Origin of the sequence: Methylocaldum sp. 14B (genome assembly GCF_002005105.1) — a bacterium.
Classification (GTDB): Bacteria; Pseudomonadota; Gammaproteobacteria; order Methylococcales; family Methylococcaceae; genus Methylocaldum.
On record NZ_MSCV01000012.1, the window covers coordinates 1 to 57,671 of the forward strand.

48 protein-coding genes are annotated in these 57,671 nt (G+C 62.9%); 33 read left to right on the forward strand and 15 right to left on the reverse strand.

Annotation, left to right across the window (positions count from 1 at the left end; genetic code table 11):
• Nucleotides 1-119: 119 nt before the first annotated feature.
• Both B2A78_RS10545 and B2A78_RS10550 read right to left on the reverse strand, forming a co-directional pair.
• Entirely contained in the window at nucleotides 120-1,211 is a 1,092-nt protein-coding gene (locus B2A78_RS10545; RefSeq protein WP_077729958.1) for a DUF2382 domain-containing protein, read from the reverse strand.
• Between the two features lie 53 nt (nucleotides 1,212-1,264).
• Nucleotides 1,265-1,906 carry a YsnF/AvaK domain-containing protein gene (locus tag B2A78_RS10550; RefSeq protein WP_205780740.1) on the reverse strand — a complete coding sequence of 214 codons (642 nt, stop codon included), beginning with the start codon at nucleotides 1,904-1,906 and terminating at the stop codon, nucleotides 1,265-1,267.
• A 374-nt stretch (nucleotides 1,907-2,280) separates the two neighbouring features.
• Here B2A78_RS10550 and B2A78_RS10555 point away from each other — a divergent pair, with 374 nt between their 5' ends.
• Entirely contained in the window at nucleotides 2,281-5,697 is a 3,417-nt protein-coding gene (locus B2A78_RS10555) for an HAD-IC family P-type ATPase (protein WP_205780741.1), read from the forward strand.
• Between the two features lie 337 nt (nucleotides 5,698-6,034).
• On the opposite strand, the gene B2A78_RS10560 is transcribed toward B2A78_RS10555, so the two are convergent.
• Nucleotides 6,035-7,483, reverse strand: a complete 1,449-nt coding sequence (locus B2A78_RS10560) for a diguanylate cyclase (protein ID WP_077729959.1) — start codon at nucleotides 7,481-7,483, stop codon at nucleotides 6,035-6,037.
• Between the two features lie 315 nt (nucleotides 7,484-7,798).
• On the opposite strand from B2A78_RS10560, the gene B2A78_RS10565 reads away from it, so the two are divergent.
• The gene (locus B2A78_RS10565) at nucleotides 7,799-9,163 is read left to right on the forward strand and encodes an APC family permease (RefSeq protein WP_077729960.1); all 1,365 of its coding nucleotides are present in this window, start codon (nucleotides 7,799-7,801) and stop codon (nucleotides 9,161-9,163) included.
• Between the two features lie 67 nt (nucleotides 9,164-9,230).
• Nucleotides 9,231-10,877, forward strand: a complete 1,647-nt coding sequence (locus tag B2A78_RS10570) for a thiamine pyrophosphate-binding protein (protein ID WP_077729961.1) — start codon at nucleotides 9,231-9,233, stop codon at nucleotides 10,875-10,877.
• Between the two features lie 434 nt (nucleotides 10,878-11,311).
• Here B2A78_RS10570 and B2A78_RS10575 read toward each other — a convergent pair whose 3' ends face one another.
• Nucleotides 11,312-12,463: a Glu/Leu/Phe/Val dehydrogenase gene (locus B2A78_RS10575; protein WP_077729962.1), complete on the reverse strand. Its 1,152-nt coding sequence runs from the start codon at nucleotides 12,461-12,463 to the stop codon at nucleotides 11,312-11,314.
• A gap of 521 nt (nucleotides 12,464-12,984) precedes the next feature.
• Between B2A78_RS10575 and B2A78_RS10580 the strand changes: the two genes are divergently transcribed.
• Both B2A78_RS10580 and B2A78_RS10585 read left to right on the forward strand, forming a co-directional pair.
• Nucleotides 12,985-13,296: a Rieske 2Fe-2S domain-containing protein gene (locus B2A78_RS10580; protein WP_077729963.1), complete on the forward strand. Its 312-nt coding sequence runs from the start codon at nucleotides 12,985-12,987 to the stop codon at nucleotides 13,294-13,296.
• A gap of 69 nt (nucleotides 13,297-13,365) precedes the next feature.
• Nucleotides 13,366-13,743: a thioredoxin family protein gene (locus tag B2A78_RS10585; protein WP_077729964.1), complete on the forward strand. Its 378-nt coding sequence runs from the start codon at nucleotides 13,366-13,368 to the stop codon at nucleotides 13,741-13,743.
• A gap of 204 nt (nucleotides 13,744-13,947) precedes the next feature.
• On the opposite strand, the gene B2A78_RS10590 is transcribed toward B2A78_RS10585, so the two are convergent.
• The 3 genes from B2A78_RS10590 to B2A78_RS10600 all read right to left on the reverse strand — a co-directional run bounded on the left by B2A78_RS10590 (nucleotide 13,948) and on the right by B2A78_RS10600 (nucleotide 15,458).
• Nucleotides 13,948-14,250 (reverse strand): hypothetical protein, encoded by a 303-nt coding sequence (locus B2A78_RS10590; RefSeq protein WP_143735143.1) that lies wholly within the window; start codon nucleotides 14,248-14,250, stop codon nucleotides 13,948-13,950.
• Nucleotides 14,251-14,299: 49 nt separating this feature from the next.
• Nucleotides 14,300-14,617, reverse strand: coding sequence for a hypothetical protein (locus B2A78_RS10595; protein WP_077729966.1), 318 nt, complete (start codon nucleotides 14,615-14,617; stop codon nucleotides 14,300-14,302).
• A gap of 82 nt (nucleotides 14,618-14,699) precedes the next feature.
• Nucleotides 14,700-15,458 carry an alpha/beta fold hydrolase gene (locus B2A78_RS10600; protein WP_077729967.1) on the reverse strand — a complete coding sequence of 253 codons (759 nt, stop codon included), beginning with the start codon at nucleotides 15,456-15,458 and terminating at the stop codon, nucleotides 14,700-14,702.
• 489 nt (nucleotides 15,459-15,947) lie between these two features.
• On the opposite strand from B2A78_RS10600, the gene B2A78_RS10605 reads away from it, so the two are divergent.
• On the forward strand, nucleotides 15,948-16,589 hold the full coding sequence (locus B2A78_RS10605; protein ID WP_077729968.1) for a hypothetical protein: 642 nt from the start codon (nucleotides 15,948-15,950) through the stop codon (nucleotides 16,587-16,589).
• 447 nt (nucleotides 16,590-17,036) lie between these two features.
• Here B2A78_RS10605 and B2A78_RS10610 read toward each other — a convergent pair whose 3' ends face one another.
• From B2A78_RS10610 to B2A78_RS10620, 3 genes are all read right to left on the reverse strand, one after another.
• Entirely contained in the window at nucleotides 17,037-17,660 is a 624-nt protein-coding gene (locus B2A78_RS10610; RefSeq protein ID WP_168175391.1) for a hypothetical protein, read from the reverse strand.
• On the reverse strand, nucleotides 17,612-17,947 hold the full coding sequence (locus B2A78_RS10615) for a hypothetical protein (RefSeq protein ID WP_077729970.1): 336 nt from the start codon (nucleotides 17,945-17,947) through the stop codon (nucleotides 17,612-17,614). Before B2A78_RS10615 ends, B2A78_RS10610 begins: the two co-directional genes overlap by 49 nt.
• Nucleotides 17,948-18,336: 389 nt before the next feature.
• Nucleotides 18,337-19,695, reverse strand: coding sequence for an SIR2 family protein (locus B2A78_RS10620; protein WP_168175392.1), 1,359 nt, complete (start codon nucleotides 19,693-19,695; stop codon nucleotides 18,337-18,339).
• A 546-nt stretch (nucleotides 19,696-20,241) separates the two neighbouring features.
• Between B2A78_RS10620 and B2A78_RS10625 the strand changes: the two genes are divergently transcribed.
• Nucleotides 20,242-23,067, forward strand: a complete 2,826-nt coding sequence (locus B2A78_RS10625) for a PAS domain S-box protein (RefSeq protein ID WP_077729972.1) — start codon at nucleotides 20,242-20,244, stop codon at nucleotides 23,065-23,067.
• Nucleotides 23,068-23,386: 319 nt separating this feature from the next.
• On the opposite strand, the gene B2A78_RS10630 is transcribed toward B2A78_RS10625, so the two are convergent.
• Nucleotides 23,387-23,881 (reverse strand): MerR family transcriptional regulator, encoded by a 495-nt coding sequence (locus B2A78_RS10630; protein ID WP_168175393.1) that lies wholly within the window; start codon nucleotides 23,879-23,881, stop codon nucleotides 23,387-23,389.
• A 196-nt stretch (nucleotides 23,882-24,077) separates the two neighbouring features.
• On the opposite strand from B2A78_RS10630, the gene nrtS reads away from it, so the two are divergent.
• The 16 genes from nrtS to B2A78_RS10705 all read left to right on the forward strand — a co-directional run bounded on the left by nrtS (nucleotide 24,078) and on the right by B2A78_RS10705 (nucleotide 39,329).
• On the forward strand, nucleotides 24,078-24,302 hold the full coding sequence (gene nrtS, locus B2A78_RS10635) for a nitrate/nitrite transporter NrtS (RefSeq protein WP_205780742.1): 225 nt from the start codon (nucleotides 24,078-24,080) through the stop codon (nucleotides 24,300-24,302).
• Between the two features lie 66 nt (nucleotides 24,303-24,368).
• The gene (locus B2A78_RS26595; RefSeq protein ID WP_240502478.1) at nucleotides 24,369-24,968 is read left to right on the forward strand and encodes a hypothetical protein; all 600 of its coding nucleotides are present in this window, start codon (nucleotides 24,369-24,371) and stop codon (nucleotides 24,966-24,968) included.
• Complete coding sequence (locus B2A78_RS26600; protein WP_240502479.1) at nucleotides 24,965-25,432, forward strand: hypothetical protein; 468 nt, start codon at nucleotides 24,965-24,967, stop codon at nucleotides 25,430-25,432. Before B2A78_RS26595 ends, B2A78_RS26600 begins: the two co-directional genes overlap by 4 nt.
• A gap of 245 nt (nucleotides 25,433-25,677) precedes the next feature.
• A complete protein-coding gene (locus B2A78_RS10645) occupies nucleotides 25,678-26,070 on the forward strand; it encodes a hypothetical protein (protein ID WP_077729975.1) in 393 nt (130 codons plus the stop codon).
• A gap of 61 nt (nucleotides 26,071-26,131) precedes the next feature.
• Nucleotides 26,132-27,730 (forward strand): phage tail sheath C-terminal domain-containing protein, encoded by a 1,599-nt coding sequence (locus B2A78_RS10650; protein WP_077729976.1) that lies wholly within the window; start codon nucleotides 26,132-26,134, stop codon nucleotides 27,728-27,730.
• Nucleotides 27,731-27,746: 16 nt separating this feature from the next.
• The gene (locus B2A78_RS10655; protein WP_077729977.1) at nucleotides 27,747-28,271 is read left to right on the forward strand and encodes a phage tail protein; all 525 of its coding nucleotides are present in this window, start codon (nucleotides 27,747-27,749) and stop codon (nucleotides 28,269-28,271) included.
• Nucleotides 28,272-28,276: 5 nt separating this feature from the next.
• Nucleotides 28,277-28,990, forward strand: a complete 714-nt coding sequence (locus tag B2A78_RS10660) for a hypothetical protein (protein ID WP_077729978.1) — start codon at nucleotides 28,277-28,279, stop codon at nucleotides 28,988-28,990.
• Nucleotides 28,987-29,709: a hypothetical protein gene (locus B2A78_RS10665; protein ID WP_077729979.1), complete on the forward strand. Its 723-nt coding sequence runs from the start codon at nucleotides 28,987-28,989 to the stop codon at nucleotides 29,707-29,709. The genes B2A78_RS10660 and B2A78_RS10665 overlap by 4 nt, the downstream gene beginning before the upstream one ends.
• Complete coding sequence (locus B2A78_RS10670) at nucleotides 29,706-31,007, forward strand: DUF4255 domain-containing protein (protein WP_077729980.1); 1,302 nt, start codon at nucleotides 29,706-29,708, stop codon at nucleotides 31,005-31,007. The genes B2A78_RS10665 and B2A78_RS10670 overlap by 4 nt, the downstream gene beginning before the upstream one ends.
• Nucleotides 31,004-32,929 carry an ATP-binding protein gene (locus B2A78_RS10675; protein WP_077729981.1) on the forward strand — a complete coding sequence of 642 codons (1,926 nt, stop codon included), beginning with the start codon at nucleotides 31,004-31,006 and terminating at the stop codon, nucleotides 32,927-32,929. Before B2A78_RS10670 ends, B2A78_RS10675 begins: the two co-directional genes overlap by 4 nt.
• A complete protein-coding gene (locus tag B2A78_RS10680; RefSeq protein WP_077729982.1) occupies nucleotides 32,926-33,180 on the forward strand; it encodes a hypothetical protein in 255 nt (84 codons plus the stop codon). The genes B2A78_RS10675 and B2A78_RS10680 overlap by 4 nt, the downstream gene beginning before the upstream one ends.
• The gene (locus tag B2A78_RS10685; RefSeq protein WP_077729983.1) at nucleotides 33,177-35,528 is read left to right on the forward strand and encodes a DUF4157 domain-containing protein; all 2,352 of its coding nucleotides are present in this window, start codon (nucleotides 33,177-33,179) and stop codon (nucleotides 35,526-35,528) included. The genes B2A78_RS10680 and B2A78_RS10685 overlap by 4 nt, the downstream gene beginning before the upstream one ends.
• A 271-nt stretch (nucleotides 35,529-35,799) precedes the next feature.
• Nucleotides 35,800-37,725, forward strand: a complete 1,926-nt coding sequence (locus tag B2A78_RS10690) for a DUF4157 domain-containing protein (RefSeq protein WP_077729984.1) — start codon at nucleotides 35,800-35,802, stop codon at nucleotides 37,723-37,725.
• 75 nt (nucleotides 37,726-37,800) lie between these two features.
• Nucleotides 37,801-38,460, forward strand: coding sequence for a hypothetical protein (locus tag B2A78_RS10695; protein WP_077729985.1), 660 nt, complete (start codon nucleotides 37,801-37,803; stop codon nucleotides 38,458-38,460).
• A gap of 113 nt (nucleotides 38,461-38,573) precedes the next feature.
• Nucleotides 38,574-38,918, forward strand: coding sequence for a four helix bundle protein (locus tag B2A78_RS10700; protein WP_205780743.1), 345 nt, complete (start codon nucleotides 38,574-38,576; stop codon nucleotides 38,916-38,918).
• 45 nt (nucleotides 38,919-38,963) lie between these two features.
• A complete protein-coding gene (locus B2A78_RS10705) occupies nucleotides 38,964-39,329 on the forward strand; it encodes a hypothetical protein (protein ID WP_077729987.1) in 366 nt (121 codons plus the stop codon).
• A 6-nt stretch (nucleotides 39,330-39,335) separates the two neighbouring features.
• Here B2A78_RS10705 and B2A78_RS26310 read toward each other — a convergent pair whose 3' ends face one another.
• Complete coding sequence (locus B2A78_RS26310) at nucleotides 39,336-39,599, reverse strand: hypothetical protein (RefSeq protein WP_205780744.1); 264 nt, start codon at nucleotides 39,597-39,599, stop codon at nucleotides 39,336-39,338.
• Here B2A78_RS26310 and B2A78_RS10710 point away from each other — a divergent pair.
• The 10 genes from B2A78_RS10710 to B2A78_RS10755 all read left to right on the forward strand — a co-directional run bounded on the left by B2A78_RS10710 (nucleotide 39,598) and on the right by B2A78_RS10755 (nucleotide 53,897).
• Entirely contained in the window at nucleotides 39,598-40,461 is an 864-nt protein-coding gene (locus B2A78_RS10710; RefSeq protein ID WP_205780745.1) for a hypothetical protein, read from the forward strand. The genes B2A78_RS26310 and B2A78_RS10710 overlap by 2 nt on opposite strands.
• Nucleotides 40,458-40,973 carry a phage baseplate assembly protein V gene (locus B2A78_RS10715; protein ID WP_077729989.1) on the forward strand — a complete coding sequence of 172 codons (516 nt, stop codon included), beginning with the start codon at nucleotides 40,458-40,460 and terminating at the stop codon, nucleotides 40,971-40,973. Before B2A78_RS10710 ends, B2A78_RS10715 begins: the two co-directional genes overlap by 4 nt.
• A 1-nt stretch (nucleotide 40,974) precedes the next feature.
• On the forward strand, nucleotides 40,975-41,295 hold the full coding sequence (locus B2A78_RS10720) for a hypothetical protein (protein WP_077729990.1): 321 nt from the start codon (nucleotides 40,975-40,977) through the stop codon (nucleotides 41,293-41,295).
• Nucleotides 41,296-41,506: 211 nt separating this feature from the next.
• On the forward strand, nucleotides 41,507-41,872 hold the full coding sequence (locus B2A78_RS10725; protein ID WP_077729991.1) for a GPW/gp25 family protein: 366 nt from the start codon (nucleotides 41,507-41,509) through the stop codon (nucleotides 41,870-41,872).
• Nucleotides 41,869-44,445: a putative baseplate assembly protein gene (locus tag B2A78_RS10730; protein ID WP_077729992.1), complete on the forward strand. Its 2,577-nt coding sequence runs from the start codon at nucleotides 41,869-41,871 to the stop codon at nucleotides 44,443-44,445. The genes B2A78_RS10725 and B2A78_RS10730 overlap by 4 nt, the downstream gene beginning before the upstream one ends.
• Entirely contained in the window at nucleotides 44,445-47,369 is a 2,925-nt protein-coding gene (locus B2A78_RS10735) for a putative baseplate assembly protein (RefSeq protein ID WP_077729993.1), read from the forward strand. Before B2A78_RS10730 ends, B2A78_RS10735 begins: the two co-directional genes overlap by 1 nt.
• Complete coding sequence (locus B2A78_RS10740; protein ID WP_077729994.1) at nucleotides 47,366-49,564, forward strand: hypothetical protein; 2,199 nt, start codon at nucleotides 47,366-47,368, stop codon at nucleotides 49,562-49,564. The genes B2A78_RS10735 and B2A78_RS10740 overlap by 4 nt, the downstream gene beginning before the upstream one ends.
• A gap of 12 nt (nucleotides 49,565-49,576) precedes the next feature.
• On the forward strand, nucleotides 49,577-52,792 hold the full coding sequence (locus B2A78_RS26035) for a DUF6519 domain-containing protein (RefSeq protein ID WP_168175394.1): 3,216 nt from the start codon (nucleotides 49,577-49,579) through the stop codon (nucleotides 52,790-52,792).
• A gap of 15 nt (nucleotides 52,793-52,807) precedes the next feature.
• Complete coding sequence (locus tag B2A78_RS10750) at nucleotides 52,808-53,305, forward strand: hypothetical protein (protein WP_077729995.1); 498 nt, start codon at nucleotides 52,808-52,810, stop codon at nucleotides 53,303-53,305.
• A gap of 85 nt (nucleotides 53,306-53,390) precedes the next feature.
• Nucleotides 53,391-53,897 carry a YetF domain-containing protein gene (locus B2A78_RS10755; protein ID WP_077729996.1) on the forward strand — a complete coding sequence of 169 codons (507 nt, stop codon included), beginning with the start codon at nucleotides 53,391-53,393 and terminating at the stop codon, nucleotides 53,895-53,897.
• A 658-nt stretch (nucleotides 53,898-54,555) separates the two neighbouring features.
• On the opposite strand, the gene B2A78_RS10760 is transcribed toward B2A78_RS10755, so the two are convergent.
• The 3 genes from B2A78_RS10760 to B2A78_RS10775 form a co-directional block, all read right to left on the reverse strand.
• Nucleotides 54,556-54,948, reverse strand: coding sequence for a lysozyme inhibitor LprI family protein (locus B2A78_RS10760; RefSeq protein WP_077729997.1), 393 nt, complete (start codon nucleotides 54,946-54,948; stop codon nucleotides 54,556-54,558).
• A 307-nt stretch (nucleotides 54,949-55,255) separates the two neighbouring features.
• Nucleotides 55,256-56,065: a hypothetical protein gene (locus B2A78_RS10765; RefSeq protein ID WP_077729998.1), complete on the reverse strand. Its 810-nt coding sequence runs from the start codon at nucleotides 56,063-56,065 to the stop codon at nucleotides 55,256-55,258.
• A gap of 749 nt (nucleotides 56,066-56,814) precedes the next feature.
• Nucleotides 56,815-57,597 (reverse strand): potassium channel family protein, encoded by a 783-nt coding sequence (locus B2A78_RS10775; RefSeq protein WP_077730000.1) that lies wholly within the window; start codon nucleotides 57,595-57,597, stop codon nucleotides 56,815-56,817.
• Nucleotides 57,598-57,671: the final 74 nt, after the last annotated feature.

Here is a 57,671-nt window from a genome sequence, read left to right on the forward strand (position 1 = left end):
ATTCCAGGCTGACCGGGCAGCTGTGCTCTCCCCAGTGGAAGAGGCGCTTTCGCGACGCCATCCAGAGGGGAGAGGGCTTTCTCAGGAAATTCCTAAAGGGTTAGGCGAGCCGGATGCATTCAGCGATGACCCCGCGCGCGTTCCCAGGCATAGTGGATCGCGTTTTTCATCTGGTCCCATTTGCTGCTCGGCTGTTTTTTCTCCCACACACGCCGGACATCCGGTTCCAGCGCTGCCCAGTCCTTGCCGGAGTAGGCGGGATCGCTACCCAGCGCGTGGCCGAAGCGGTAGGCGGGCAGGTACCGATCATAAGGCTGTCCCTGATTGCCGAAATGGGTCGAATAGTGCTGGCGAAAATCGGCATCGAAACGCTCGAAGCCGGACGGTGTTTCGGCTGCGCCTCTGCCGAATTCTTCCACGTCGACCTCGGTCCGACGCAGCGTATCGTGGATGGTCTCGATATGTTCCGTCACGCCTTTGCTGACGGTGACTTCTTCAACCACCCGTGCTTCCTTGGAGGCTACAGCTTCTTCCCCCGTTTCGGTGAGCTCGATGGTGCCTTCCTTGAAGGCTGCCATGTCTGCGTCCGACACGGGACGGTCGACCCGGTGGCGTTCGACGTTGACGTGCTCTTCGCGCAGAGTGATGTCTTCGTCAACCGGCCGCTCCTTGACATGGGTATAGACGCGGACTCCGCCACGCTTGACGGCGCGCTTGCCCACTTTCAGCTCTTCCTCGACGACCGGGATTTTCGCTTCCTCGGCGGTACGCATAGGTTCTGTAGTAGTGCCCGCTTTGCCCATGGTCGGCTGTTGTGTCATGCCGGTCTGCTGCCATTGACCCGCGCGCTCCTCGATATTCACCGCGCCGTGTTCCTCCAGAATCTCTGCAGCACGGTCGGCGTGGCTTTCGTCGGTTTCGACGGTGACCAGGAGGCCGCCGCGGCGTACGCCTTCAGAGTAATAACGGATGTCCTCCGCAGGAAGCCCGATTTCATGCCGGCGCTCTTCCAGCAGCCCGAGCTTGGAAAGGACGAAGCGGAGGCCGGATTCCTTCTGGGCTCCACCGGCTGCGCCTAGCTCGCGCTCGTATTCGACATCGCTGGTCATGACATGAATGTGATCTCGGCCGAAGCCTTCACGCTCGAGGTCGTGCACGACTTTTTCGGCTTCCGATCGGTTATCCAGTAATCCAACCACTGTGTTAATCATGGCTTTCTCCTCGTCCGAACGTTAAAAAATACGATCAAAAACATTGAGGCATCTCAGTTTGAGACTCCAGGCTGTTCAAGGTCCGTCGTCTGTCTCTCCGGAGGAACCCGCTCGACCGACACTTCCTCGCGCCGCAGGGTCACTTGTTGCGGCCGGTGCGATTCCGTTTTGCGTCGGGTCACGTGCAGCTCTTCCTTCAGAATCAGCTGCTTCCGCACTACCAGGGTTTCTTCGAATACGGGAATGATCAGCGTGTCGCCTTCATGCCGGGCGGGCACCGGCTCATCGATAGGACGGTTTACGGCGACCCGCTCGACATGAAGCGTTTCCTGGATTAGTGGATCATCGACCTCTTCGACCCGGGTAGAAATGCGTTTGGTGATGCGCACCCGCCCGGTTTCGATTTTGCGGATTTGCCGTACCAGTCGTTCCTCCGCTACGGGAATGGTCAGCGTTTCGCCGTTTTCCGACGGGTCCCGCCAAGTGGTCATGGCTTCGGCCAAGGTCATGGGCAGAACATAGGTTCCGTCTTCCTGCCGATCGAGGACGTTCACGGGGATCACCAGCCGTTCGCCGCGCTCGAATTGCACTTGCACTACGGCCTGTTCGTTGATGGGAAGGAATGCGGGATCGACAAAACCCAGTAAACCGTCTCTGCTGACGACTACCGCACCGGGTTGGAATGAGCTTTCCATGGCGTACGGCTTAGCTTGAGGTCTCCGATTCGGACTGGTAGGGCGGTGGATTCTGTACACCCGCGAATGCGGATTCGCGCGGCGAGACTAAAGTGATTCCTCTTTGCATCCTGATGTCTCGATTCCTTATCAAGTAACGCCGATGTTTCTATTTGGAAACGGACAGCATCGCGGAGTTCCCCGCGAACCGCCAAGTTCCGACGCTATTTGCACGCGGAGAACCATCCAGGTCTTGTGTCGCGACGGCAACGGTGACATTCGGCGGCATCGACGCCGATAATACGGGGCCAACTATCCAGAATGCCCGGTTCGGCCGGCCGCTTCCTTCCAAAGAGACCGTCACCGCCATGCGTCGCGATATTCCCGCTGTACGAATGAAGGATCTTCCGCATGACCCACGCGGACTGTCCTCTATCGATATCGCCGAACGCAGAAAACGATATGGCCGGAACGACATTCTCGAAATCGCCGGCAGTCCGTGGCTGGAACTGGCACGCGATACGCTCAAGGACCCCATGATCTGGTTCCTGGTCGGAACCGGTCTCATTTATGCCGTGCTCGGCAGTTATGCCGAGGCGATGACGCTAATGGCGGCCATTCTGCCGTTGCTGGGCATGGATGCCTTTCTGCATCGCCGGACACAGGTATCGACTGAAGGACTCGGCCGGCAGCTTGCTCAGACCGCCCGTGTCGTCCGTGACGGTGCGCTATTGGAAATCTCCGCTTCCGAGCTGGTTCCCGGCGACCGGGTGCGGATCGAGACCGGCGAGGCTTTTCCGGCCGACGGGTTGATCTCCGTCGGGGAGCAATTGCAGGCGGATGAATCGTCTCTGACCGGAGAAGCGTATCCGGTGCCGAAGCACGCTCTCAGAGCAATGCCGCTGCGATTCGACGAATCAGCCTGGATCGACGATGTGCATTGGGGATTCGCCGGTACCCGCCTGTTGACCGGCCAGGCGGAAATGACGGTAGTGTATACGGGCGGGCAAACGCTTTACGGCGAGATCGTCCGTGCCGCGGCCGCCGGCGAACGGGAGCGCACGCCGTTGCAGACCGCCATTTCCAACCTGGTGACGCTCTTGATCGCGGCTGCCGGAGTGCTTTGCCTGATTCTGGCCGGCGTGCGGCTGCATCAAGGCCACGGCTGGGTGGACGCCCTGGTCAGCGCGGCGACCCTCGCGGTGGCGGCTCTTCCCGAAGAGTTTCCGGTGGTATTCACCCTGTTTCTGGGCGTCGGCGTGTATCGGCTGGCGCGGCGGAAGGCGCTGGTCCGGCGCGGCGTATCGGTGGAGAACATCGGTCGCATCACCTGCATCTGTTCCGACAAGACCGGCACGATTACCGAGGGCCGTCTTCGGCTCGAACATCTGGCCCCCGGCGCGGACGTTTCCGAAGATGAACTGCTCCGATGGGCGGCGTTTGCGTCCCGTGCGGAATCCGGCGATCCCATGGATACGGCGATCCTCGAACGCGTTCAGAAACGTGCGATTTCGGCCGCTGCCGATGTCGTGCTCGAGACCTATCCCTACACCGAGCAGCGCCGCCGCGAAACCGTGGTGGTGCGGATCGGCGACAGGATACACGTGGCCAGCAAGGGGGCTCCTGAAGTCTTGCTGGCGCTGGTAAACCTTAGCGAGGTGGAACGGACCGATTGGGCGTCGCGGGTCGACCGCCTGGCCGCCGAAGGCCACAAGGTGCTCGCTTGCGCATGCTGGCATCTGGATGGCGCCTGGAGCGGCGGCGAACCGGACCGCGGCGGCCGGTTCCTGGGATTGCTGGCTTTCGAGGACCCGATCCGGGACGGCGTGATCGAATCGGTGCGGGAATGCCGCGCCGCCGGCATCCGCGTGGTGATGGTCACCGGCGATCACCCGGCGACCGCGGGCGGCGTGGCGCGGCAGATCGGGATGAAGGGCGGCATCGTTCTGGGCGACGAACTGGTCCGCCGTCTCGATGATGGTGCCTCTCTTCGTCCGGATGTCGACGTGGTGGCGCGCGCCCTGCCTACCCAGAAGCTGGCCCTGGTGCGGGCATTGAAGGCGGAAGGCGAGATCGTGGCCGTCACCGGCGACGGCGTGAACGACGTTCCGGCGCTTCAGGCTGCCGATATCGGCATCGCCATGGGTGAGCGCGGTACCCGTAGCGCACGGGAAATCGCTTCCATCGTCCTGCTCAACGACAATTTCGGCACCATCGTGCGGGCCATCGCCGAGGGGCGGCAGCTATTCCGCAATCTCCAGCTCAGCTTCCAATATCTGCTGCTGATCCACATCCCCTTGGTCATTACGGCCACCTTCATTCCGCTGATCGGGCATCCCATCCTGTACTTGCCCGTACATATCGTCTGGCTGGAGACGCTCATCCACCCGACGGCGCTTTTGGTGTTTCAGGAACTGCCGGCGCGCGGGCCGCTACGGCTGGTGCCGAAGCGCCGGGAGGCGCGATTTTTCTCGGGTGGGGAGTGGTTCCTGATCGCCACGATCGGAGCTCTGATCACTGCGCTGATCTTGTGGACCTACGACCGCAGCCTTCTGCCGGGCGGCAGTGTCGAACATGCGCGCGCCATGGCGATGGTGGCGCTGACCTGCGCCAGTGCGGCGGCCACTGCCGTTCTGAGCCGTTTGCGGACGAAGACCGCCTGGCTGATGGTCGTTGCGACCGTCGGATCGTCGCTGGTTCTGGTGCAGACGCCTTGGCTGGCCGCGCGTTTGAGTCTGCAACCCTTACACCGGGACGACTGGCTGATCGCCATGTTCGGCGGGCTGTTATCCGTCGCCGGCCCCATGGTTCTGTACTATGCGGCGAGGCGTCTCGTCCGGGCGGCGGGTAATTTTCTCGCCGGCTATTTTCGTCGCGCCGCTGAGGATGGTCGGAATGAAGTAACCGCTTCGCGATCGCCGGAGGCCCCGCTCACCCGCTATGCCTGGCTATCGATCTTCGCGGCCCTCGTGACGATCGCCTTGAAGACGGTCGCCTATCTCGTGACCGGTTCCGTGGCGCTTCTGTCCGATGCGGCCGAATCCCTGGTGAACCTGTTCGGAGCCGCGGCGGCCTTGGTCGTCCTCACGCTGGCCGCGCGACCGGCCGACGAGAACCATCCGTTCGGGCACGGTAAAGCCGAATATTTCTCCAGCGGTTTCGAGGGCGCGCTGATTGTCGTGGCGGCCGCCGGCATTGCCTGGGCGGCCTGGGATCGCCTGATGCATCCTCAGGCGCTGGCGGCGATCAATCTGGGCATGCTGGTTTCGGTGGCGGCAGCGCTGGTCAATCTGGCGGTGGCCAGGGTGCTGCTGCGGGCGGGACGCCGGTCCGGATCGATCACGCTCGAGGCCGACGGCAAGCATTTGATGACCGACGTCTGGACCACCGGCGCCGTACTGGCAGGGCTGGGCGGAATCGCATTGACCGGGTGGCAATGGCTGGACCCGGCCATCGCGCTTCTGGCGGCCCTCAATATCGTGGTCTCGGGCACCCAGCTCATACTGCGCTCGCTTTCCGGGCTGCTCGGCGCCGCCATACCTCCCGAGGAACGCCATCGCATCGAACGCATTCTCGACAACTACCGGCGGCAAGGCATCCAGTTCCACGACCTCCGCGCCCGCGTCGCCGGCACCCAGCGGCTGATCACCCTGCATGTGCTCGTACCCGGCGCGATGACGGTCCAGGAGGGACACGAACTCCTGGAGCGCATCGAGTCCGATATCCGCGAGGTCATTCCGAATCTCCTCATCGTGACCCATATCGAACCTTTGGAAGACGCGTCTTCCTTTCGCCATGAAATCATCCAATAAGCCGATGGGGAGGCCATGCGCCAACTGCCATGCCGTTTCTGCCGGATTATAGGGTGGTTGTCGGATTGGTTTACGGCCTGTGGGAGCAGGCTTTAGCCCGCGATTGAGCGACGAACGGAAACTGCTCTAGGATGGTAGGTCGGCAATCCTTTGCCGACCGTGTGTCGGAAAGGGATTTCCGACCTACTATGGTGGGTTACGGCGCACGTGAAGCGCAGTGTTCGGCATCGATCGGCGGTATAGTGCGCCTAACCCACCCTACGACCTCCGCGCCATAGGGGCGTAGGTCGGCAATCCTTTGCCGACAGTGTGTCTTACCGTCATCGATCGTTTACATTCAGCCCCAAGCCACCCTGCCGGAACGCTGTTTGGCTCGGTACATTTCCATATCGGCATCCTTGAGAATCTGGTCGGGGTCCTCGTTAGTGCCCAGGAACAGCTTGATGCCGATGCTTGCCGAACATTGGTGCCGGATATCGCCCAGGACGTATTCTTGACCCAGCACATTGCGGATATCGTCGGCAAGGGCGGCGGCGTAATTCCGCGCTTTTTCCGCCTCCGGGCCGAGTCCCTCCAGCATCACTATGAATTCATCGCCGCCGAGACGCGCGACCGTGTCGCTTTCCCGGACAGTGCTTTGCAGGCGTCGGGCGACATCCATCAAGAGTCGGTCGCCGATATCGTGGCCGTGATTGTCGTTGAGCTCCTTGAAATTGTTCAGGTCGAGAAACATCACGGCAACATGGGATCTTTGGCGCGCGCTCGCGAGCTGCGCCTGATGAAGGCGATCCAGCAACAAACGGCGATTGGGCAGCCGCGTCAAAGCATCATAAAACGCGAAGTGGCGCAGTTCTTCTTCGAGACGCTTGCGCTCGTCGACTTCCGCGATGAGCATGGCATGGCTTTGTTCGAGTTCGATCGTACGTTCTCGCAGCTGCTCCGAGAGTTGTTCGCGTCGGACGGCGAAGAGCAGGACTTGATGCAAGGCGCCCCCCAACAGGATTCCGACTAGCCAGAAGCCGCCGCGCAGCCAGCCGAAGTGGCCGCCTCGGCCCCAGCCACGGTCGGGCCGCGCTGCCAGTTCCCAGGTTCCGCCCGGTGTAATGACCTCGGCGATAATGGCATCGGTATCGAATAACGAGTCGTCGCCCAGGAAGGTTTCTCCTTCCGAACCGGTGCCGTCCCTGCCTCGCAAGGCAAGCTGTAATCCCCGTACATTGGGCGCTACGCCGACGTGCGCATACAGGCTTTCGATATCGATCACCATGCTGAGCAGCCCCCAATAGTCTCCCTGGGCGCCGAGGAATACCGGAATCCGGTAGATCAGGCCCACGCCGCCCTGCTTCAATTGGGTTGGGCCGGCGAGTCGCGGTTTGCGTTCGCGGATGGCTCGCTCGACGGCGGGCCACTGCTCCTTCACATCCGGGAAGTAGAGTCCAAGCGCCTTGTCGTTACCCTCGAGCGGATAGATGTAGGTCAGGCGATTGCCGGGCGCAAGTCCGATGTTGCGGACATGCCGTCCGTACTCGTAGAGCGTTTTGAGCATCGGTTCGATCACCTCGGGTTCGAGGGTCGAGCGTGTGGTGACATAGGCGATCATGCCCTGCGTCAGAAACAGCGTGGCGTTAAGCTCGCTTTCCAGCGCGGCTCTGAGTTGGCCGACTTCGCTGATGACCTGGCTGCGCTGCTCGCGTTCGGCGTTTTGTCGTTCCAGCCGTACCATAGATTCCCCGACTCCGCCGACGCTCAACATCACGACGAGCGTCAGCACGCGAGCCAGTATCATTCGTTTGTGCTGAAGTGCGGCAACGAGCTTCGATTGGACCGTCGAGGGGATCACGAGGACTGCGTTTTTAAGGTGGCGGATAAGTTTACTGCATTTCAACCTGCGCCTTTGTTAAATGGAATTTTAGCAATAACCTGATAACGAGCATGGTAAAACAAGTTTCCAGGTTTTCGGTTCTTAATGCACACTCTATCCGTGAGAAATGCGGATTACTGCCTCGGAGCACCCAGTGCCGCAAGGGAACGATCGGAGCATCGCCGAAACACATTCTCGGGTGCTGTTTTGTGCCGGGGTCCGCTATGGCGAGACGACGAGATGAGCGAGACCGGCGAGCCCACGGTTGAGAGCCGGCCGGCGCTGAAGCGGGCGATAGGTCCCAAGCTGCTGTTCTTCTTCGTGATCGGCGATGTGCTCGGCACCGGCATCTACGCCCTCGTCGGCAGCGTGGCCGGCCAGATCGGGGGAGCGCTGTGGCTGCCATTTCTCGTAGCGTTCGGAGTCGCGTTCCTCACCGCGTTCAGCTACCTGGAGCTGGTCGGCAAATATCCCCGCGCGGCCGGCGCGGCCTTGTACACCCAGCGGGCGTTTAAAATCCCGTTCCTGACCTTCCTGGTCGCCTTCGCCGTGATGAGTTCGGGCATTACGGCCGCCGGGGCGGCGGCTCGCGCATTCGCCGCTACCTACCTCCAGCCGTTCGCTCCCTGGCCGGTGCTGCCGGTGGCGGTCGGTTTTCTCCTCGTTCTCGGGCTGATCAACTTTCGAGGGGTGGCCGAGTCGGTGAAGATCAATATGGTACTGACCGGCGTCGAAATATCGGGCCTCTTGATCGTCATCGCCATAGGCGTGTACGCGGCGGGGAGCGGTCAAGGCGAGCCTAGCCGGCTCCTCGAATTCGACACCGAGGACCGAAACCTGCTGCTCTCGATTTCGGCGGCCACTTCCTTGGCCTTCTTCGCCATGGTCGGATTCGAGGATGCGGTAAACATGGCGGAGGAGTGCCGGGACCCCGCGCAGATTTTCCCGCGGTCGTTGCTGTCGGGGCTGATTGCCGCGGCCCTGATTTATGAGCTGGTGGCGCTTACCGCTTCGCTGCTGATTCCGGCCGAGACGCTTTCGGCCGCCAGATCCGATGCGCTTTTGAAGGTGGTCGCCGTGGGTGCGCCGGCGTTTCCGCTGAAGGTATTTGCCGGCATCGGCCTGATTGCGGTGATCAACTCGGCCCTGATCAACATGATGATGGCCAGCCGGCTGCTGTACGGCATGGCGAACGAACGGATTCTGCCGCCGGTGTTCGGCGCCGTGCATCCGACCCGGCGCACGCCATGGGTGTCGATCCTGTTCACCACCGCGATTGCGGTCGGGTTGGTCGTTACGGCTGGCGAGGATGGCGTGAGGAAGCTCGGCGGCACCACGGCCTTGCTCTTGTTGTGCGTTTTCACCGGGGTCAATATCGCGTGTCTGGTGCTGCGCCGGGAGAAAGTCGAGCATGCGCACTTCCGGGCGCCGCCTGGAACGCCCGTGCTGGGCGCGATTTTCTGCGGCTATCTGGCTCTACCGGTACTGTCCGGACGGCCGGCCAGCGACTACGCGATCTCGCTCGCGCTGCTGGGCGTCGGCATCGTGTTGTGGGGAGTCAACCGGTGGTGGATCGGCCGGCCGAGGCTGGCCCGGAAACGATGATGGACTTACGGATACGCAATCGGAAGCGGCCAAAACAGTCAAATTTGAAAGTACCGGAGAAATCGTCATGAGCACTGCAAAATCGGATTCTATCGGACAATACCTCCTCAAGCGTCTATACGATGCCGGTGTCAAACATATCTTCGGCGTTCCCGGCGATTATGTGCTCGGCTTCTACGATTTGATGGTCAAAAGCCCGATCCAGCACATCGGCACCACGCGGGAGGACACCGCCGCCTTTGCCGCGGACGGCTATGCTCGCTGCCAGGGCATAGGCGCGCTGGCGGTGACTTACGGCGTGGGAGCGCTGAATACGGTCAACGCGGTCGCCGGTGCCCATGCGGAGTCCTCGCCGGTGGTCGTCATCAGCGGTGCTCCGGGCGTGCGCGAACAGCGAGAAGATCCACTGATTCATCACCGCTTCGGCCCCTTCACGTTTCAGCGCGAGATTTTCGATCGCATCACCTGCGCCACGGTCGTGCTCGATGACCCGGTCATCGCCTTTCGCCAAATCGACCGCGCCATCGCGACCGCCCGCCGGTCGTGCAAACCGGTTTACATCGAGCTCCCGCGCGATCTGGTCATGGCTGAAGGCTATTCGGTGCCGGAAGAGCCGCTCGAAGAGCCTTCGAGCGATGAAGCCGCCTTATCGGAAGCGGTCGCCGAGACCGCGGAGCTCATGACGAAGTCGGTATCGCCGACGATTCTGGCGGGCCTCGAACTGCATCGACGCGGACTTCAGGACGCTCTGGTCGAACTGGTCGAACGGGCACGCTTGCCGGTGGCGGCCACGTTGACCGGCAAGTCGGTGATTGCCGAGCGGCACCCGGCCTATCTCGGCGTCTATGAAGGCGCGATGAGTTCGGAGAACGCGCGTTACATGGTGGAGCAATCCGATTTGCTGCTGATGCTGGGAGTCACCTTGAACGACATCGATACCGGCATCTACACCGCGCGTCTCGATCCCCATCGCATCGTGCGCGCGGCCCAGAACGAAGTCGTGATCCGCTATCACCGCTATCCCCGCGTCACCCTGTCGGATTTCGTCATGTCCTTGGCGCGCTCGGTGAAAGCTCGGAGCGAAACCTTCCCGGCGGCGCCCGCCGTGCCTGAAGCGAGCGGGTTTCCCGAACCGAACCGGCCGATGACGATCGCCCGTTTGATCGAACGGCTGAATCGGGCGCTTACCTCCGACATGATCGTGGTCTGCGACGTGGGCGATTGCCTGTTTGCCGCGATCGACCTACAGGTCTACGAGCGGAGCGAGTTCTTGTCCTCCGCTTTCTATACCACGATGGGCTTTGCGGTGCCCGCCGCGCTCGGCGCGCAAATCGCCCGTCCGGATCATCGTGCGCTCATCCTGGTCGGAGACGGCGCGTTTCAAATGACCGGCACCGAGCTTTCGACGCACGTACGCTTCGGCCTGGCTCCCATCGTGGTGGTTTTCAACAATTGCGGTTACAGCACCGAACGGTTCATCCTCGACGGGCCTTTCAACGACATCGGCTGTTGGCGTTTCGACCGGCTGGGCGAGCTTTTCGGTCCGCTGAACGGATACGATGCGCCCGATGAGGAAGCGTTTGAGGAGGCGCTCGTCAAATCGCTCGCAGACCGCGCCACGCCAAGCATCATCAATGTTCGCCTTGCGCCCGATGACAGTTCGTCGGCCATGAGGCGCCTTGCGGAGCATTTGAAATCCAGGGTCAAGGGCTGAAGCTGGGTCAGCGAAAAACGAACCAAACTTGGACTACCCGCTCCTGGCCATCGCTGCTGTTCTGAGCGGCGACCGGAAAGCGCCTTTGGGTGAAGTAATTCCATTCGGTATTCAAATGAATATTTATTGTAGGGCGGGTTAGCGCAGCGTAACCCGCCGATCCGAGGTCGCTCGAACGATGCGGTTCACTTCGTTCACCACATCCTACGGCTATTATCCTAGAAACGGCAGTTGGACGCACTCGAGTGTGCGGCGGGTGGGTCGACTGGCCAGGCGCGACGACGCGGCAGGGTCGGCCCCTGTTAGAAGGAGCAACGCCGCCAGGCGGCCCGCCCGTCGTGCAATCGGGTGCGTAGCGGTTTCACCCACCAGGTGAGACTGATACCAGACCGAGCGTTCAGGATTCATCGGGCGTTTCTGGTGCATCGAAGCGGTCAACTGCCGCTTCTAGGATTATCATCCGCCGAGGAAAATAAAGACCAGCGCCGGTAAGACATGGCTTTTTTGACCCGTTGCTCGGCGAGCTCCAAAGCGGCGTGCCGCGGAAGAATGGCTTTGGTACTGACGGCCTCCAAGACCTGCTCCGTATTGCTTCGCACTTTTTCCCCAATCGACGAAAATACCATCGCTTGAGTGACGCCGCGATATTCCAGGGCAGCGCATATCACGCCGCCCGCATTGGCGATGAAATCCGGAACGCAGAGCACGTCGTGCTCGTGCAGGAATTTTTCGGCTTCGGGGGTGACGGGGATGTTGGCCCCCTCGACAATCAGTTTGGTGTTGAGACGCGATGCGTTCGCCGCGTTGATCACATCCGGCCGTGCGGCGGGAATCCAGATATCGCATTCCATGTCGATCACGGCGTCCCGGTCCCGTTTCTCCCCGGCCGTAACGTCGGAAACGCTCTTTCCCGTCTTTTTCAGTTCCATCAGAGCCGAGACATCCAGGCCGCGAGGATTGTAAACGGCGCCCCGACTATCGGATGCGCCGACCAAGACTGCCCCGGCTTGCGCCAGAAAGCGCGCCGAGTGCCGGCCGACGGCGCCAAACCCCTGGATCACGACTCGGGCGCCGTCGATCTTCATATTGCAGTAGCGCGCCGCAATTTCCGTGGCCTGATAAATCCCCCAGCCGGTTGCGCCGACTTCATCCAGCGGAATGCCGCCCAGATCGCTGGGAAAACCCGCGGCACGGCCTATTTCGTCTTTCACCCAGGCCATGCAGTTTTCATCGGTACCCATGTCGGGCGCGAAAATATAATCCCTTTCGTTTCTCAAACTCGAGGCGAAAGCGCGGATGAGTCTTTCCTTATCCGGTCCCGGCATTTTGGGATCGCCGAAAATGACGGACTTGGCGCCGCCATGAGGCAAACCGGCGGCCGCGTTTTTGAACGTCATCGCCCGGGCGAGACGAAAGCATTCCGCCACGCTGACATCGGGCGCCATCCTCAATCCCCCGATGGCGGGACCCCTCGCAACATTGTCTACGACCAGAATGCCTTTCAACCCTGCGGAGGGTTCATAAACGTGAATGATCCTGGCGGGACCCAATGCGTCCGCAAACCCAAAAACATCGCTCGCGTTCATCTCGATTCACCGATGTGCCGGTTTGATGCCCAGTCAAGGAGGCCGCGCGGACAGGCCAAGTTCAGGAAATTCTCCGAGCGAAGCCCTGCCTACGCACTACGACCAACTTTATCACTGTTCTGCTTTCTGAATGAGAGGCCTATCGTTCGGCCAAACTCCCGACCGTCCTGCCGGCCTCTTTTTTCGTCACCCTGCATGCGTGCCAGGCGGGAGTAAGGCGCCGCATCATTCAAGAAGATAGTCGTAAGGCTCTGCCGATTTCGGAAAACAGCAATCAGGTTTGTCGGGTTTGTCCAGTTCCGGACATTGCATCGAGGGACGATCGCCCTGAAATCATTGAGAAATTGCCGTTGCAAACCGATGGCATGTTTATCGCTTCCAATACATACGCGCCACAAAAAATCTGGATACCGTGCAAAGAGGCCGCTCCTACGGTGTCGTTGCAGGCATGGTCCTGTCTGAACCGAAAATGGCGCATTTCGATCGACCCCGGCCTGGTTTGAATCATCCGGAGACCCTTTATGGCCTATGAAGACGTTTGCAAACAAAGCCTGATCGGCGAAGGGGAGTTGGTGCCCTGCAAGGTGGGCGACAAAGAGATCGTCATCATGTGGCCGGACGGCGGAGAGCCGAAAGCCTATGAAGCGCGTTGTCCGCATGAAGGCGTTTCCCTGGGCCAGGGCGATTTCAACGGCAGAATTCTTTATTGCATCGCGCATGGATGGGTGTTCGACGGTCGCTGCGGCAAGTCTCTGCAACCTGCCGGATGGCAGATGAAGGAATATCCCATGCGCCTGCAGAACGGCATGGTACAGGTGGACATCACCGGCTAGCTTTCGCCATCGGTGCAGCGAACCTGCGCCGACCTCTTTCTCCACCCCAACAACCCTGGTATTTGAGTCATGGCCATTATCGAAGTCACCGACGACACCTTTCAGCAGGTGATCGAAACCCATCCCATCGTCGTTCTGGATTTCTGGGCAACCTGGTGCGGCCCGTGCCGCGCCTTTGCGCCGGTTTTCGAAGCCGCCTCCGAAAAACACCCCGATTTGTTTTTCGGCAAGATCGATACGGATCAACAACGCCAACTGTCGCAAGGATTCGATATCCGCTCGGTGCCGACGCTGATGGTGTTGCGAGACAGGATCGTGGTGGTTCGCGAATCCGGCGCATTGCCCGCCAGTTCGCTGGAAAAAGTGATCGAGCATGTCCGGGCGCTGGACATGGATAAGATCCGCGCGGAACTCGACGCTCGGGACAAGGCCGCGGTTTCGGGCTGAGCGCCCGGCTGCATTCTGTTTTATCCGGCCGATCAGTTCGTGGGGCAGGGGATGTCCTGACCGCTTTGGCGCGACCTCTCCCGGTTTCCCGCCACCCCGGCGGTACGCAACTCCCAGTCACAGGAGGAATGAGCACGTACCAGTGGGCTTGCCGGCAGGCAGCACGGGGGCGGCCGGGCTCCGGCGTACGTGATCGGAAAGCCCCTAGGCTGCTTTCCGGCGCAGGGGAACCATCTGTGCGATCACCTGCAATACGGTAAATCCATGGGTCGCGATGTCGACGGCGAGGAGAAAGACATCGGCGTTCTTGGTCGTTCCGGCCAGCTTATCCGCACGCATCACGGCCTCCTGCCCGATCCGCCCGGCGGCAAGAATGTCCTTGAATACCTGGACATCGGGATTGTCGTCGCCGAGCTGGGCGATCAAAGCCTCCGCTCGTCCCTTAAACCAGTCGGGAATGCCGATTTCCGCCCACTCGGGGCCGTTGAAAAACGATCTAAGATTCATGGCCATAGCAAAAGTCTCCAAAAATCGAGCACCGGGCCGCGCCCGATGATTAAAACTCCTCATCCCTCGCATGCTCGGCGAGCGCTTTTTCGACGATGTCGCGGCAGCGCAATAGGCGTTCGTACTCCGCCTTGTCGACTTGAACCCACTCGCCTGACGGAGAGCCTTCCGCCGGTGGCGCGACGGCCTGGGCGGCTTCGAATAAAGCCCGTTCCAATTGAAAGATGCGTTCGCTCGCCCGCTCGAGGTAAGGCACCGGATTAGCCTTGATATTGGCTTCATGCAGGGCATCCAGGCACAAGAGCTCCCCGAAGCGCCTTATCGTCTGGCGTGTTCTCTTCCCGAAATCGCGCTCGATGACCGTCATAACCACTCCGACTCTTTCTCAAACTCTCGGCGGGCTCCGAACCCAAGACGCCGAAACTGCTCGGGATTTCGTACCTTTCCCGTTACAGCGGCGGTCCGAGGTCGTCCGAAGCCTGCTTTTTCTTCTTCTCGACTTTCGCCGAGGCGTAGCTTCCCGCGTTCTTCAGGGTGACGGGAGGCGGTCCTTCCAAGTTGTGGGAAATCAGCGTCAAGGTACGCTCGAATGCCTTCTGGGCCGCCGAAGCGTCGTAAGTATCGCGCTCTTCACAGTTGAAGCTATGTCCCGCCGGGTAATCGTAAACGCTGACGTCCGGTCTGGCGGAACGGAATTGAACGACCAGCTCGAAAGGGATATACGGATCGAGAGACCCGAAATGCAGCTGCGTCTGAATCTTCCGCTTTCCGTATAAATCCTGGGTCACCCCGCAGGCGTAATAGATGCTGGCGCAAGCCAGTCCCTTTACCATGTTGGCCGCGTGGTAAGCCAGGTAGCCGCCCCAATCGTAGCCGACGATAGCCACCTTGCCGGCACTGGCGACGGCATCGACCGCCGCCTGAATGTCGGCGATGGCGTTCGTCAGTCCTACCTGCCGCGCGAGATCCAGACCCTCGGCAACACCGGCGTCGTCATAGCTCAACTCGACATCTTTTTTTACCCGATCGAAGAGGCATGGCGCGATGGCCATATAACCCTTCGCCGCGAATGCGTCGGTCACCGTCCGAATGTGCCGGTTGACGCCAAACACCTCGTGAAGCACCACCACCGCACCCTTGGGCGCGTCCGGCGGCTCGGTCCGATAAGCGGAAAATACGTGGCCGTCGGCCGCAGAAATCTCGATCATCGCACACCCCGCAATCTGTCAATCCTCATCGATACCCTTGCGAAGGCCGTCACATCGACACCGTATGGACGAAGCACGTTCCGGCAAACGGGACGATTCAGGCCTTTTTCAATCACTAAGCAGTTGTCGCGCCAAACCGTGGTCTGAGTGCGTGAGGCAGATGTTTTCGGTGTGATTAGGGTGGGAGCGGTCAGTCGAGTTTGCTGTTGCGGGACGGAAAAATAAGGCATTACGAGCGGGCGGATGAACGAATTCTATCGCCGCTCCGTCCTCGCCGATGGCTGCGGAGTATTGCAACGAAGCTAATTTCCATACAAATAACCTTGTAATTTAGTCGACAATTCTCCACACTTGTGGCGGGTTTGTTCGAACAAAGAAACCTGGTAAGCCACATACTCGAACATGTCCAACGGCCGTTTCCAGGTTGACAGGCTGCGTTACCCTATTCGCTTCACTTGATTGTCGAGGCCAAGTCTCCGTACCGAATTTATGATTGACGAAAACCAAGCGCGCGCCGCCCTGGCGGCCAACCCCTTACCGCCGAACCCGTGGGTACAAGTTACCGATGATGGCATCATCATCAAGGCGGGCTATAGCGACACGCTGCACCGGATGCTGCGCTGGGTTCCGAAGGTGCAATGGGTTCCCGAGAAACGCCACTGGAAGGTGCCCCTGGCCGGCGCCGAGCTGATACGTTCGGTGTTGCCTGAAATCTCGCGCCTGGCCGAGGCCACTCACGAGGAGTTCAGAGTGCCTGCTCCGCCCGCTCAAAAGGAGCCGCCACTCGACGCACGTGCGGATGAGTCAAACCCGTCGACGGGCGATTCCGCCACGCGCGTATTCGACCCCGATGCGTCCGAGCGGGACCTGTTTCGCAATGCGGCGCGGTTTCTGTTCGGTAGCGATTGGCAGCGGGACACTGCTCGGGCCTTGGGCCGGGACGAACCCGCACTGGCCTGCTGGCTGGTGGGCGAAAGCGTGGTAGAGGACGATCCTCAAGTCTTGCTGAACGAGATGCTGGCTCTAATGCACCGGCGCGCCGCCGCAATCACCGCCGCGGCGGATCACCTGGCTGAGGCAATCGCGAGGAAAAAGCAAACCGGCTCCGGTGACACCGGAAACGGCAGTTGATCGTTACGGACTTGGTCGCCGATAACATTCTGTTCTATCTGAAAACGATTTCGTAGTAGGGTGGGTTAGGCCGCGCGGCCGTAACCCACCGAGCGACCTCGAATCGGTGGGTTACGCTCCGCTAACCCACCCTACGTAATGTTCACTCGAATGCCGAATGGAATTAGGCGCGTATCGCACGACACCTGCAAAGTTCCTTTGGTGTTTCCGCGCGCCGTAGCCCACCGACCAAGGCCGCGCAACCGGTGGGTTACGGCGCGCGAAGAGTTCCGTGACTGCCGAATGCTTCGTGGGAGTGCGCGCCTAACCCACCCTACACCAGATATACGAATCGGAACATTGTTTTCGGACGCACCTTAAGCACAGGGCAGGGAGCCCGGCGCCCGCGTTATGTTGGCGTGAGCCTGCTTCTCTGCCGCCGCAACCGCGCGGGCTTCGTCTTTCCTGTCAGCCAGGCTGCATTTCATCGGCATTGGCGACAAATTCGATGCGCGTGACTTCGTCGAATACCTCGTTGGGAATGGTGTGCTCGTACTGGTTTTCATACCAGCTGCGGCAATACGGTAGGAAGATCCTCCCCTGATGGATGTGGTGCAAAACCTTGTCCCCTCGGTAGAGCACGTAATCGACCCCGGTGTTGTCGCAACGGCTGCTCCAGTCATCGCCGAACACTTCGAACTGGATGAATAACTTGGAAAACAGGCGGCCCGCTTCGGTCGTCTTGACCGCGGTGAAACGGACATTCTGGTAACGACGGGCAACGGCGTCGGTGTCGAGGGTTTGCAGGAACTCCTGCAATTTTCCCTTTTTCACCTGCGTCGTCTCGTCGATGGGAACGCCCAGGTCGTTGAGTCCCATAGTTTTGGCGGGCGCCAGTTCAATCGAAGCGATATGTTTTACTAACGAAGCCATAATCTTGCCTTTAATGTGCCCGTGCGCATTGTCGCTCCCCTCCCTGCTAAGAGAGAGCTCAACATAAACCACTGGATTGTTCGGGAGATGCCGGCCTGATCCGGTTCTTCTCAGCGCGCGGCGACGGTACTCGGAAGCAAGGTGTGAATCGTCGTCCATCCCCTCGGTACCGGGTTGCGCTGGAAAAACGCCGGGTCAGCCATGAAGGTTTGTCGCGGCCGCTCGCTGAACACGCCGCCGATGTCGCATAGCGGAATGACGCGGTCCTGCGGCGGCTGACAGTCAACGCAAACCATCCCCCTTACCACGACAACCCCCGCCTCTACATTTCCCCGCGCGATGATGTCGTGCGGCCAAAACCCGAAGATCATGCCGCCGTCGTTAAGCATCACTTGGGTCGAGAGCCCGTTGTCGATCAATCGAATCAATGAAGTAACGTTATTCATCGCTTTCTACGCAATTCCGTCGGGTTCGACCGGTCGATGGACCAAGACGACCTTTGGCCTTGACCGGGACGGCTTATTATTACCCGCATTTCCCGCCGAGAGTTAGCTGCCGGTGACGCTGATCGCGCTCTTATCGAGCAGCGCACTGTTTCCGAAAACGGCTGATGTCGGCGCGACCCGCCCGAAGCTGAGCGATTGATGATCTTGGAAAAAACGCGAAGCGGCCTCCTGACGAAGACCACGAATGCGAAGATCGGAAATGCCCGCACGCTTTCATGCGCGCCGAAACGCCTGCGATTGGGTGTGTTGATCGCCGGCAACGAGCGCGCATGATCATTCAGCAAGGGCGCACACGGCACCGGCATGTACGCTCGTTACCGAAGCCATCATCACTGCAAGTGCCGGATCAAACCCGGCAATTCCTTGAAATCGTCGAACCATACCGGACGCACGCCGAATTCGAGGTATTTGGCCGATTCCGCCTCGATCTCGTCCGGGGCCGGTTCCTTCCCCTGTCTGTCGTGCGGCCACTTCAGGAGCGCGTAGTGGTAGCGGCCCGGGTATTCCGCGATGGCTTCCCGAAGCAGGTCGTTCATCGCGTCATCGGTGAACGAACAACCGATATAGAGCGCGATATGTACCGGATTGGCCAGAAATCCCCGATAAACCGTCTCCAGAATCCTGGATCGCGGACCTTTGTACACCGTCAGGTACTGGGACGTCGAAAAGACAAAGCGGACGTCCGTTATCAAAAAAATGCGTCTGGGCGTGTAGCCGTGCAGATGAAAGACCGGTTGGTGCCACCGGCTGTTGCGGGCCAGTTCGTCGGGGTCGCCTCGAAGCTCATCGCCCTTCATGGCCCAGGCTGCATGCGGGATCTTCTGTTCGGCGAGCGCTTCGGACATGAGGGCATCGAAGTTGTAGGTAATGATCGAGTCCCAGCCCGGAAACAGGCCGGGACCGCGCACCGGCACCTCCTGCGCATGCGCCAGTTCGGCGATGGCCCGGTGGATCTCGCTGGGCTCTTTCGCGCGCGTATAGAGAATCCTGGTGAGCAGGCGAAACAGGTGTTGACCGCAAAGGTCGTAACACACTTGCGCTCCCTGCATTAGGGTCTCGACATCGGTGGAAGAGCGTTTGGCCTTCACCTCGGCGAAGATCTTTCGTGCGATTTGCTCCTGCTCCGAGGTAAAGCGCCTCACTTCGCTGACCCGTTGCTCAAAGCGCCAGGTGCCGCTCCCGCCGGTGCGTACGGTGCCGTCGGGAAGGAATTCGATCGGAGCTTGAGGAGGATTGTCGGCGGCGGGCACGGATTCATGGAATTCCAGGCCCTTGTCGAGCGTTTCCTCCAGCATCAAGAGCACCAGATCCGACCAGGACGGCGCACCGGCGCCCATCGAGACTCCGGCTCCCAACACCGGCGACAGCGCGCTCGATCGGCGAATCAGGCGCAGCAGTCCGAGATCGAACTCCCGAATGCGCCATCCGAGCCGGGTCCGGATCTCCTCGATGTAAGGCAGTACCAGACGCACTTCGGAGCGGATATCGGGCAGCGGACGGTTGGATAGCGGATGCTGGCTGGCCCGGTAGATCCCGTTGACGTAGGTTTCGAGTTCGAACAGCGCGGCGGCCGGATCGTCGTTGAGAGCAAGCTGTTCCAATCGCGAAAGATCGCCGCCGTGCAGCGCTCTTTGCCAGGCGGCGTGCTGCTCCGAGGGGCGCGGGACCAATGACGGATCTTGCGGCATCTTCGTGTCCTCCGATTGCAGCAATCGCGCATTTGCCGCCCTGACGGGCATGAAAAACGCAATGGTATGAACAGATTGGGGACGGTAGCTCGTCGATGATCCAAAAGCCGAATTTTCGAGTCAAGGATTTTTAGGCGGACTGGGCCAAGAGGAAACGGCCCCGTCCAGCCGGTAATTTGTCGGCTCAACCGAAACAATCGAAACGCCATAAAGAGGCCGCACTCCCATGGCGCGTTTGAGGCTTCGATCCGCGACCTCCAAAGACGTCTTTGCCCGGCCGGGTGGCCGTGCACTCGCCTGTCGGTTCCGTTACCGCGAGCCGTTGACCCTTCCTTCGCTTCGAACCAAATGCGAAAATGCGTTGATTCAAACGGAATACCCTTTCTGTACATTAGGATGAGACTACAACTCCTGCCGGTGCGCCCGTTGAGCCTGGCAAACGCCTGGATATCCAGGGCGTGACGCGGGGAAGATCGGTCTTCCACTCCGCCGAAATCGATCGGTCCATCTGCCTGCCTGCCCCGTAATTACGACCCTGGTAAAGCCGTGTTCGAGTCGCCCCGCCCAAAATTCCTTCACCTTGCCTTATTCCCCGCCGCCTACCTGCTGGGTTCCTGGCTCGGCCATTGGCTGACGCTGCTGCCCGGATCGGGCGTAACCTTGTGGCCGCCGAGCGGTCTCTATCTTGCGGTGCTGTTGTTGAGCGAGAAACGCCATTGGCCTTGGTGGATATTGGCCGGATTGCCCGCCGAAGCGGCCGGCGACCTGTGGCTGTTCCACATTCCGCTTTCCGCCGCTTTTTCCATCTATTTGGGCAATACGCTCGAAGCACTGGTCGGCGCAAGCCTGGTGCGCGGCTGGTGCGGCGCGCCGTTTCAGTTGCGCGGGTTGCGGGAGGTGCTGGTGCTGATCCTCTTCGGCGCGTTGTTGAGCCCCGTCCTCAGCGCGACGTTGGGTGCCGCGATCTTGGCCGCGCTCGGGTGGCAGGCGTTCACCTGGGTTTGGCCGCTCTGGTGGGTCGGCGACGGCGTGGGTGTCCTGATCGTGGCTCCCCTGGTCCTGGAGGTCTTTCAGGCTCGATGGAAATGGCGGGACATCCAAGTCGCTCGCTGGGTTGAAGCCGGGACGATGATCGCCGTGTTCGTCGCTATTGCCCACCTCGTCTTCACCGGCCGATTTCCGTACGGCTACATCATCATGCTGCCCCTGCTGTGGGCCACGCTGCGCTTCGAAATTTTCGGAATGGCGCTGACCATGGCCATCCTGACGGTCATGGCGGTGCGCTACACGGCGGGCGGGCTCGGGCTGTTCGCAAATCCCGACTTCGCTCCCGATGAGCGGCAGTGGCTGGTACAGATGTTCTTGGTCATCGTCGCCTTCTCGGCGCTCGTGGTCGCCGCCCTTACCCGGCAACACCGGCAGGCGCTGTTCAGTTTGGAGCGCGCCTACGGCGAGCTCGAAGCCCGCGTGCTCGAACGTACGGCGGAGGCACGCGAGAACGAGGAGCGGCTACGGCTGTTTATCGAATATGCACCCGCGGCGGTAGCCATGTTCGACCGTGAAATGCGTTATCTCGCCGTCAGCCGCCGTTGGCTGGACGATTACAGTCTCGAAGGCGAGGTGCGGGGCCGTTCCCATTACGACGTCTTCCCCGAGATTCCCGAGCGCTGGAGAAACGCCCATCGCCGCGCACTGGCCGGCGAAGTCGTTACCGCCGACGAAGACCACTTCGTCCGAACCAATGGAACCGTCCAATGGCAGCGTTGGGAGGTGCGGCCGTGGCGCGGGGCGGATGGCGCCATCGGCGGGATAATCCTTTTTACCGAGGACATCACCGACCGCAAGGTGGCCGAGAACGCGGTGCGCGAGTCGGAAGAGAAATACCGAGCCCTGTTCGAGTCCATAGACCAGGGGTTTTGTACCATCGAAGTGTTGTTCGATGAAAACGAAAAACCCGTGGATTACCGGTTCCTGACCGTCAATCCGGCATTTGAACGCCAGACGGGAATTCCCAACGCGGCCGGCAGACGGATGCGGGAAATCGCCCCTCTGCACGAGGAACACTGGTTCGAGATTTACGGCCGGATCGCCTTGACGGGCGAGCCGATGCGTTTCGAAAACCGCGCGGCGCAGCTCCACCGTTATTACGATGTTTACGCCTTTCGGATCGGCGCGCCGGAGGAACGAAAAGTGGCGATTCTTTTCAACGACATCACCGAGCGCAAGCGCGCCGACGAGGCCCTCCGCGCCAGCGAGCAGCGCTTCCGCGCCATCTTCGAGCATGCGGGGACCGGCATCGCCATCACCGACGAAGAGGGACATGTTCTGAAGTGCAATCCCGCATTTTGCACTCTGCTCGGCTATACCCAGGAGGAACTCGGTCACCTCGTTTTGCCCGACCTGGTGCATCCCGACGACTGTGCCGCCAATTTTTCCGCGCTCCGCCGCCTGCGGGAAGAGGAACTTCCTTACTTCGAAATGGAAAACCGCTACCTGCGCAAGGACGGCCAAACGGTCTGGGTGCGCAAGTTCGTTTCGCTGCTGCGTGAATCGGCGGATGTGCCGGCGCACCTGGTGGCGCTGGTAACCGACATGACCGAGCGCCACCACATGGAGGAAGCCTTGCGCGCTGCCGACCGCCAGAAGGACGAGTTCCTGGCGATGCTGGCGCACGAGCTGAGAAATCCGCTGGCCCCGATCCGCAATGCCCTGTACGTGCTGCAAAGATCCGACGCCGAAGCTGTGGCCAACGAACGCACTCGTGCCATGCTCACGATGATGGAGCGCCAGGTGAACCATTTGGTCCGGCTGGTGGACGATCTCCTGGAAGTGTCCCGCATCACCCGCGGCAAGATCGAGCTCAAGAAGGAACGAGTCGATCTGGCGGTTGTCATCGGTCATGCCGTTGAAACCAATCAGCCGCTCATCCAGGCAAACGACCACGATCTGAGCGTTTCCCTCCCGCCGGAACCCTTGCTTCTCGATGCGGACCCGGTGCGGATTGCCCAGATTTTCGCCAATCTGCTCAACAATGCCACCAAGTACACGCCTGCCGGCGGACACATTCATCTCACGGCGGCGCAAATGGGCAACGAGGCCGTCGTCCGCATCCGCGACACTGGCGTCGGTATTTCGGCCGGGATGTTGCCCCACGTGTTCGATCTTTTCACCCAGGTCGACCGTACCCTCGACCGGTCTCAAGGGGGGCTGGGAATCGGGCTGGCCCTGGTGCGCCGCCTGGTCGAGCTGCACGGCGGCCGGGTCGAGGTCCACAGCGAGGGATCGGGACGGGGCAGCGAGTTCGTGGTGTATCTGCCGCTGGCCGCCGCCGCTTCGGCCGACGCCGCGATCTCGGAAGCCGCGGTTCCGTAAGCCAGGCCGTCTCTGCACGAGTCGCCGCGTTGAATCCTGGTGGCGGCTAATTCCATTCGGCATTCGAATGGACATTCATCGTAGGATGGGTAGAGCGAAGCGAAACCCATCGATGGTGGGATAGCCCCTCGGCTCCGCTCGCGACAGGCTCCGCGTAACCCACCGATCCGAGGTCGCGCGGTGGGTTGCGGCCTCGCGGCCTGCTGCTCGAATTTTCCGACGGCGATATCCGGGTAGCCCGTGATGGGCCGGTGACATTGAACGCCTCGCCCGCTTGGGCAATGCCGGTCCTGCGGCATAGCCGGATAGGCGTTCCGGATCAGGGGCTGGTCGGATCCCAAATAAGACGGGCGAGATCCGTCAAGTCGACATCCCGGTCGACGGGACATTGCGGGCAATCCAGGCGATTGGGCCGATTCGGGCATCGGCTGCATTGGCGAATCAGCATCTCAGCCCGTTCAAGATCGCGTTCCACCAATTCCAGCTCGCTCCGGGTCGAATCAATCCATCCCCGCAGTTCATCCAGGAGCGGCAATACCTTCGATACGGCTTCCGCCCCGGAGCCGCATTGCTCGCGAACGCAAGCGAGCCGCTGCACATCGCTCAATTCCATCCCCAAGCGGGCAAGCCGGAGGACGATCGCCATGCGTTTGACGTCTTTCTTGCGGTAAAGCCGGGTCCCGCCACGGGTCCGTTCGGGCGCGATCAGGCCCAGTTCTTCGTACAGGCGGATAGTTCTGGGCGTGGTTCCCAGGTCTTCGGCTAACTCGCCGATCTTCAGCATGTCGCGCTGGTCGCGCGGAGGGAGGCGCATAACCATTACATCTCTATATTTGACGTTTACGGAAGATTCTGTTGACGCATCGGATGGAGCCGAGTTATAAGGTTTCCATCCAAGATTGGTTTTATATTAATGAATTTTAATTAAATATAGATATTGATGAGCTTCAGGAATGCGAGCAAACAAGGCTTTTTGGGTTGACATGTTATTCCGTTACAGGACGAAAGTGATGGCCTGTCACCGGTTGGCGCTGACGGGCGGAGTTTATCCTCGCTCGCTGCGGGTTACCCTGGTCGTCGGCACGCTCTTGAATCTTATCAACCAACCCGAGGCTCTCCTGGGCGCGTCGCCCTGGAATTTGACGCAGGCGATTTTGACGTATGCGGTGCCTTTTCTTGTCGCCACCTATGGCGCCGTGTCCGGGAGCATCCGACAGAACGGCCGCTCGGCATGAACCCCGATACGGATATTTTGCGGCCGAAAGTGAACCCCTCCATCTCGTTACCTTGCGGAGAATACCATGACGATTCCAACTGAACCGATCGGCAGCATCCCCCGTCCTCCGGAGCTTTTAGCGTTATTGCGGGAATTTCGTGCCGGCCGGGCTTCCTCGGAGCGGCTGGCGACGGTGTCCGAGGAGGCTCTGCGCGATACCCTCCGCCGCTTCGAAGATACCGGGTCGCCAGTCGTTACGGATGGCGAGCAAACCAAGCCGAGCTTTGCCACTTATCCGCTACAGGGCCTTCCCAACATCGCCCCGGACGGCGCGGTCATTACGTTTGCCGATGGCCATACGCGCCAGTTGCCGCGGTTGACGGCGGGGCCGTTTCGCTACGCGACGTACGCCGACCAATACCTCCGGGCTGCCCAACGCCTGACCTCATTGCCCGTGAAGCAGGCCGTCATTTCGGCTTCGGCGCTCAGTCTGATCTATCCGCCCGACGGGATCGAAGGCTATCCTCGGGAAGCTTTCCTCGACGACCTCGTCCGGGAAGCCGCCCGGGATACCGGGGTTGTCTCGAGGCGGGAGCCCATCGCGTGCAGATCGATTTCACGGAGGGTCGGCTTGCGGTCAAGCTCGATCCCTCGAAGCGGTTGCTTCGGGAATTCATCGCTTTGAACAATCGCGTGCTCGATCATTTCACTCCCGAGGAGCGGCGGCGCATCGGCGTTCATACCTGCCCCGGCGGCGACCGCGACTCGACCCATAGTGCGGACGTGGACTATGCCGAACTCTTGCCGAGTTTGCTCGAGCTCAAGGCCGACAATTTTTACGTTCAGCTGGCCAGCGAAAAACAGTCCGACCGCGCGCTCGCCGCGCTTCGGCGGCATGTGTGGCCGGGGCAGAGGATTTTCGTCGGCGTGATCGACGTGCTCAATCCGGAGGTCGAGACGCCGGAGGCGGTGCGCGATCGCGTGTTGAAGGCCGCAGAATACCTTTCGCTCGATCAACTGGGAACGACCGATGATTGCGGCTTTTCGCCGTTCGAGGACGACACCTCGACCGGCCGCGATACGGCGTTCGGAAAGATTCGATCGAGAGTGCTGGGTACGAAGCTAGCCGAGCTCATTCTGGAACGATAGCCGATCGAGAGGGTTGGAAGACGGGGACATGGAAAGTCGGTCAGGCTTTGGCGCTTTGATGGCCCGCCTGTTCTCCCGTCACCCGGTACGCCATGTCCGGCTGCCGTGATGGTTACGACTGCGTAAATCTCGTATTCCGTCTCAAGATATCGACGGATGTCTCTCGGCCTTGACAAAGGGTCCTCAAGAGGCGTATTACCGCTCGGGAAAGGCTCATGACGCTCAAATAAAAAAGGAGAAAGCTCATGGCAACTCTGAGTTGGTCGCTCACGATACAGGTCAGTGGCAGCGCGGCGGTGACTCTTTCCCGCCCGCCTCAGGAGATCGAGGCAACCGACCGGATCGAGGTTTCGATCCAGCCGGGCGACAGCGATAAGGTCATCGACCTGCAACCGGGGGGAAGCAGCGCCATTCACCTTCTGGTGATCAAGTCTTCCGCTTACGGTACGCATCTGAGCTTCAAGGTCAGTGACGGGACCACCGATTCCTCCTCTCTGACACTGGACAGTCCCCAAATCTTCTCCGGTGGCGGCGTCGCCTTGTTCGGCGTGGCGCCACGCCAAATGAAATTCACCAATAGCAGCTCCGACAAGCCCGCCAGCGTCGAGATCCTCGTCGCGCGGGATGCCACGCCTTGATATGACGGCCGGGGATGCAGGTCCCCGTTCTTAACCAACCAGTCGATACGGAGAGATCGCCATGCCCGTTGCTCTTACCTATCCCGGTGTCTATATCGAAGAAGTGCCCAGCGGCGTTCGAACCATCACGGGCGTGGCCACCTCCATTACCGCCTTCATCGGAAGGGCGTTGCAAGGCCCCGTGAACCAAGCCGTTCGCATCCAGAGCTTCGCCGAGTACACCCGCCTCTTCGGCGGTTTGTGGCAGGCCAGCACCATGAGCTATGCCGTCAGCCATTTCTTCCAGCACGGCGGGAGCGATGCGATCATCGTGCGGGTCTTCAATGGCGACGTGGCGGCCAGCACCGCGACCATCACCCTGGTCACGACGACCGGCAACCTGGTGTTGGAAGCATCCAGCCCAGGCACCTGGGGTGCCGCCCTGCGCGCTACGGTGGATCACGAAACCCGCGATCCGGGCGACACGGCCCTGTTCAACCTGACCGTCGAGCAGCTCGACCGCCCCGGCGGCACACGGGTGATCGCCTCCGAGCGTTTCCGCAACGTGTCGGGCAAGGTCACGGATCCGCGCTTCGTCGATACCGTTCTCGCCCAGGGGTCGAGTTTCGTGAGGGTGCGTACCTCGGCACCGGACGGCGAAAGCCCCACCGACGCCACGCAAGCGGCGGTAGGCAACGCCACCGATGACGGAGACCCGCTGGTCGACGGGCAAATCACCGGCGATCCGAATCAACGCACCGGGATCCATGCCCTGGAGCCGGTCGACCTGTTCAACTTGCTCTGCATTCCGCCTCTGGGAACGGAGCGGGATACGCCGCCGGCCGGCACCGGTGCGTCGTGGCCGGATGTCGACAACGCGACCTGGGCCGCCGCGGCAAGTTACTGCCAGGACCGCCGGGCGATGTTGATCGTCGACCCGCCCGCGGCCTGGACCGCGAATCCGAGCACGGCGGTCGCCACGGCCGAGGCCGGGGTGAACGGGGTCCGCGGAACCATCGGCAACGACGACGCCCGCAACGCGGTCATGTATTTCCCGCGGCTCCGGATGCCGGACCCCCTCAACGAGAATCGCCTGGGCAGCTTCGCCCCCTGCGGGGCGCTGGCTGGGATCATGGCGCGGACCGACGCCCAGCGCGGCGTGTGGAAAGCGCCGGCCGGCCTGGAAGCGTCGTTCTCCGGGGTCCAGGAATTCACCTACACCCTCACCGACGGCGAGAACGGGCGCTTGAATCCCCTGGGCCTCAACTGCCTGCGCAGCTTTCCGGTCGCCGGCAAGGTCGTGTGGGGCGCCCGCACCCTGGTCGGGGCCGATCTGCTCGCTTCGGAATGGAAATACCTGCCGGTGCGGCGTATGGCCCTCTTTCTCGAGGAAAGTCTTTACCGCGGCACCCAGTGGGTGGTGTTCGAGCCCAACGATGAACCCCTCTGGGCGCAGATCCGGCTCAACGTGGGCGCGTTCATGCAGAACCTGTTCCGCCAGGGCGCTTTCCAGGGCCAGAGTCCCAGGGAAGCGTATCTCGTCAAGTGCGACCGCGAGACCACCACGCAGAACGATATCAATTTGGGCATCGTGAACATCCTGGTGGGCTTCGCTCCGCTCAAGCCCGCCGAATTCGTGGTGATTCGCATTCAGCAGTTGGCCGGACAGATTCAGGCTTAACCGGGGAGAATTCAAGATGGCGCAGTTTTCCGTGAACGCTCAGCGTTTCGATCCGTACAAGAACTTCAAATTCCGCGTGAAATGGGATGGCCGCTACGTCGCCGGCATCTCCAAGGTGGGCGCTCTCAAGCGCTCCACCGAGATGGTCGAACACCGCGAAGGCGGCGACCCTTCCACATCGCGCAAGTCTCCCGGTCGCACCAAGTTCGAGGCCATCACGCTCGAACGGGGCGTCACCCACGACACCGAATTCGAGAAATGGGCGAATAAGGTGTGGAACTTCGGCTCCGGCCTGGGCGCCGAGGTCTCGCTGAAGGATTTCCGCAAGGACATCATCATCGAGGTCTACAACGAGGCCGGGCAACTCGCGCTGGCCTACAAGGTGTTCCGCTGCTGGGTGTCCGAGTACCAGGCGCTGCCCGATCTCGACGCCAATGCCAACGCCGTGGCGATCCAGACCATCAAGCTCGAGAACGAGGGCTGGGAGCGCGATTACGACGTGACCGAGCCCGCCGAGACTAGCTTCACCGAACCGGATTGAAGCTCATGCGGGCTCCGAGCGAAGCGGAACTCTTGGCGCTGTGGGAGCGCGGTCGAACGCGGCACCCGATCGATCGGGCGCTGTTGCTGGGCGGTTTCGCCCGTCCGGACCTTCCGTCCTCCCGCCTCCCCGATCTCCCCTTGGGTGTGATCAACACCGCGTTGCTGGGCCTACGCGAGGCCAGCTTCGGACCCCGCATCGAGGCGTACCTGGACTGCGAGCGCTGCGGCGAACGGCTGGAATTCGCGCTCGATAGCCGGCAATTGCTCGCCTGCACGGGGCAGGGCGACGGGCGTTCCGAACTGGAGGTCGCCGGTTTCCGTTTCCGCCCGCCTTCGAGCCGCGATCTCGCAGCGGTGGCGGGGGAACACGACGTGGAGACGGCGAGCCGGAAGTTTCTCGACCGCTGCCGGGTCGACGGCGGGAATACGGCCTGGACCGAAGACGCCGATCTGCGGGCCGAAGTCGAGGCCGGGCTGGAAGCGCTGGACCCCATGGCCGACATCGCCCTGGAGCTGGCCTGCGAGGCTTGCGGACACCGGTGGGTGGCGGGCCTCGACATCGGCGCGCTGCTCTGGGAGGAAATCGAGGCCCGCGCCCGCGCACTGCTGACCGAAATCCATCTTCTAGCCCACGCCTACGGTTGGACCGAACCCGAGATTCTGGCGCTCTCGCCCGAGCGGCGCGCGATCTATCTCGAAATGGTGGACGCATCATGAGCGGATTCGTGCAGCGTCTCGTCGGGCGGGCCATGGGTCTCACGAAAAGCGTGCATTCCGCCGCGCGGCTGCCCTATGCGCCGCCGCCCGCCCTGGTCGAACCGGAGTTGCCGGAAGCAGTTCTGCCGAACTCGGTTCCCGGCGACAGCCGGTCTGCCCGCCAGGGGACCGTAGAGGACCCGGTGCGGCGGCTCGATGTTCCGGAGAACGTACCGGACAAGCCCGCTTTCGAAGCACGCGTCGCCGACCATGCGGCGGTTGTTCCGGAAGCACCGAGAGCGAGCATCGGGTCGCCGCCGTTCACAGCCGAGACGGGACAAGCGGGCTTTATGGGTGCAGAAAGCCTTGAAGAATCGTCTGCTGAATCTGTGGCAGACCTCATGCCTCGCGGGTCCCGCAGGATGATCGAGGGCGATTCTGCCGATCGCGAAGGACGAGTCAATGTCCATGGCCTGGCACACATGGTCGAGCCGCTTCTTCCTCCGCAACTGGCCATGCATTCGCAAGCATGGAATGCGGGGAATCGGCCGCCGGATTCCTCCCGTGGCGCCGCCTCGGCAAGCGGGGCTGGGGAGGCCACCGAGGTGCACGTGACCATCGGCCGGATCGAGGTCACCGCGGTGCACGAAGCGCCTCCGTCCAAGCGCCGGACGCCGCCATCGGCCAAGCCGATGACCCTGGAAGAATACCTGGCGCGGCGGCGGGGAGAGCGCCCATGAGCAGCGCGCTCGCCATCGCCGGAGTCACCGCCGTGTTGCGCGACCTGCTCAACGACGGCCTGATCAATCACAACGTGGGGGGCGTCATCGGCAGTTCGGTGTCGGTGAGCGTCGGCCCGCCCGACCGGGTGGTGCCGCCCAACGGCAACGAAGCCTCCCAGCTCAACCTGTTCCTGCACCAGGTCACGCCCAACACCGGCTGGCGCAACGAGGGACTGCCCTCGCGCGACGCCTCGGGGCGGCATCGCCTTTCCAACCCGCCCCTCGCCCTCGATCTGCACTATCTCATTTCGGCCTACAGCAGCGGCGACTTGCATGCCGAGATCCTGCTCGGCTACGCCATGCAATTCCTGCACGAAACCCCGGTGCTCGCCCGCCAGGCGATCCGCAACGCCCTGACTCCCTCGCCGCCGCCCGGCACCCCACTGCAGCGAGCCTTGGCCGAGTCGGCCCTGGCGGACCAGATCGAGCAGATCAAGATCACCCCCGCGTACCTCAATACCGAGGAAATGTCCAAGCTCTGGACCGCGATCCAGAGCCACTACCGGCCCACCGCCGCCTACCTGGCGAGCGTGGTGTTGATCGAGGCTGCCGAGCCCGTCCGTTCGCCCCTCCCGGTGCTGTCCCGCGGTCCGATCGATCCGATCACCCAACGCGACCGCGGCGTGGTGGTGGAACCCGGCCTGGTGCCTCCGCTGCCGATGCTGGAAGCGGTCAAGCCGTCCGGCGGTCAGCCCGTGGCACAGCTGGGCGAGACCATCGATCTCGAAGGCCACCACCTGGACGGGACCGGGCGCACGGTGTTGCTCAGCAACGATCGTTTCGAGGTGGAGCAGAGCATCGCTGCCATGGGAACGGGGGGCGCCGCGCTGATTCAGTTTTCCATCCCCGCGGCGCAGGCGGCCAGCTTTCCGGTCGGGGTCTGGCGTGTCGGCGCGCGGCTGGTCCGTCCGGGTGAGACCGAGCCGCGCGAGACCAACCGGCTTGCCCTGACACTGGCTCCCGACATCACCGGCTTGCCCATGAGCGTGGCCCGCGATGGCAACGGAACCGCCAGTTTCACGCTGAATTTCCATCCCGCCCTGCGCGCCGGACAGCGAGCGGTTCTGGTGCTGGGCCAGCAGGAGTTCGCGCCGGTGGCTTACGTCCCGCCGGTTACCGCGCTCAATTTCGCGATCGAGGACGCACCGGTCGGCTCCCATTTGGCACGGCTCCGGATCGACGGGATAGACAGTCCGATCATCGACCGCGCGGCAAAACCGCCGGTGTTCCTCGACCGCCGGATTACCATCACATGAACGCACGGGAGTTCGAACACGACTGGACCGCCGCCAACCAGCGCCTGCTGACGGCGGAATTCGCCCGCCTGAAGGCGCGGCTCGACGGACACGGGAGCGATAATCCGGCCGCTTTGGATAATGCAAGGGCCGCGATGCCCGCGCCCGCCGCCATCGACTACCTGGCCGAGCGGTTCGAGCTGAGTCCATTCGAGCGCGACCTGCTGCTCCTCTGCGCCGGGTTGGAGATGGACAGCGAACTGGCTGCCGTTTGTGCGGCGGCTCAGGGTCAGAATTCCAGGGTCTATGTCACTTTCGGACTGGCGCTCGCCGTCCTCGAAGACGCCCACTGGAGCGCGCTCACGCCGGCCCGCCCGCTGCGCCGCTGGCGGCTGATCGAGGTGGACGAGAACGCCGGACTCAGCGCTGCCCGCCTGAAGATCGACGAGCGGGTCTTGCACTATCTCGCCGGGGTGAATTATCTCGATGTTCGCCTGCAGCCGCTGTTGCAGCCGCGTCCGCTCGCCGGGACGATGGCCGAGTCCCAGTCCTGCGTGGCCGAAGCGGTGCTGGAAGCCTTCGAAGGACGCGAATCCTTGCCCATAGTGCAGGTGGTGGGGGATGACGCCTCCGGGCGGCAGGACGTCGCGGCTCGGGTCGCCTCGGCGATGGGCTTGCAGCTTTGCGTGCTGCGGGCCGGAGACGTTCCCGCCGCCGTCCACGAATTGGATTCGCTGGCCGTGTTGTGGCAGCGGGAGGCGGTGTTGCTGGAAGCCGCGCTGCTGATCGACTGCGACCGGGAAGAAACGGCCCTCGGAGCGGCGGTTCGGCTGGCCGAGCGGCTCGGCGGCCTGGTGTTCCTCTCCGCCCCCGAACCCTTGGCCGTACACCGGGCGAACCTGCGGTTCGTCGTCAACAAACCCGACGCCAGTGAGCAAAAACGGCTGTGGGAAGCGGCCTTGGGAAATGCGGTTACTCGGCTCAACGGCGCGCTGGAGGGGGTTGCCGGCCAGTTCCGATTGGGCGCCGAGACGATTTGGAGCACCGGCACGGCCTTGCGCGCGACCTTGGCCGCGAGCTCCCATCCCGACGCAGAACTCTGGCGAGCCTGCCGGACGCTGGGCCGAACCCGGCTCGATGATTTGGCACAGCGGCTGGACTCCGCCGCCACCTGGGACGATCTGATACTGCCCGAGCCGCAAAAAGCCACGCTGCGCCAGATAGCCGCCCACGTGAGGCACCGGCTCAAGGTCTACGAGGACTGGGGCTTTTCCGGCAAAGGCGCGCGCGGGCTCGGCATTTCCGCGCTGTTCGCCGGCGAGAGCGGCACCGGCAAGACCATGGCCGCCGAAGTGCTGGCTAACGAGCTGCACCTGGACCTGTACCGCATCGACCTGTCCTCGGTGGTCAGCAAGTACATCGGCGAAACCGAGAAGAATCTCAGGCGGGTATTCGACGCCGCCGAGGACAGCGGCGCCATCCTCCTGTTCGACGAGGCCGACGCGCTGTTCGGCAAGCGCAGCGAGGTCAAGGACAGCCACGACCGTTACGCCAATATCGAGGTGAGCTATCTCCTCCAGCGCATGGAGGCCTATCGCGGCCTCGCCATCCTGACCACCAACCAGAAGGCGGCCCTGGACACGGCCTTCCAGCGCCGGCTGCGCTTCGTCGTCCAGTTTCCCTTCCCGGACGCCGCGGAGCGCGAAGCCATCTGGCGCGGCATCTTTCCCGCCGCCACCCCGACCGAGGGGCTGGACCCCGCCAAGCTCGCCCGGCTCCACGTCGCCGGCGGCAACATCCGGAACATCGCCCTCAACGCCGCCTTTTTCGCCGCCGAAGCCGCGGAACCGGTACGCATGCCGCACCTGTTGCGCGCCGCCTACGACGAAGCCGCCAAGCGCGAGCGGCCCCTGACGGACGTGGAAACGCGGGGGTGGGTATGAAGCGTGTCGTAGTGCATATCGATCGGCTGGTGCTGAAAGGATTTCGGCACGAGGACCGGCATGCCGTTGCCGCCGGTCTGCACGCGGAGTTAACCCGGCTGCTCGCCGATCCGGTCACGGTAGAGAGACTCGCGAACATCGGCAACGCCACGCGTGTACCTGTGGGCAATGTGCCCCTAGAGCACGGTGCAAAACCACAGTCGATCGGAACGCAAACGGCCCAGGCTATCGCACGGAGCATCAAATCATGAGGCAAGCCGCAACCTTGCAGACTGCCCAGGCGAAGTCGCATTCGTCTAGGGGCCAGATTGGGCAGCTGCAACGCAAATGCGCCTGCGGTGGCCCGGCGAGGTTCAGTGGTGAATGCGAGGAATGCGGAAAGAAGAAGGTCCTAGGTATTCAGAGCAAGCGGGTTGTCAGTGAACCCGGCGATCCCTATGAGCGGGAGGCGGATCGGGTGGCTGAAGAGGTGATGGCAAAACCGGCGCATGGCGGTAACGATGGGATTCCACCGCGCGTTCCGCCGATGGAGGCGCGCGTGCGGCGTCCGCTGCCTCAGCGCAAGGGGCTCGAACACCCGACCGATGTTGCGCCTGGCTCGTCCATCCCTCGAAACGGCAATACCGCACCTGCATTGTCGCTGCGCGTCTTGGGCCACGGCGGCAGCGTCGCTGCGCCATGGTTTGTCCAAGACGTGCTGCGGTCGCCGGGCCGCGGGATCGAGTCGCAGGCGCGAGCCCGGTTGGAATCTTCATTCGGGTGTGACTTTTCCGCGGTGCGCGTCCACGACGACGCCGCGGCTGCCCGCTCCGCCGCTGGACTGCAGGCCCGCGCCTACGCTGTCGGCGAGCACCTCGTTTTCAATGCCGGGCAGTACGCGCCGAAGACAGGCGTAGGAATGGCGCTGCTTGCCCACGAGCTGGCGCACAGCCTCCAGCAACTCGGCTCATCGCCCGCGGCTCTGGCGAGTGCCGACGCCAGGCCTGCCGCCCAAATCCACGGGCCGATCGGCGTCGGCGTTGCCCGCGCGCCACAAGCGCCGGTCGAATCGCGCGCCGATGTGCATCAACGCGTACTTGCAACGCTGAAGAAGATCCAGGACGACGGCACACTTACGGGCCCGCGGCGTTTGGCAGCCGTTCTCGATCTGTGCGAAAGCGTGCCCACTGAGCACGCGGCGGGTCTGGCGGCCCGCCTCGAACCGGGCGCCAAGGGCGACGAATTCGCGAAATACGTGGCAAACAATTTCTCGGCCGAGCGCGCGCAGATGCTCGCAGCCTTGCACGAGAAGGCGCGTACCGATCCTACGCCGGCGGGCGGCGATGTGGCTGCCGAAGCGAAAGCCGCGAAAGAACTCGAAGCAGGCTTGGCTCAATCGACTAAGGAATTGACGGAGGGCATCGCACGGGGCCGCACTTCGCTTGCCGAGGCGGAAAAGGTGATTGCCGACGCGGCGCCTAAGCTCGATCCGGATCTTGTCGACATTGTCGAAGCGCAGGCTGAATCGATGCACGACACGTTCGAGATGATCGAAGGGCTGCTGCCCGTGCTTGCGGCGATGCCGGCAGACCAACGCGCAGTCGTCATCGGTGCCGCGACAATCGAACTGCAGATGCTGTACCGGAATGCCGAGCATCTTAAGGACATGAACAAGATCGTCGCCTGGGATGTCCCGCCTGCCGTCGAGAATGTCGATGAAGTCGAGGAGAAGCTGACCGAATACACCGATTGGCACGAGTCATGGATTGAGACCAACGCGGAAGTCGGGGGCCTCGCGTCGGATCTCGTCGGCTTGCTCGCGGGCGAGGACGAGTCGATTCAGATCGATCTCAACGTTGCCCAACACTTCATCGATTACCAGAAACGCGGCACCGAGGAAGGGAAGGCCATGGGCGAAGTTGACAAACACGTTGATGAAATCATCGCGGAAGGCAAGAAGATCCAGGATCGCGCCGATGCTGCCGGCGTCGCGACAACAGTTGCCGAGATTTTGATGGCGTTGCGTGGTCGCCGCTTTTCGCTACGCCGGCCGCCACGTTTTCGGGGCCGGGCAGTCAAGCGCACACGGCCGACCGCGCGCCCGCGCAAGCAACTGCGTAGAACTGCAAGTTCGAAGAAGGCATCGAAAAAGTCGTCGGCCAAGCAGGAGCGCCGCAAGAAACGTAAGGAAAAGCGCAAGGAGAAAAAAAGTGGCGCTTATCCGCTCTGTTGGCCCGTTATCCTGCGCCCGCCGATGCTTGCAGGGGTTCCGGTGACCCAGTTCATTCGCACCCCCGGTGTCGACCGTGAACCGGATGTCGCCGACCAGCAGCGCCAGCAACTGCGTTATCGGCAAACGGTAGAGCCGGCCTTTGTGGCCGGGCGTTACCACGTCCATCACTCGGTGCCGCTGTTTCTGGGCGGTCTGGATTCGCCGATGAACATGACGCTGATCGAGGGCCCCACTCACTTGAAAGGCCACCGCCAACTGCAACACCAACCGCAGATGCTCAAGCCGCCCGGTAAGTTGAAGCCGCTGCCGGAGAACCTTTACACACATCCTGCCGGAACACGCTATTACCTCAAGGGGTTCAAGACCGATGTCAAGCAGACCTGCTGACCTGCCCAAGGCTATTTGGTTGAAGAGCAGGGAATGACCTATTTAGTCGGCCCCGAATCGAATAGTGCCTCGGCGTCCCTGCAAGTGGCCGCGTGTATCTACCATATTGCGCTCTTCCCATCCTACAGCGGCGTTGGTGGGGTGCGAGACACAAACCCCGACACTCGACGGAGAAGGAAGTGGGGATGCTCTATATGAACGGGATCAGCGGCAGAATTGGCTTTTTGGAACAAACCGAAGATATGAGGAGCGCCGGCCGAGGTGTGAGCCGATGATTACATACACGGGATCACAGTCGCGGAACACCGCGGCATCCATGTCGATAGCGGGACGAGGCGTCCTTTTGCAGCGCAAGTGCGCCTGCGGTGGCTCGGCTGGCCTGAGCGGCGAATGCGAGGAATGTGGCAAGAAGCAAATGGCGGATATTCGGACCAAGCTGGTGATCGGCGAACCCGGTGACCCGTACGAACGGGAAGCGGACCGGATCGCCGATCAGGTGCTCGCAACGCCGTTGCGATCCGCCATCACCGATGCGCGGCCGCGCATCCAGCGATTCGCTGGGCAACCGGCCGGGCAGGCCGGAACGGTACCCGCCAGCGTGGACCGGACGCTGACGGGGTCCGGCAGGCCGCTTGACTTGGGGCTGAGGCAGGACATGGAAGCGCGCTTCGGTTACGACTTTTCCCGAGTGCGGGTGCATACCGGCGCAGACGCCGAGCACTCGGCGCGGGAGGTGAACGCTCTGGCTTATACGGTCGGACGCGATGTCGTGTTCGGCGCCGGCAGGTTCGCGCCGGAGACGCGCGAAGGGCGGCGGCTGCTGGCTCATGAGCTGACCCATGTGGTGCAGCAGTCGGGTGCGGATCAGGCTCATGTTCGGCAAGGCAATGAAAAACATGGATTTTCCCCTATGCCATTACGGTCCCTGCAGCAGCGTGACCGATCGATGCTGCGCCTGCAGCGGGACTTGGTGTTCGCTGCCGGCTATGGTCGGCCTTATAGAGGCCGCAATGCCGATCAGCAAGAAACGCGCGATGCCGAGCGCGGTCGCTGGCATCCGGCGTCGATCGATATGGAGCAGGCTGCCGCCGGATCGGGCGGCGGCAGCGGCGTCAGTACGCTGGATGCATTGCTCGCGCATATCGAGGCGCAAGGCAAGGGTGCGATCACGGAGTTGGGATTGATCGCGCATTCGAATTCGAGCCATTTCGCGCTGGCGGGAACCATCGACCTGGCTCAGAACGATGTCATCTTCGATCGTGCCGACGCGCTGATCAATGTCGACACCCTCAAATCCAAATCCGAACGCATCGCCAAGTTGCGCGACCGCTTCGCGGAGGACGCCAAGATCATTCTGTACGGCTGTAACGCCGGCTCGGGCAAGGATTTGCTCGATGCCATCAGCAATGCGTTCAAAGTCTGCGTACGGGGTTTCTCCGACGAAATCCAGTACTGCATCACCTGGGATTCGCGCACTCGACGAATCGGCGACAGCGATCGCGGGCGTGTATGGATCGCCAATCCGAACGATCCACTCCCGGAACCCAGGCCGCGCTGCGAACGCTTCTTCCGCAGCGTGAAGTCGCTCATCACCAATCGGGAGTCCTGCGTAGGCGTGACACCCAAGCGCGTCATCGATTTCGAGCGTCTCATTAAAGAGTTCGACAAGGCGACCATCGATAAGTGGGGAACCGACGAGGAGGGCGTCTATCGCGTTCTGCAAACGCTCGGGCGTGACCAAACCCTGATCGAAGAGTTCCGCCGTCGTTACCGCATTAAGCACAAAGCCGAAGGGCTGACGCTCGATGCGGTCATCGAGGACGAGTTCAGCGGCACCGAACTCGAATATGCCCTGCAGCTTATCAATCGCGGCAAGCCGCAGACGCCTCAAGCGATTCGCGCGGCTCCGGCCAAACCCGCCGATTTGGATGTTGCCGCAAAACGTTTGCATACCGCTTTCTTCGGTGAGATAGGCACGGACGAGGAGGCCGTGTATGCGGTGCTCTTGCCATTCCAAAACGATCCGGAGAAGTTGCAGGAGCTCGAGGCCGCCTATGCGAAACTCGACAAGGAAATGAGCTTGCGTGAACGCATCGAAGACGAGATGAGCGGTTCGGAACTCGATTACGCCTTGGAATTATTGAAAAAATCAAGAAGTCGTGAACATGGCCACACCCTTGCGAGCCTCACTCGATAGATCGCGACCTTCGAACTTTTCCTCCGGCGGCGCAATCGGCGTTAATTCGTCACATCAAGCTGCGAGGAACGATCGATGACCACCTATCCCAACTCTCCCAAAGTCCTCAAAGGGGGCCTGGTGCTGATCGATCCCGAGTCGGCGCGAGTGCTGCGCATCATTTCCCTGCAATACAACCCGGACTCGCTTTCGCGCACCTTGCAGATCCAGTCGGCCGGCGGGGAGGCGGGCAACCGCTCGGAACCGATGCGCTTCAAGGGACCGGCGGTGGAGACCATCAAGCTGGACGCCGAGATCGACGCCACCGACCAGTTGGAGTTTCCGGACCAGCATCGCGCCGTGGTCGAGCACGGCATCCAGCCTCAACTGGCGGTGCTCGAATCCTTGGCGCATCCGACCAGCGCCCAGTTGTTGCGGGTCGATGCCGAGGCCAGTTCCGGGACGCTGGAAATAGCGCCCATGGAGGCGCCGCTGATGCTGTTCGTGTGGAGCAAGAGCCGTGTGGTGCCGGTGCGGCTGACGGATTTCTCCATCACCGAGGAAGCTTTCGACCCCGCCCTGAACCCGATCCGCGCCAAGGTGAGCCTGGGGCTGCGCGTGCTCTCGGTGGACGACCTCGGCTTCGCCCACAAGGGCGGAAGCCTGTTCATGAGCTATCTGCAAACCAAGGAACAACTCGCGGCGAAGGCCCAGCCGGGCAGTTTCGCGGCGCTCGGCATCGGAGGGGTTGGATGAGCCGTCAGCTATCAGCTTTCAGCGGTCAGCCGTCAGCTATCAGCGGTCAGCAAATAAGTTGGAATCGCTGATAGCTGAATGCTGATAGCTTAACAATGCGGAACTTTAGAGAGTTGAAAGTATGGGAAAGATCTCATCAACTGACCCTGATCGTGTATCACGTTACGAAGCGCTTTCCCCCGGAAGAGCTGTACGGATTGATGACCCAAATGCGGCGGTCGAGCGCCTCGATCCCGGCCAATATTGCTGAAGGTTGTGGCCGTAGCGGAGATGCGGAGCTTGCCCGGTTTCTCCAAATCGCCATGGGCTCGGCGAGTGAGCTCGAATACCAAGCGCTACTGGCCGGCGATCTCCGATACTTAGATAAGGCAACGTGCGATCAACTTGGAGACGACATTATGGAGATAAAGAGGATGCTAGCGGGTTTCCTTAAGACGCTGAGACAAGCTGACAGCTAATTGCTGAAAGCTGACGGCTGACAGCTAACTACCGAGAGCTAACTAATGACTGATCCAATCCAAGCCTTTCTGCAAGCCAACGCCCTGGTCACGCCGCTGTTTCCCGCCACCAGCCGTTATCACGGCATCGCGGCGGCCCAGCTCGTGCGGCCGGACGGCACGACGGTCGCTTATCTGAAACGCCGCTTCGTGCCGCCGCCGGAAAACTTCGCGCTGCTCCAGGAGCACACGGTGGCGGCGGGAGACCGGCTGGACAATCTGGCCGCGCGCTATCTCGGCGATCCGCTGCAATACTGGCGCATCTGCGACGCCAACCGCGCCATGCGCCCGGAGGAACTGACCGAGACCGCCGGGCGGCGACTGCGCATCACCTTGCCGGAAGGCGTTCCGGGAGTAGCGGATGCTGGCTAAAGGAATTCAGCTCACCTTGCTGATGGGCCCGGTGGTGCCCGTTCCGGCCCCGCGGGTGGTGATGGATGCGCTCGACAGCGTCGAGGTCAGGACCGCGGCGGGCGCGGACAGCGGTTTCCAGCTTTCGTTCCAGTTCGGCAGCAAGTCGGAGCTGAACACGATCTTTCTGATCGCCGGGGCGCAGAGCACCGGTCCCGCGACGCCGCCTTTGCGGGTGATGCTGATCGTGACCCTGAACGGTACGCCCCAGCCGCTGTTCGACTGCGTCATGACCAATGTCCAGGTGCAGGCGGGAAGCAACGGGGCCCCGGGCACGGTGACGGTCACCGGCGAAGACCTCACCAAGGCCATGGACATGCTGGATCTCAGCGGCCTGCCGTTCCCGGCGCTGCCCATCGAGGCGCGGGTGGCGCTGTTGTGCGCCAAGTACGCGCCGTTCGGCATCATTCCGCTGGTGATTCCCGCGCTGTTTCCGGACGTGCCCATCCCCGTCGACAAGATTCCCGCCCAGCAGGGCACGGATCTCCAGTACATCCGGCAACTGGCGGACGAGGTGGGCTACGTCTTCTACATCGAGCCGGGGCCCACGCCCGGCACCAACATCGCCTACTTCGGACCCGAGATCAAAGTGGGCGTGCCGCAGCCGGCGCTCAACGTGGACATGGACGCACTGACCAACGTGGAGTCGCTGAGCTTTTCCTTCGATCCCACCAAGGGGGTGCTGCCGGTGGTCTTCATTCAGAATCAGCTGACCCGTGTGCCGATTCCGATTCCCATCCCCAATCTCAATCCCTTGCAACCGCCCTTGGGTGCGTTGCCGACGCCCATCGCCAATCTCACCGTGCTCAAGGACACGGCCAAGATGAATCCCATGCAGGCGATTTCCATGGGACTCGCGGAGGCCAAGAAGTCGCAGGACGCGGTCAGCGCCAACGGCAGCCTGGACGTGCTGCGCTACGGCCGGGTGCTCAAGGCCCGGCAACTGGTGGGAGTACGCGGTGCGGGCGTGGCCTACGACGGGCTCTACTACGTCGAGAGCGTCACCAGCACTCTCAAGCGCGGCGAGTTCAAGCAGAGCTTTCGGCTCACGCGGAACGGCCTGGTTTCCATCACGCCGAGGGTGCCCGTATGAACGAGAGCGGCAAATATTACGGCAAGTACCGCGGCATGGTGCTCAACAACATCGATCCCTTGCAGCAGGGCCGCTTGCAGGTGCAGGTGCCGGACGTGGCGGGCCTCGCCCCGGCGACCTGGGCCATGCCCTGCGTGCCGATCGCCGGCATCCAGAACGGCATGTTCGCCCTGCCCATCATCGGTTCGGGCGTGTGGATCGAATTCGAGCAGGGCAATCCGGACTATCCGATCTGGGTGGGCTGTTTCTGGGGCAGCGGGGCCGAAGTGCCGGCGCTGGCCCGCGCCACGCCGCCGGGCCTGTCCGCCATCACCCTGCAGACGCCGTTGCAGAACGGACTGACGATTTCGGATCTGCCGGGCCCCACCGGGGGCATCATGCTGAAAAGCGCCACGGGGGCGACGCTGATCGTCAACGACACCGGCATCTACATCCAGAACGGCAAGGGCGCGATGATCACCCTCGTCGGGCCGACAGTGACCATCAACAACGGCGCGCTGACGGTGGTCTGAGATGCCCGGACCGCTTCTGCATGTCGGCGCTTCGGTACTGTGCGCGCACGGCGGCACGGCAACGCCCACCGCTCCGAACCCGAGGGTGCTGGTGAGCGGCCAGCCCACGGTAACCATGGCCGCGCCCTACGCCATCGCCGGCTGCCCGTTCAACGTGAGCGGCGGCCCGGTGCCCTGCGTCACCGGACAGTGGGTGGTGGCGGCCACGCGGGTCTTTTCCAACGGCCAGCCGCTGGTGCTGATGGACAGTCAGGCCGTCTGCGCGCCGAACGGCACGCCGCTCCTGCCGGTGGCGGCACAGACGCGGGTGATAGGAGCTTGATGGCTGACAGCTATCAGCTATCAGCTGTCAGCCGAGAACTGAAAGCTGACAGCGAGTTGATTTCTGGTTCCCACGCGCTGCGTGGGAACCGATTCGGCCCGCGCTGCGGGCCGTGACGGGGCGCGGCGCGCCAGAACGGCATTCCCACGCCACGCGTGGGAACGAGAAGAATAACTGATCGCTGAAAGCTGACAGCTGATAGCTAACATCCATGAACCTTCAATACCCCTACCAGTTCGACGATCGAGGGCGCACCGCCGAAGCCGGCGAGGAGGCGTACATCCGCGGCCTGATCGAGCAGGTGCTGTTCACCTCGCCGGGCGAGCGGGTGATGCGGCCCGATTTCGGCAGCGGGCTCATGCAACTGGTGTTCGCGCCGAATAGCGTCGAACTGGCCGCGACCACCCAGTTCCTGGTGCAGGGCGCGCTGCAGCAATGGCTGGGCCATCTGATCGCGCTCGACGGCGTGGAGGTGGAAGCGATCGAGTCGACCCTGAGGGTGACCGTGCGCTATGCGATCCGCCGTACCGGTACCAGCCAAGTAGCGACGTTCGAACGCGGAGGGGCGCTGCCATGATCTACCATTGCTGCGACGAACGGCGCCGCAATAAGGTCGCCGCCCATCCCACCCTCAACGGCATCGACTATCTGGAAGTGCTGGACCGCGAAGCGCCGCTCGGCAGCCCGCGCCAGCAAACCTTGTTGGTCCGGCTGTTCAAGGCGGTTCCGCCGGGTTTCGCGGCCCAGCAGGTCCGCATCGAAGGCGGCGAGCGGGTGCGCGGCGTCCGCGTCGAATGGGTGGCGCCGGCTTCCGCGCCGCCGGCGGAGGCCACCCCCGCCGAAGCGGCGTTCTTCGCCGGCCTGCCCGAGCCGGACCACGTCCTGCTGGTCCGCGTCGACCGCTACGGCGATTTCTCGCCGTACCGGTTGCGTCTGGTGCGCTCGGCGCTGGACGAAACGCCGCCGCAAAACTTCGACCCGCGGCTTTCCGAGGTGGAATTCTCGTTCAAGGTCGAGTGCGACAGCGAGTTCGACTGCCGGAAGCGGGAGGACTGTCCCGAAGAGCCCGTCCCGGCGCCGGAGATCGATTATCTCGCCAAGGATTATCCAAGCTTCCGCCGGCTCATCCTGGACCGGATCAGCCAACTGGTGCCGGACTGGCGCGAGCGCAGCGCCGCCGACCTGGGCGTGACCCTCGCCGAACTCATGGCCTACGTGGCGGATCAACTGTCTTACCGGCAGGACGCCATCGCCACCGAAGCCTACCTGGAAACCGCGCGCCTGCGCACTTCGCTCCGCCGCCATGCCCTGCTGATCGACTATCCCATGCACGAAGGCTGCAATGCCCGAGTCTGGCTGCACGTGGAGGTGAACGCGGACGGGGTGGCCTTGCCGCGGGCCGGCACCCGTTTCTATGGCCGGGTGCCGGGTTTGCCGTCGCGTATCGTCCCCGGATCGCGGGATGACGAAGCCGCCTTGCGGAAAAGTCCCGCGATTTTCGAGCCGCTGCACGATGTCGTGCTTTACGCGGCGCATAACGAAATCGATTTCCATGCCTGGGGCGATCGCCGCTGCTGTCTGCCCAAGGGCGCGATTCGGGCGACGCTCGCCGGCCATCTCGCCGTGCTGGAAGCGGGCGACGCCTTGCTGTTCGAGGAGGTGCTGGGACCTTCGACCGGCGAGCCGGGCGACGCCGATCCCGCGCACCGCCACGTGGTGCGGCTGGTCTCGGTACGCAAGTTCTCGCCGGACGACCCCGCGGCGCCGCTCACCGATCCCGTCAGCGGTGCAGAGATTACCGAGATCGCCTGGGCCGCCGAGGACGCCTTGCCGTTCCCGCTGTGCATTTCCTCGGTCACCGACGAGGCGCACGGCGAAGTGGAGCTCGACCGGGTCAGCGTCGCAAGGGGCAACCTGGTGCTCGCCGATCACGGTTTCACCTTGCCGGCGGACGAGAACCTGGGCAGCGTGCCCCCGGCGCGGCTGGTTTATCCGCCCGAGCGCGACGCCAATCGCTGCACCGGCGCCGAGCCCGTGGAGCTTTCGCCGCGTTTCGCGCCGAGGCTCCGTAACCTGCCGCTCACCTACGCGGGCACGGTGCTCAAGACGACCGTGAAGGAGGGAGTGAGCCGCACCGAACGCCTGGCCTTCGATCCGGAAGCGCCGGCGGCGTTCGCGATGCAATGGCTTATGGAGGACTGCCTGCCCGCGATCACCCTGAACGGCGGCACTTGGACGGCGCGGCGCGACCTTTTGAACAGCGAGCCGGACGATCCCCATTTCGTCGTCGAGGTCGAGCACGACGGTTCGGCCAGCTTGCGCTTCGGCAACGGTGTGCACGGGCAACGGCCCAAAACCGGTATGGCATTTACAACGCGCTACCGGGTCGGCAACAGCCGCGCCGGGAACGTCGGCGCGGACACCATCGCCCACGTGGCGAGCGGCGACGGTTCTGTGCTCGGCGCGCGCAATCCCCTGGCCGCCCAGGGCGGCGTGGACCCGGAAGACGCCGCGGTGGTGCGCCGGCGCGCCCCGCAAGCCTTCCGCCGCCAGGAACGGGCGGTCACGCCGGAGGACTACGCCGAAGTCACCGAGCGCCATCCCGGCGTGCAGCGTGCGGCGGCGACGCTGCGCTGGACCGGGAGCTGGTACACGGTGTTCGTCACCGTGGACCGGGCCGGCGGCCTGTCGATAGCCACGGACGACTTCGAGCCCCGGATCACCCGCCACCTCGAGCGTTACCGAATGGCGGGCCACGACACCGAAATCAACGATCCGGTGTTCGTCTCCCTGGAAATCGATCTCCTGGTCTGCGTCCAGGCGAATTATTTCCGTTCCGACGTGCGCGCGGGATTGCTGGCGGTCCTGGGCAACCGGATGCTGCCCGACGGGCGGCGCGGGCTGTTTCATCCCGATAACCTGAGCTTCGGCCAAACCGTCTACCTGAGCTCGCTATACGCGGCGGCCCGCCAGGTCGCGGGCGTGGGCTCGGTGCAGGTGACCCGCTTCCACCGCCAGGGCAGCGAGGACCCGGGGCCGCTCGCCGACGGTTTCCTGCGCCTGTCCCGGCTGGAGATTCCCCGCCTCGACAACGACCCCAATTTCCCGGAGCACGGCGTGCTTCGCCTGTCCCTATTCGGAGGCAAGTGATGGCCGATTCCAGCCTCGACCACTGCGGATGCTGCGCGGGCCTCGACGCCGAGACGCCGGCGCGCATCGACAACCCGCCCGGCCAGTCCGCCGTCGCCTACCGGGTCGGCGTGCACGCGAGCTTCAGGGAATCCCTGCTCGCCCGGCTTTCGAGCAGCGGCTTGCCGGCCCTCGCGGGGCTTACCACCCGGGACGGCGGCGATTTCACCATCGCCCTTTGCGATGCGCTGGCCACCACCCTGGACGTGCTGTCCTTCTATCAGGAACGCATTGCCAACGAGAACTTCCTGCGCACGGCGACCGAGCGCCGCTCGATTCTCGAACTGGCCCGCCTGATCGGCTACGAGCTCGCGCCCGGCGTGGCCGCCTCGACCTTTCTCGCCTTCACCCTGCAGGAGGTTCCGGGCAGTCCCGCGCTGGCCGCGGGTCCCGTGGAGATTCCGGTGGGTGCCAGGGTGCAGAGCGTGCCGGGTCCGGGCGAGCAGCCCCAGACCTTCGAGACCGTGGAGCCGGTGGAAGCCCGCGCCGAATGGAACGCCATTCCTGTGCAGACCTCGGTCCCCTGGCACCCGCGCTTCGGCGACCGCGAGCTGTGGCTGGCCGGAGTGGGCAACGGCGTGGGGGCGGGCGATGTCATCCTCGTGGTGGGCCAGGAGCGGCTCGACGATACCGGCAGCGAGCGCTGGGACGTCCGGCTGCTGACCCTCGTGGAGGAAGACAGGGAGAAACAGCGCACCCGGATCGTTTGGGATGAGCCGCTGGGCAGCACCAGCCCCCATGTCGAGCCGGCCGCCGCGGGTGCCACCGTCTACATCTTCCGCCAGCGCGCCGCGCTGTTCGGTCACAATGCGCCGGACCCGCGTATCCTGTTCACCCCGAACAACCCCGCGCCCGAGGGTCTGCTTACGGCAAACGGGCAGCAGTGGGCTAACTTCGGGATTCAGGGTTCCCGAATCGATCTCGACGCGGAGTATCCGAAAATCGTTCCGGGCAGCTGGATCGCCCTGGTCGCCGCGGCGCCGCCGCCCGATTCTGTGGATATCGGGATTCTGGGCCCCATCGAGTTGATTCCGGTGGCTTTCGCCAACTCGGCCGTGGCGTCACCGGTCGCTAGCGCACTCTCCTCGATGCCGTCGGGTTTAGCCAGTGCCGTTTCGTCGAAGCTCGCCGCAGGGTATGTGGAACTCTATCGCGCCCAATCCGTCGCGCATCTTTCCCGCCGCGACTACGGCTTGAGCGGGAAGATTACCCGCATAGTGCCGGACACGACCGAAAACCTCGGCCTGTTCGGATTGCGCGAGACTTTGGTGTTGGCCCAGTCCGAGCCGCTGCCGGTGACCGGGACGCCGCTCGGGTTTCCTCTCTACGGCGATCTGCTCGCATTGGATCGACTCGGCCCGGGCATCGGCCCCGGCCGTCCGCTCGCGATCAGCGGCAAGCGCGCCCGAGTGCGGCTGCGCAAGGGCAGGAGCGCTGTGAACATGCCGCTCGTGAAAGGGGGCAGCGTAACCATCGAGGAAGGGGACTCCCTGCGCCTGGTGGCCGCGCCGGAGCGGAAATCCGGCGGCGCATGGCCGGTGCTGTCCCCGCCGCAGTTCGGCGAGCGGCTCGCGAATCCGGGCAGCGCTCAGTTGCGCCTCCGGCTGCTGGACCGGGACGGAAGGGAAGGCGTGCTGGAGGTGGCCACCGCGGCTATCGAAGCGGCGCCGCTGGAACCGGGCGACGAGGAAGTGTCGGAGATCGTTTTCGTCGGTGACCTGGTGAGTTCCGTGAGCCAGGATCGCGACCGCAGCTACTTCACCCTCGCCTCGCCCCTCAAGCACGTCTACGACCGCGAGACCGTGCGCGTCAACGCCAACGTCGCGCGCGCCACCCACGGGGAAACGGTGAACGAGATCCTGGGCAGCGGCGACGCCCGCGTGGCCAACGCCGGCTTCGGCCTGCGCCAGGCGCCGCTCACCTTCGTGAGCGCGGCCACCCCGAGCGGGCGCCAGTCGACCCTGGCGCTGCGCGCCAACGATCTCCTCTGGCAGGAGGTTCCCAGCCTCTACGCCCGGGGGCCGAACGAGCGGGTGTACGAACTCGCCATCGACGACCAGGCGCGAGCCACGGTGCGGTTCGGCGACGGCATCGAGGGTGCCCGCCCGCCGTCCGGCGACCATAACCTGCGCGCCGCCTATCGCAAGGGCCTGGGGCTCGCGGGCAATGTCGCGGCGGGCAAGCTCACCACCCTGCTCTCGCGCCCACTGGGCGTTACCGGCGCCACCAATCCCGAGCCGGCGGGCGGCGGGGAAGACCCGGAAGCCGAGGAGCGGGCGCGGGTCAACGCGCCGCTCACGGTGCTCACCCTGGAGCGGGCGGTATCGATCCGGGACTACCGGGATTTCGCCCGCGCCTTCGCCGGCATCGCCAAGGCCCACGCCCTGTGGCTGCCCAGCGGTCCGGCCCGCGGGGTGTTCCTCACCGTGGCGGGCGAGGAGGGGAGCGCCGTTCCCGCGAACGGCGATACGTTCCGCAACCTGCAGACGGCGTTGCGCCGCCATGGCGATCCGCTCCTGCCGCTGACCCTGGTCAGCTATCGCGACGCGCGGTTCCGGACGCGGCTGGCGGTGAAAGTCGCCGCCGAGGCCGAGCCGGAGCTGGTGCTTGCCGGCGTCGAAGCCCGCCTCAGGGAAGCCTTCGGCTTCGAGGCGCGCGGCTTCGGCCAGGGGGTCTCGGTGGACGAGGTGGCCGCCGTCGCCCAGGCCGTAACCGGCGTCGAGGCGGTGCACGTGGCCGAGCTGCACCGGAGCGACACGCCGGTTCCGAAATTCGCGCCCCGCCTGTTCGCGGCGCTGCCCGTGGCCTCCCTCGGCGCGGCGCCGCTGGCCGCCGAGCTGCTCACCCTGGACGCCGCGCCCCTGGTGCTGGAGACGATGTCATGAGCTTCGACGCCGATACCCTGTTCCGGCTGCTGCCGGCCATCCACCGCATCCGCGACGCCGAGCTGGCCGCGGACCTCGAGGGTCTCCTGACCCCGGCGGAAGCCGCCGAACTCGCCGCCCTGGAGGCTTTGCCCAGTCCGACCGTCGCCGAGCAGGAGCGGATCGAGGCACTGCGCGGGAAAGCCGCCCAGGGGCCCCTCAAGGCCCTGCTGGCGGCCTTCGCGGACGAGTTCGCGGTCCTGGAGGAGAATCTCGACCAGCTCTACGACGACCTCTTCATCGAAACCTGCGCGGACTGGGCGATTCCCTATATCGGCGACCTGATCGGCTACGAACCCTTGCACGCCCTGGGAGAGGCGCGCGGCTTGGCCCGCGCCGAGGTCGCCCACACCATCGCCCTGCGCCGCCGCAAGGGCACGGCGGCGGTGCTGGAGCAGCTCGCCCGCGACGTCACCGGGTGGAACGCCCGCGCGGTGGAGTTCTTCCAGTTGCTGGGGACCACCCAGTACATGAACCATCTCAGGCCGCACAGCCGGTACGCGCCCGACCTCCGGCAATGGGAGCCGCTGGCGCGGATCGGCACGGCCTTCGATTCGGCGGCGCACACCGTGGACGTCCGGCGGATCGAGAGCCGGCGCGGGCGCTTCAACATCCCCAACGTGGGGATATTCCTCTGGCGACTCGACGCCTATCCGCATACCCGGAGCCCGGCGGTGCGGGTCGACGACCGGCGTTACCTGGCGAGCCCCCTGGGCCATCCGCTCCAGCTTTACGCCAACCCCGTGGCCGAGGACGAAATCACCCACCTGGCCGAGCCCATCAACGTGCCTGACCCGATCGGCCGCCGGATGCTGGATGCCCGCAAGGCGCTTTATTACGGTTCGCGGGAATCGTCCGGGGCGGAGGTCGACAACGCCGAGCCCAGTCTCGTGCTGTACGCGGACGGCGTCGAGGTGCCCCGAGAAAGCGTCGTGGCCTGCAACCTGGCCGACGACGGCGCCGATTGGGCGCACGCGCCGCTTACCGGGAACTTGCCCGACGGGACGACCCTGGGCGACAAGTACGGCATCGATCCCGTGCTGGGAAGGATCGCGCTGGGGGATTCCGTGGCCGTGCCCCAAAACCTCCAGGTCACCTATCACTACGGGTTCCCGGCGGACCTGGGCGGCGGCGAATATCCCCGCGAGCGCCGCGCCGACGCGCCGGGCGCTCTGGTGATCCGGGTGCCCGACGACCACCCCACGATCCAGGCCGCCCTGGCCGCCCTGGCCGGCGACGGGGTGGTGGAAATCACCGACAGCGGGTGCTACGAGGAAACCCTGGCGGTGAACGTGAATGCCGGCGGGCACGTGATCCTGCGGGCCGCCGGGCGGTGCCGGCCGACGCTGATCCTCGGCGGGGATTTCCCCGTCACGGGCGGGGCGGAAAGCGCCTTCACCCTGGAGGGGCTGCTGGTGGCCGGCGCGCGGCTGCACGTACCCGCTGCGGGCAACGAACTCGCGCGCCTGCGCATCGCCCATGCCACCCTGGTGCCCGGTTTGGCGCTGGACGGGGCGGGCGATCCCGTTTCACCGGGCGCCGCGAGCCTGGTAGCCGAACTGCCGGGTCTGGCCGTGGAACTGGAACGGGCGATCGTGGGCGCCCTGCGGGTGGTGGAGGGGGCGAAACTCGCGGCTACGGATGCCATTCTTGATGCCAACGATCCCGCCGCCACGGCTTATTGCGCGCCGGACGAGGTTTCGCCGGGCGGCGAACTTTCCCTCACCGCCTGCACCGCAATCGGCAAGATCAACGCGGACGCCGTGGGTCTTATTTCCAACAGCATCCTCCTGGCCCGCGCCACGCCGGGCGATACTCTGCCGCCGGTGTACGCGCGGCGCCGCCAGACCGGCTGCGTGCGTTTTTCCTATCTGCCCTTCGCCTCGCTGGTGCCGCGCCGCCATCGCTGTCAGCCGGAGAGCGCGGAGGGTGAGTCCGACATTGCTCCGCATTTCACCTCGCTGCGCTACGGCGTCCCGGCGTATTGCCAGCTCATGCGCAGCACTCCGGACGAAATCCGGCGCGGGGCGGACGACGAGAGCGAGATGGGCGCCTATCACGCGCTGTTCGCCGCCCAGCGCGAGGCCAATTTGCAGATTCGTCTGCGCGAATTTCTACGCGTCGGGCTGTCGTCCGGCGTTTTCTACGAGACTTGAGGAGCCCGAGCCATGAGCTTCGACTGCAGCCGTTTCAGTTTTCACCCGTGGAAGGATTTCTTCGGGGTGGTGATGCAACAGGGGAGGGTGCAACTGGATTCCGACTGGAACGAGTGGGTGGCGGAGCTCGCGCGCCGCCTCCAGGCCGGGACGCTGGATACCGTGGGCCGCGCGGTGGTGCCCCGCACCACGCCCAACGGCTTCCGCATCCTCGCCACCGCCGGGGCGTTGACCATAGGTCCGGGACGCCTGTATGTGGACGGCCTGCTGGCGGAGAATCACGGCGCACAGCCCGCGCAGTGGGACGCCACGCTCGCCGAACTCACCGGCACCGGCGACGTGCCGTTTTTCGGGCAGCCGTACCTGCCGTTCAACGCGACCGATCAGGCCGCGCCTGCCGATATCTTCAACCGTCCGGTGCTCACGGGGGGGCCGCACCTGGTGTATCTCGACGTCTGGCAGCGCGAGGTCACCCACTTGCAGGAACCGCCCTTGGTCGAGAAGGCGGTGGGAGTGGACACCACGGCGCGCCTGCAAACCGTCTGGCAGGTGAAGGTGCTGGCCGGCATCGACAACGCCAATTGCGCCACGCCGGACGGCGAGGTGCCCGGCTGGGCGGCGGTCATCCGGCCCTCGGCGGGCCGGCTCACCAATTCCACGGGGGATGTGCCGGGCGATCCCAACCCTTGCCTGGTGCCGCCCACCGCGGGCTACAAGGGTTTGGAGAACCAGCTGTACCGGGTGGAGATTCATCGCGGCGGCGGGCAGGGAACGGCCACCTTCAAGTGGTCGCGCGACAATGCCACGGTCGCCACCCGGGTCATCGAGATCCACGGGGGCAACCGGCTGGCGGTGGAGAGCGTCGGCCGTGACGAAGTGCTCGGCTTTCATGCCGGAGACTGGATCGAAATCCTGGACGACTGGCACGAGTTGCACGGGAGACCCGGCCTGCTGCGGCGCATCCGGTCCGGCGACGGGGTGGACGCCGCCACCCGCTCGATCTTGCTCGAAGACGCGCTGCCCGCGGGACTCTTTCCCGTCGACGCCCAAGGCCGCACCGATGCTACCCGCCATACCCGCATCCGGCGCTGGGATCAGTCGGGGCTGGTGCGTCGCGCCGACGGTTCCACCTTCCACGATCTGAACGCCTCGGCGAGCTCCGACGGCATTCCGCTGCCGCCGGTCGGCACCCAACTGGCGCTGGAGAACGGCGTTCTCGTCGAATTCGACCTGGACCCGGCCGGCGGCGAATACCGGGCCGGCGATTACTGGGTGTTCGCGGCGCGCGTGGCGGACGGCAGCATCGAGCCGCTGGACTATGCTCCGCCCCGAGGGATTCATCACCATTATGCCCGGCTCGCGGTGGTGACCCTGCCCGATAGCGAGACCGATTGCCGGGTATTCTGGCCGCCCGAAGCGGTGGGCGAGAGCTGCGATTGCACCGTGTGCGTCCATCCCGAGGGACATAACGCGGGCACCGCGACCATCCAGCAAGCCATCGACAGCATCCGCCAGCGCGGCGGCACCATCTGTCTGGATGCCGGGACTTACCGGCTGGATGCCCCGCTCAACCTGGAAGGCGTCCGTTCCCTGAGGATACGCGGTCAGGGATGGCAGACCCTCCTGCAGGGCACCGCCGCCGGGCCCCTGGTGCGGATCGCCCAGGGCGTCGGCGTGACCGTCGAGAACCTGGCCCTGGCCGGGGCGGCCGCCGGCGGAGGCACGACCGCGCTGATCGAGGTTGCGGCCTGCATCGATCTGCACCTGGTGCACCTGGCCGTGCTCGCTGTGGCGGCCGGCGATGCGACCTCCGCCGCGGTGGGCCTCTCGGGCGCGGTGCTCGCCGCGTCGATCCGCGATTGCACCCTGGTTGCCGAGCAGGGCGTGGCGGCCCTGACCGGGGAGCGCAATTATCTCCTCACCGGGCAATGCCGGGTGACCGACAACGTGTTTCTGTGCAGCCAGCGGGGTGTGAGTTTCGCCGGCATGAGCCTCCATTACGGCGAACTGCGGCTGGCGGGCAACCTGTTGCTCGGCTGCTCCCAGGCGGGCGTCGTGGTGATGGGCGGAGCGCTGCCGGCGGCGAGCATCGCCATCGCCGGCAACCTCATGCACATTACCGGCGCCGGGGTGGTCGCGGGCACCGACGGCTTGCGCATCGTCGACAACGAAATCGTGGGCTCGGGCGAGGCAGCGGCGGACGGCATCGTGCTGGAACCCGGCCTGGACAAGGTTTCCATCGATCGGGTCATGATCCACGGCAACCGGATTCGCGGACTACGCGGCAACGGCCTGGCGATCCGCCAAACGCTGGGCAGGGCCATGATCAAGTCCAACGTCATCGAGGACACGGGACTCGGCGCGCTGGTCATGGAGCGCAAGGCCGGCGCCGCCTATCTGTGCCTGGAAAACAACCAGTTTTCGAACCTGGGGGCGGGATTCAATCAGGAGGGTCGGCCGTTTTTCGGCGTGCTCCTGACGGATGTCGCGCGGGCCGATGTGGTCAACAACCTGTTCGCCGGCGTCGCCCGTCAAGCCGCCCAGAGCCCGCTGCGCGCGGCACTGCTGGCGGTGGCTTCGGGGGAACTGCGGGTGGCGGGCAACCGGATGTTCGGCATCGGCCCCCAGAGCTTCCTGGGGCGCACCGTGGGATTGGCGGTGGGCGCCAGCTTCAGCCAACTGGCGGTGGAAGACAACTCGCTGGCGCGCCTGGAGGGGACCGAAACCACGAGTGCCGCCGCCTGGCAAGCGATCGTCGTCGCCCCGTCCGGCGCGGCGCAGGGCGGACCCGCGGGCGGGACTACGGTGACCGCGCCGGGGGTGATGGTCTTGCCCGTGAAGGAAGGCTACCTCTACCTGAGCGCCTTTCGGGCGCGCATCCTGGCGAGCCTGGCGCGCGGCAATACCAGCTTGCGGGGAAACCGCCTTCGCGGGACGCTTACGGTAATGCCTTTGGTGGAAATCGATGACGTGCTGAGCTGTCTCTTCGATCAGAACGATGCCGAACTGAGCAGTGTCGTCACCGCAGGACCGGCGCCGCTGGTCGGGCGCATCGGCTGCGATCACGCGAGCGTGGCCAACAACCGTCTGGTCGGCGTGACCGAATTTCCGACCCTGTCGCTGACCGCGAGAAATTTTGCGGTCCTCGGCAACTTGACCAGCGGTGCCATCCAGGTCAACGGAACGGCGTTGCCGGCACCGTGGAACGCATTAAATGTCCATATTTAGGTAAGGAGTGAATTCATGCGTGTCATTACGCTCAGGAGCGAAGCCAATATCGGTGCCCTGGCCGATCGCCTCTTCGCCAATCTCACGCCGGAAACGCGCAAGGTCGCCGAGGCATCGCTGCTCAAGGCCAACCCCCATCTTGCCCGCGCTGACGCCTTCAAGCCGGGCGCGGTGGTGCGGCTCCCCGAAGTGTCGGGCGTGAAGCCCAAGCCGTCGGCGGCTAACAAGGATCCGCGCGACGATCTGATCGACGGCCTCCGGGAGGCGGTGTCCGGTTATCGCGCCCGCTTGGCGGCGGGGCTGGAAACCGAGAACGGCGAAATCAAGGCCCAACTGGAACTGCTCAAGCAGCGCGAGGTCGCGGCCTTGCTGAAGAACGTGCCGGGCGCGGAGGAACTGGCCAAGGATCTTACCGATTCGCTGAAACAGGCGGCCAAGACATTGCCGCAAGACATGAAACGCCAGGAGGAGGTGTTCGCCCAGATCGAAAAGGATCTTTCCTCCCTCGTCTGATCGAACGGCTTTTCTAACCTTTTCACAAACTCGCTACCGGTTCCGGCAGTCTATTTAGGGGAAAGCAGTCACGAGGTAGCGAGCAGTGGACGCGTTTCTCAACATCGATTGGGCGGAACTCTTCATCCCGAGCGCTCCCGTCGCGGAGACGATCATTCGCGGGACGCTGGTCTACTGGTTCTTATTCCTGATCTTCCGCCTGATCATCAAGCGTGATATCGGCTCGGTTGCCGTCAGCGACCTCATCGTAGTGGTGATCATCGCCGATGCGGCACAGAACGCCATGGCGGCCGATTACAAGTCCATCACCGACGCACTCATTTTGATCAGCACCATCGTGTTCTGGAATTTCCTGCTCGATTGGGCCGCTTACCGGTTCCGATGGATCGAGCGCGTCCTGGCACCTAAAGCGCTCGAACTGATAAAGGACGGGCGCATTCTGCATCGTAACTTGCGCCGAGAGTTCCTGACCGAGGAGGAACTGATGCGCAAGGTCCGCGAGAGTGGGGTAGCGGACCTGTCCCAGATACAGGCAGCCTACATGGAAGGGGATGGCACCATCAGCGTGGTTAAACCTAAAGACGGCGGTTGACCGCTTCGATGGCTAAATAAGCTCTTATGAGAGAACCCCTTTATAGCCATCGGGGGTCTCACCCTTTGGGTGACGTTGCTACGCACCCGATTGCACGGCGGGCGGGCCGCCTGGCGGTGTTGCTCCTCGTTGCGGGAGACTACCCCGCGGCCTCGTCGCGCCTTGCCATCCGACCCGCCCGCCGCACACTCGAGCACGTCCAACCGCCGTTTTTAGGTTAAACGGGACTCGTGAATATCGTTGTCCTAAGAAGCCGTCTTCAAACTGCTACGCGCTGCAATATCCGCCTTGTTCAAGGAGGCGAACCGCCGATGAAAAACAGCCTTGCACATCCCTGCAATCCGCCACTGCGGGCTGCTCCGCCGCAAAGTGTGGGACAGGCGAGTCCAGCATCAATCGCGAACCGACCCTATTTGTCTGCTGCTTCGAGAGCGTTTTCCATCCCGGTGTACGGATTCGTTCCAGGAGGGGAGAACGTAGGTCGGCAATCCCTTCCCAATCGCAAACGGTCGCTTTAGTCGCGACCCTTCCAATCGCAAACGGTATCTCTGGGAGCGCCAGAGCTGCCCTTCCGACAACGCCCTTCGCCGAGCCGATACGTCGGCAAGGGATTGCCGACCTACATATCCGAATCCCTTACACCGACTCGGAAAACGCTCTAATTTTCATAGCCGGTAAGAAGCTTCTCCAGCCGTTCAACGCGTTCCTCCGTCATCTGGGACTGGCACGCCGTGTCGAATGCTGACTTCCACATGCGCACACCTCCCTCGGTTTCACCGACCAGGGCACACTCCGCATCTCTGAATTTGATCCAGGCCCGCTGTGCCGCTATGAGTGCTGTTTTTGGGAAATTGTCCGGCTCATCTGCCGGCATGGATCGAAGCAGTTTCTGGTAAATCTCATTGAGGCGTTTATCAGCGGCGGCGAGACTAACTTGCGCGGAACGTCCCGTGTGCATCGCGCTGCCCTCTGGCCAGTCCTCGGGGCGGTGATTGTCTGCGAGCGCAATCGCTGGAATCACGAGCAGTGCAATAGAGAGATGCCTAATCATGCAGGTATCCTTATGCCCAACGCCAAAGTTCACCGGCGGCTATGGAACACGGCGGAATTGCCGTCCGGTGCAGCGAAGCGTTGGTCGTTTCGTTGGGTTGATTCAGTTGCCGTTAGTATGTGGTCGGAGCCATCGGAAGCCCGGAATGATCGCCCTTGTAGGGTCCCGTTTTCAACCAGGAATTTGAACGCTGCGAGCGACTGCATCCCCATTCGTCGCATTCCGGCAAGCCAAGCCGGCTCAAGGAGCCAGCCAAGCAGCCAGAAAGCGATGGGTTTCGCTTCGCTCTACCCATCCTACGCAGGCTTCAGCGAACGGAGTTGAAAACGGTTTCGTTTCCGTTATCACGCTGGAATCCGTTTTTGATGGTGTACAGAACCTGTGTGCCGTTAGCCCCGTTCACGATGGAGATTACCGAACAAGGCGCACCCGGTTCCCAGTGACTTGGTGTTCGTCGGCTTTCCGGAACCGAAGTCGAATATTTGAAGGTTTTTACATCGATTACTTCGTTCAGCCGGAACTGTTCGTCTTCCGAAGGCGAAGGATTCGGGACGATCCGCATAGGTATCACGTTGGCGAGGCAATGAGTCGCGAATCCCCGATTGTTCCACGCAATCCACTTACCCCCCAGGTAAGAGGCCGAGATTCGGAAATCAATGCTCTTTGCCGGTTCCGCACGGAGCGCCGCCACGACTTCGACTATTCGTTTTGAGGCAATCCAGCCGGGCGAGTCGCCGTAGTTGGTCTGGAAGTGTTCATTGCACTTGAACTGAGAGAAAAGCAGAGAAGTAGGCATCGCACTGCCGCCGTAGAGTGCTCCGTTCTTCATGATGAACCGGGTCTCGTCGTTGGTGCCCTGCTTCGTCAGCAGGACGAGTTCTCGGCCTCTGATCCGGCGCTTGATCTCATCGAGCCATGCTTGCCGATAGATTCCGGAAATCTCGAACCAGGCGTTAGGCGAGCCCGTCTTGAACAAGCACTCCATCAAGTCCTTACCGAGTGCGTTGTAGATGGCCATGTCTTGCGCCGAAACGCCGGACCAATTCTTTGCATTCTTCAACGTGTTTGCAAAGTTGAATACGGCTTCACCACGATATTGATGCTCAATCTCCGGCATGGGGCTCCTCTTGCTAGGGCTTGTTGATATATGAATTGTGTCCACATGGGGAGGTGGTCGGCTCGATGTACGGGTTAGAGCGCATCATCAGTACCACGTGGAAATAGAGTACCGAGCCGTACCTACCATGGCCGTGTATTCGAGAACAAAGTACTTCGGTCTACGTAGTACCCTGCTAACGTAGGACGCGGTATGCGAAAAGAACTCTCTCTGCATCGGCTGGGAAGCAGGCATACACGTCTTACCGGATTGACTCGTCTGTAGGGTCACTTCTCGCATGACGTAGTTGCCCTCACTGTCCGTGAACTTGAGATGGTATGAGTTCTGCGCAACGTCTCGAGACGCCTCTACTGGAACGGGGAAATTTTTTGTGCAACTTCGAACGCGTGCTCCACTAATGTACACAACCGAACCAGTGTGGTTGGTAAACACAATATCGATCGCTGCGTGTTGCTGCTCACCGATTCTGATCTTGCAGTCTACAAAGTGCACCTCAAGGCCGGGGACACCTTGTACCTTACGTTGCTGCCAGAAGAACAGTGCGGCGGGCCAAAGAACGGCTGTAAACGCCACTACCACCCAATTCGGGATGTCGTTGGCACGTGCCCAGTTCCATGCAGTGGAGATCCATTCAGACATGTCATGATCATTGATGAGTGGGAAGTTCAGCATTGCGCTCTAACGGAGAAGCTCAGCTGCGGCGAAGCCGTCGGCTGAGCGTGTGGCTATGCGTAGAACGGGGAGCACATTCAACTTGCCGCCCTCTCTCCTCTGTTCATACGGTTCCAGCGCCAAGCGGCTACATAAGCATTCATAGACGGCTTTGAGAAGGCTCCGCAGCCAACGCACCGGGTAACAAATCTCGGAAGCGGCGTCGTTCGCCCAATAATGTCGAAGTACTTCTCAATCCGCGCCTCCGCCCCGCATACCCCACAGCGGGCGCACCGAATGCGGTCTCTGTTCCGCTGCTCAACCCGCGCGGCCTCGGTGTCAGCCGGCCGGAACAACCCAAAGGCGCTGTCCAACTCTACCTCGTAGCTTTCCTCCGCCTGTTCGTCGCGTCCAGGAGACCGAAGCCGCCTCTCACAATATAGCCACACCACCGATGCAAGCACCGCAAGTGCAGTGAGACCGGTAAGAGCTTGTAGTGACGTCAGAAGGCGCACACCGCCACCGGGGCTAAAATCCCCATAACCTAACGTTGTCCACGTTATTGCGCTGAAATATACCGCGTCGGTGAACTCATCAAAGCTAGGCGTGAAATCTCCGTAATAGTAATAGGCTACGCCATAGGTGAGGATCGCGAACACGTGAAGCAAAAACACTCGCAGAAATACGGAGCCGTAGAGATTACTCGACCAGTTCAGGACCAGAGGTACGCGTACGACAGCCAAGTAAAGTAACGCGAAGATGACCAGCGCGTGCAGATATCCGAACGCAAGATGCACCCTCGTCGCAAACGCCAAAGCTACAGCAACCGCGCTCAAGAAATAGTTGGTGACATCTATGAGGGCCATCGTAACTACGCGCATTGCAATCCTCTATCGGGATACCTGATATTAGGTACCTACAGCAGATCTATAAACCAACCCGTGAAGGTGTATTA

Coding starts and splice junctions, on each gene's coding strand:
- B2A78_RS10545 (WP_077729958.1), bottom strand. CDS start 1,211: ATGATTAACACAGTGGTTGGATTACTGGATAACCGATCGGAAGCCGAA.
- B2A78_RS10550 (WP_205780740.1), bottom strand. CDS start 1,906: ATGGAAAGCTCATTCCAACCCGGTGCGGTAGTCGTCAGCAGAGACGGT.
- B2A78_RS10555 (WP_205780741.1), top strand. CDS start 2,281: ATGAAGGATCTTCCGCATGACCCACGCGGACTGTCCTCTATCGATATC.
- B2A78_RS10560 (WP_077729959.1), bottom strand. CDS start 7,483: ATGATACTGGCTCGCGTGCTGACGCTCGTCGTGATGTTGAGCGTCGGC.
- B2A78_RS10565 (WP_077729960.1), top strand. CDS start 7,799: ATGAGCGAGACCGGCGAGCCCACGGTTGAGAGCCGGCCGGCGCTGAAG.
- B2A78_RS10570 (WP_077729961.1), top strand. CDS start 9,231: ATGAGCACTGCAAAATCGGATTCTATCGGACAATACCTCCTCAAGCGT.
- B2A78_RS10575 (WP_077729962.1), bottom strand. CDS start 12,463: ATGAACGCGAGCGATGTTTTTGGGTTTGCGGACGCATTGGGTCCCGCC.
- B2A78_RS10580 (WP_077729963.1), top strand. CDS start 12,985: ATGGCCTATGAAGACGTTTGCAAACAAAGCCTGATCGGCGAAGGGGAG.
- B2A78_RS10585 (WP_077729964.1), top strand. CDS start 13,366: ATGGCCATTATCGAAGTCACCGACGACACCTTTCAGCAGGTGATCGAA.
- B2A78_RS10590 (WP_143735143.1), bottom strand. CDS start 14,250: ATGAATCTTAGATCGTTTTTCAACGGCCCCGAGTGGGCGGAAATCGGC.
- B2A78_RS10595 (WP_077729966.1), bottom strand. CDS start 14,617: ATGACGGTCATCGAGCGCGATTTCGGGAAGAGAACACGCCAGACGATA.
- B2A78_RS10600 (WP_077729967.1), bottom strand. CDS start 15,458: ATGATCGAGATTTCTGCGGCCGACGGCCACGTATTTTCCGCTTATCGG.
- B2A78_RS10605 (WP_077729968.1), top strand. CDS start 15,948: ATGATTGACGAAAACCAAGCGCGCGCCGCCCTGGCGGCCAACCCCTTA.
- B2A78_RS10610 (WP_168175391.1), bottom strand. CDS start 17,660: ATGGACGACGATTCACACCTTGCTTCCGAGTACCGTCGCCGCGCGCTG.
- B2A78_RS10615 (WP_077729970.1), bottom strand. CDS start 17,947: ATGAATAACGTTACTTCATTGATTCGATTGATCGACAACGGGCTCTCG.
- B2A78_RS10620 (WP_168175392.1), bottom strand. CDS start 19,695: ATGCCGCAAGATCCGTCATTGGTCCCGCGCCCCTCGGAGCAGCACGCC.
- B2A78_RS10630 (WP_168175393.1), bottom strand. CDS start 23,881: ATGCGCCTCCCTCCGCGCGACCAGCGCGACATGCTGAAGATCGGCGAG.
- nrtS (WP_205780742.1), top strand. CDS start 24,078: ATGGCCTGTCACCGGTTGGCGCTGACGGGCGGAGTTTATCCTCGCTCG.
- B2A78_RS26595 (WP_240502478.1), top strand. CDS start 24,369: ATGACGATTCCAACTGAACCGATCGGCAGCATCCCCCGTCCTCCGGAG.
- B2A78_RS10645 (WP_077729975.1), top strand. CDS start 25,678: ATGGCAACTCTGAGTTGGTCGCTCACGATACAGGTCAGTGGCAGCGCG.
- B2A78_RS10650 (WP_077729976.1), top strand. CDS start 26,132: ATGCCCGTTGCTCTTACCTATCCCGGTGTCTATATCGAAGAAGTGCCC.
- B2A78_RS10655 (WP_077729977.1), top strand. CDS start 27,747: ATGGCGCAGTTTTCCGTGAACGCTCAGCGTTTCGATCCGTACAAGAAC.
- B2A78_RS10660 (WP_077729978.1), top strand. CDS start 28,277: ATGCGGGCTCCGAGCGAAGCGGAACTCTTGGCGCTGTGGGAGCGCGGT.
- B2A78_RS10665 (WP_077729979.1), top strand. CDS start 28,987: ATGAGCGGATTCGTGCAGCGTCTCGTCGGGCGGGCCATGGGTCTCACG.
- B2A78_RS10670 (WP_077729980.1), top strand. CDS start 29,706: ATGAGCAGCGCGCTCGCCATCGCCGGAGTCACCGCCGTGTTGCGCGAC.
- B2A78_RS10675 (WP_077729981.1), top strand. CDS start 31,004: ATGAACGCACGGGAGTTCGAACACGACTGGACCGCCGCCAACCAGCGC.
- B2A78_RS10680 (WP_077729982.1), top strand. CDS start 32,926: ATGAAGCGTGTCGTAGTGCATATCGATCGGCTGGTGCTGAAAGGATTT.
- B2A78_RS10685 (WP_077729983.1), top strand. CDS start 33,177: ATGAGGCAAGCCGCAACCTTGCAGACTGCCCAGGCGAAGTCGCATTCG.
- B2A78_RS10690 (WP_077729984.1), top strand. CDS start 35,800: ATGATTACATACACGGGATCACAGTCGCGGAACACCGCGGCATCCATG.
- B2A78_RS10695 (WP_077729985.1), top strand. CDS start 37,801: ATGACCACCTATCCCAACTCTCCCAAAGTCCTCAAAGGGGGCCTGGTG.
- B2A78_RS10705 (WP_077729987.1), top strand. CDS start 38,964: ATGACTGATCCAATCCAAGCCTTTCTGCAAGCCAACGCCCTGGTCACG.
- B2A78_RS10710 (WP_205780745.1), top strand. CDS start 39,598: ATGACCAATGTCCAGGTGCAGGCGGGAAGCAACGGGGCCCCGGGCACG.
- B2A78_RS26310 (WP_205780744.1), bottom strand. CDS start 39,599: ATGACGCAGTCGAACAGCGGCTGGGGCGTACCGTTCAGGGTCACGATC.
- B2A78_RS10715 (WP_077729989.1), top strand. CDS start 40,458: ATGAACGAGAGCGGCAAATATTACGGCAAGTACCGCGGCATGGTGCTC.
- B2A78_RS10720 (WP_077729990.1), top strand. CDS start 40,975: ATGCCCGGACCGCTTCTGCATGTCGGCGCTTCGGTACTGTGCGCGCAC.
- B2A78_RS10725 (WP_077729991.1), top strand. CDS start 41,507: ATGAACCTTCAATACCCCTACCAGTTCGACGATCGAGGGCGCACCGCC.
- B2A78_RS10730 (WP_077729992.1), top strand. CDS start 41,869: ATGATCTACCATTGCTGCGACGAACGGCGCCGCAATAAGGTCGCCGCC.
- B2A78_RS10735 (WP_077729993.1), top strand. CDS start 44,445: ATGGCCGATTCCAGCCTCGACCACTGCGGATGCTGCGCGGGCCTCGAC.
- B2A78_RS10740 (WP_077729994.1), top strand. CDS start 47,366: ATGAGCTTCGACGCCGATACCCTGTTCCGGCTGCTGCCGGCCATCCAC.
- B2A78_RS26035 (WP_168175394.1), top strand. CDS start 49,577: ATGAGCTTCGACTGCAGCCGTTTCAGTTTTCACCCGTGGAAGGATTTC.
- B2A78_RS10750 (WP_077729995.1), top strand. CDS start 52,808: ATGCGTGTCATTACGCTCAGGAGCGAAGCCAATATCGGTGCCCTGGCC.
- B2A78_RS10760 (WP_077729997.1), bottom strand. CDS start 54,948: ATGATTAGGCATCTCTCTATTGCACTGCTCGTGATTCCAGCGATTGCG.
- B2A78_RS10765 (WP_077729998.1), bottom strand. CDS start 56,065: ATGCCGGAGATTGAGCATCAATATCGTGGTGAAGCCGTATTCAACTTT.
- B2A78_RS10775 (WP_077730000.1), bottom strand. CDS start 57,597: ATGCGCGTAGTTACGATGGCCCTCATAGATGTCACCAACTATTTCTTG.